The organism is Pseudoalteromonas sp. L1, from assembly GCF_021728095.1.
In the GTDB taxonomy this organism is placed as follows: Bacteria; Pseudomonadota; Gammaproteobacteria; order Enterobacterales; family Alteromonadaceae; genus Pseudoalteromonas.
On record NZ_JAKKCT010000006.1, the window covers coordinates 57,672 to 115,342 of the forward strand.

Annotated in this window: 50 protein-coding genes and 1 tRNA gene (2 of these 51 cut by a window edge); 19 read left to right on the forward strand and 32 right to left on the reverse strand. The window is 41.6% G+C overall.

Annotation, left to right across the window (positions count from 1 at the left end; all coding sequences use genetic code 11):
* Positions 1-1,193, reverse strand: the beginning of a protein-coding gene (locus L3V38_RS17040) for a glycoside hydrolase family 3 N-terminal domain-containing protein (protein WP_237120112.1). 1,324 nt of this gene lie to the left of the window's left edge; 1,193 of the gene's 2,517 nt are visible here — the first part of the coding sequence; it begins with the start codon at positions 1,191-1,193; the stop codon falls past the left edge of the window.
* Positions 1,194-1,201: 8 nt separating this feature from the next.
* Positions 1,202-2,413, reverse strand: coding sequence for a sugar MFS transporter (locus tag L3V38_RS17045; RefSeq protein ID WP_237120167.1), 1,212 nt, complete (start codon positions 2,411-2,413; stop codon positions 1,202-1,204).
* Positions 2,414-2,695: 282 nt separating this feature from the next.
* Between L3V38_RS17045 and L3V38_RS17050 the strand changes: the two genes are divergently transcribed.
* From L3V38_RS17050 to L3V38_RS17060, 3 genes are read left to right on the forward strand one after another with little or no spacing between them, the layout of a single operon-like run.
* The gene (locus L3V38_RS17050; protein ID WP_237120113.1) at positions 2,696-4,024 is read left to right on the forward strand and encodes a GH1 family beta-glucosidase; all 1,329 of its coding nucleotides are present in this window, start codon (positions 2,696-2,698) and stop codon (positions 4,022-4,024) included.
* A 24-nt stretch (positions 4,025-4,048) separates the two neighbouring features.
* Positions 4,049-5,380, forward strand: a complete 1,332-nt coding sequence (locus tag L3V38_RS17055; protein ID WP_237120114.1) for a glycoside-pentoside-hexuronide (GPH):cation symporter — start codon at positions 4,049-4,051, stop codon at positions 5,378-5,380.
* A gap of 22 nt (positions 5,381-5,402) precedes the next feature.
* Positions 5,403-6,407, forward strand: coding sequence for a LacI family DNA-binding transcriptional regulator (locus tag L3V38_RS17060; protein WP_237120115.1), 1,005 nt, complete (start codon positions 5,403-5,405; stop codon positions 6,405-6,407).
* Here the strand turns inward: L3V38_RS17060 and L3V38_RS17065 are convergent.
* Genes L3V38_RS17065 through L3V38_RS17085 form a run of 5 tightly spaced genes read right to left on the reverse strand, consistent with a single transcriptional unit; the run spans position 6,388 to position 11,903 of the window.
* The gene (locus tag L3V38_RS17065) at positions 6,388-8,361 is read right to left on the reverse strand and encodes a response regulator (protein WP_237120116.1); all 1,974 of its coding nucleotides are present in this window, start codon (positions 8,359-8,361) and stop codon (positions 6,388-6,390) included. The two genes, L3V38_RS17060 and L3V38_RS17065, sit on opposite strands and share 20 nt — an antisense overlap.
* 12 nt (positions 8,362-8,373) lie before the next feature.
* Positions 8,374-8,835 carry a response regulator gene (locus L3V38_RS17070; protein ID WP_130150803.1) on the reverse strand — a complete coding sequence of 154 codons (462 nt, stop codon included), beginning with the start codon at positions 8,833-8,835 and terminating at the stop codon, positions 8,374-8,376.
* Complete coding sequence (locus L3V38_RS17075) at positions 8,836-10,314, reverse strand: sensor histidine kinase (protein WP_237120117.1); 1,479 nt, start codon at positions 10,312-10,314, stop codon at positions 8,836-8,838.
* 23 nt (positions 10,315-10,337) lie between these two features.
* Positions 10,338-10,547, reverse strand: a complete 210-nt coding sequence (locus tag L3V38_RS17080; protein ID WP_130150801.1) for a histidine kinase — start codon at positions 10,545-10,547, stop codon at positions 10,338-10,340.
* Between the two features lie 12 nt (positions 10,548-10,559).
* Entirely contained in the window at positions 10,560-11,903 is a 1,344-nt protein-coding gene (locus tag L3V38_RS17085) for a sigma-54 dependent transcriptional regulator (protein WP_237120118.1), read from the reverse strand.
* Between the two features lie 184 nt (positions 11,904-12,087).
* Here L3V38_RS17085 and L3V38_RS17090 point away from each other — a divergent pair, with 184 nt between their 5' ends.
* Positions 12,088-12,600, forward strand: a complete 513-nt coding sequence (locus L3V38_RS17090; protein ID WP_237120119.1) for an NUDIX domain-containing protein — start codon at positions 12,088-12,090, stop codon at positions 12,598-12,600.
* 16 nt (positions 12,601-12,616) lie between these two features.
* On the opposite strand, the gene L3V38_RS17095 is transcribed toward L3V38_RS17090, so the two are convergent.
* From L3V38_RS17095 to L3V38_RS17105, 3 genes are read right to left on the reverse strand one after another with little or no spacing between them, the layout of a single operon-like run.
* Positions 12,617-13,117 (reverse strand): YgjV family protein, encoded by a 501-nt coding sequence (locus tag L3V38_RS17095; protein ID WP_237120120.1) that lies wholly within the window; start codon positions 13,115-13,117, stop codon positions 12,617-12,619.
* Between the two features lie 49 nt (positions 13,118-13,166).
* Entirely contained in the window at positions 13,167-13,742 is a 576-nt protein-coding gene (locus L3V38_RS17100) for a Crp/Fnr family transcriptional regulator (protein WP_228074404.1), read from the reverse strand.
* Positions 13,730-14,767: a nitronate monooxygenase gene (locus L3V38_RS17105; protein WP_237120121.1), complete on the reverse strand. Its 1,038-nt coding sequence runs from the start codon at positions 14,765-14,767 to the stop codon at positions 13,730-13,732. Before L3V38_RS17105 ends, L3V38_RS17100 begins: the two co-directional genes overlap by 13 nt.
* 165 nt (positions 14,768-14,932) lie before the next feature.
* Between L3V38_RS17105 and L3V38_RS17110 the strand changes: the two genes are divergently transcribed.
* Positions 14,933-16,309, forward strand: a complete 1,377-nt coding sequence (locus L3V38_RS17110) for an NAD-dependent succinate-semialdehyde dehydrogenase (RefSeq protein WP_237120122.1) — start codon at positions 14,933-14,935, stop codon at positions 16,307-16,309.
* A 50-nt stretch (positions 16,310-16,359) separates the two neighbouring features.
* Here L3V38_RS17110 and L3V38_RS17115 read toward each other — a convergent pair whose 3' ends face one another.
* From L3V38_RS17115 to L3V38_RS17125, 3 genes are all read right to left on the reverse strand, one after another.
* Entirely contained in the window at positions 16,360-17,433 is a 1,074-nt protein-coding gene (locus L3V38_RS17115; protein WP_237120123.1) for an endonuclease/exonuclease/phosphatase family protein, read from the reverse strand.
* Positions 17,434-17,450: 17 nt separating this feature from the next.
* Positions 17,451-17,771: a hypothetical protein gene (locus L3V38_RS17120; RefSeq protein ID WP_237120124.1), complete on the reverse strand. Its 321-nt coding sequence runs from the start codon at positions 17,769-17,771 to the stop codon at positions 17,451-17,453.
* A 100-nt stretch (positions 17,772-17,871) separates the two neighbouring features.
* Positions 17,872-18,309 (reverse strand): hypothetical protein, encoded by a 438-nt coding sequence (locus tag L3V38_RS17125; RefSeq protein ID WP_237120125.1) that lies wholly within the window; start codon positions 18,307-18,309, stop codon positions 17,872-17,874.
* 303 nt (positions 18,310-18,612) lie between these two features.
* Between L3V38_RS17125 and L3V38_RS17130 the strand changes: the two genes are divergently transcribed.
* On the forward strand, positions 18,613-20,673 hold the full coding sequence (locus tag L3V38_RS17130; RefSeq protein ID WP_237120126.1) for a TonB-dependent receptor: 2,061 nt from the start codon (positions 18,613-18,615) through the stop codon (positions 20,671-20,673).
* Between the two features lie 135 nt (positions 20,674-20,808).
* A complete protein-coding gene (locus L3V38_RS17135) occupies positions 20,809-21,954 on the forward strand; it encodes an MFS transporter (RefSeq protein ID WP_237120127.1) in 1,146 nt (381 codons plus the stop codon).
* A gap of 14 nt (positions 21,955-21,968) precedes the next feature.
* On the opposite strand, the gene L3V38_RS17140 is transcribed toward L3V38_RS17135, so the two are convergent.
* From L3V38_RS17140 to L3V38_RS17160, 5 genes are all read right to left on the reverse strand, one after another.
* The gene (locus L3V38_RS17140; protein ID WP_237114845.1) at positions 21,969-22,379 is read right to left on the reverse strand and encodes a GFA family protein; all 411 of its coding nucleotides are present in this window, start codon (positions 22,377-22,379) and stop codon (positions 21,969-21,971) included.
* Between the two features lies 1 nt (position 22,380).
* Positions 22,381-23,382 carry a fatty acid desaturase gene (locus tag L3V38_RS17145; protein ID WP_237120128.1) on the reverse strand — a complete coding sequence of 334 codons (1,002 nt, stop codon included), beginning with the start codon at positions 23,380-23,382 and terminating at the stop codon, positions 22,381-22,383.
* 46 nt (positions 23,383-23,428) lie between these two features.
* Complete coding sequence (locus tag L3V38_RS17150; RefSeq protein WP_237120129.1) at positions 23,429-25,600, reverse strand: GGDEF domain-containing phosphodiesterase; 2,172 nt, start codon at positions 25,598-25,600, stop codon at positions 23,429-23,431.
* 672 nt (positions 25,601-26,272) lie between these two features.
* Positions 26,273-26,357, reverse strand: a tRNA-Leu gene (locus L3V38_RS17155).
* Positions 26,358-26,526: 169 nt separating this feature from the next.
* Positions 26,527-28,185, reverse strand: coding sequence for an acyl-CoA dehydrogenase family protein (locus tag L3V38_RS17160; RefSeq protein WP_237120130.1), 1,659 nt, complete (start codon positions 28,183-28,185; stop codon positions 26,527-26,529).
* A 138-nt stretch (positions 28,186-28,323) separates the two neighbouring features.
* Between L3V38_RS17160 and L3V38_RS17165 the strand changes: the two genes are divergently transcribed.
* Positions 28,324-28,824, forward strand: a complete 501-nt coding sequence (locus tag L3V38_RS17165; RefSeq protein ID WP_237120131.1) for an RDD family protein — start codon at positions 28,324-28,326, stop codon at positions 28,822-28,824.
* 59 nt (positions 28,825-28,883) lie between these two features.
* Here L3V38_RS17165 and lptG read toward each other — a convergent pair whose 3' ends face one another.
* Together lptG and lptF are read right to left on the reverse strand one after the other, a co-directional pair.
* Positions 28,884-29,951, reverse strand: coding sequence for an LPS export ABC transporter permease LptG (gene lptG, locus L3V38_RS17170; RefSeq protein WP_062570145.1), 1,068 nt, complete (start codon positions 29,949-29,951; stop codon positions 28,884-28,886).
* On the reverse strand, positions 29,948-31,060 hold the full coding sequence (gene lptF / locus L3V38_RS17175) for an LPS export ABC transporter permease LptF (RefSeq protein ID WP_237120132.1): 1,113 nt from the start codon (positions 31,058-31,060) through the stop codon (positions 29,948-29,950). Before lptF ends, lptG begins: the two co-directional genes overlap by 4 nt.
* Before the next feature lie 322 nt (positions 31,061-31,382).
* On the opposite strand from lptF, the gene pepA reads away from it, so the two are divergent.
* From pepA to L3V38_RS17190, 3 genes are all read left to right on the forward strand, one after another.
* On the forward strand, positions 31,383-32,897 hold the full coding sequence (gene pepA / locus L3V38_RS17180; protein WP_130150779.1) for a leucyl aminopeptidase: 1,515 nt from the start codon (positions 31,383-31,385) through the stop codon (positions 32,895-32,897).
* A 126-nt stretch (positions 32,898-33,023) separates the two neighbouring features.
* Complete coding sequence (locus L3V38_RS17185) at positions 33,024-33,470, forward strand: DNA polymerase III subunit chi (protein WP_062570142.1); 447 nt, start codon at positions 33,024-33,026, stop codon at positions 33,468-33,470.
* 23 nt (positions 33,471-33,493) lie between these two features.
* Positions 33,494-36,349 (forward strand): valine--tRNA ligase, encoded by a 2,856-nt coding sequence (locus tag L3V38_RS17190; protein ID WP_237120133.1) that lies wholly within the window; start codon positions 33,494-33,496, stop codon positions 36,347-36,349.
* 110 nt (positions 36,350-36,459) lie between these two features.
* On the opposite strand, the gene L3V38_RS17195 is transcribed toward L3V38_RS17190, so the two are convergent.
* Complete coding sequence (locus L3V38_RS17195; RefSeq protein WP_130150777.1) at positions 36,460-37,737, reverse strand: outer membrane protein transport protein; 1,278 nt, start codon at positions 37,735-37,737, stop codon at positions 36,460-36,462.
* Positions 37,738-38,074: 337 nt separating this feature from the next.
* Between L3V38_RS17195 and L3V38_RS17200 the strand changes: the two genes are divergently transcribed.
* On the forward strand, positions 38,075-38,398 hold the full coding sequence (locus tag L3V38_RS17200) for a hypothetical protein (protein WP_130150847.1): 324 nt from the start codon (positions 38,075-38,077) through the stop codon (positions 38,396-38,398).
* On the opposite strand, the gene L3V38_RS17205 is transcribed toward L3V38_RS17200, so the two are convergent.
* The 10 genes from L3V38_RS17205 to L3V38_RS17250 form a co-directional block, all read right to left on the reverse strand.
* Positions 38,358-39,566 (reverse strand): HD-GYP domain-containing protein, encoded by a 1,209-nt coding sequence (locus L3V38_RS17205; protein ID WP_130150776.1) that lies wholly within the window; start codon positions 39,564-39,566, stop codon positions 38,358-38,360. The genes L3V38_RS17200 and L3V38_RS17205 overlap by 41 nt on opposite strands.
* A 163-nt stretch (positions 39,567-39,729) precedes the next feature.
* Entirely contained in the window at positions 39,730-40,065 is a 336-nt protein-coding gene (rraB, locus tag L3V38_RS17210) for a ribonuclease E inhibitor RraB (RefSeq protein WP_062570138.1), read from the reverse strand.
* Positions 40,065-40,778 (reverse strand): 1-acylglycerol-3-phosphate O-acyltransferase, encoded by a 714-nt coding sequence (locus L3V38_RS17215; RefSeq protein WP_205989539.1) that lies wholly within the window; start codon positions 40,776-40,778, stop codon positions 40,065-40,067. The genes rraB and L3V38_RS17215 overlap by 1 nt, the downstream gene beginning before the upstream one ends.
* 152 nt (positions 40,779-40,930) lie before the next feature.
* Positions 40,931-43,231, reverse strand: a complete 2,301-nt coding sequence (gene parC, locus L3V38_RS17220; protein WP_237120134.1) for a DNA topoisomerase IV subunit A — start codon at positions 43,229-43,231, stop codon at positions 40,931-40,933.
* A 10-nt stretch (positions 43,232-43,241) separates the two neighbouring features.
* Positions 43,242-44,342 carry a PQQ-dependent sugar dehydrogenase gene (locus tag L3V38_RS17225; RefSeq protein WP_237120135.1) on the reverse strand — a complete coding sequence of 367 codons (1,101 nt, stop codon included), beginning with the start codon at positions 44,340-44,342 and terminating at the stop codon, positions 43,242-43,244.
* A gap of 53 nt (positions 44,343-44,395) precedes the next feature.
* Positions 44,396-46,285 (reverse strand): DNA topoisomerase IV subunit B, encoded by a 1,890-nt coding sequence (gene parE, locus L3V38_RS17230; RefSeq protein WP_062570134.1) that lies wholly within the window; start codon positions 46,283-46,285, stop codon positions 44,396-44,398.
* 33 nt (positions 46,286-46,318) lie between these two features.
* Positions 46,319-46,879 (reverse strand): YqiA/YcfP family alpha/beta fold hydrolase, encoded by a 561-nt coding sequence (locus tag L3V38_RS17235; protein ID WP_130150773.1) that lies wholly within the window; start codon positions 46,877-46,879, stop codon positions 46,319-46,321.
* Entirely contained in the window at positions 46,864-47,646 is a 783-nt protein-coding gene (locus L3V38_RS17240; RefSeq protein ID WP_237120136.1) for a metallophosphoesterase, read from the reverse strand. Before L3V38_RS17240 ends, L3V38_RS17235 begins: the two co-directional genes overlap by 16 nt.
* A complete protein-coding gene (locus L3V38_RS17245) occupies positions 47,633-48,091 on the reverse strand; it encodes a DUF1249 domain-containing protein (protein WP_130150771.1) in 459 nt (152 codons plus the stop codon). Before L3V38_RS17245 ends, L3V38_RS17240 begins: the two co-directional genes overlap by 14 nt.
* Before the next feature lie 27 nt (positions 48,092-48,118).
* Positions 48,119-48,751, reverse strand: a complete 633-nt coding sequence (locus tag L3V38_RS17250; protein WP_130150770.1) for an NUDIX domain-containing protein — start codon at positions 48,749-48,751, stop codon at positions 48,119-48,121.
* Positions 48,752-48,903: 152 nt separating this feature from the next.
* Between L3V38_RS17250 and tolC the strand changes: the two genes are divergently transcribed.
* From tolC to L3V38_RS17265, 3 genes are all read left to right on the forward strand, one after another.
* Entirely contained in the window at positions 48,904-50,244 is a 1,341-nt protein-coding gene (tolC, locus tag L3V38_RS17255) for an outer membrane channel protein TolC (protein WP_130150769.1), read from the forward strand.
* Positions 50,245-50,350: 106 nt separating this feature from the next.
* Positions 50,351-51,277 (forward strand): LpxL/LpxP family Kdo(2)-lipid IV(A) lauroyl/palmitoleoyl acyltransferase, encoded by a 927-nt coding sequence (gene lpxL, locus L3V38_RS17260; RefSeq protein ID WP_237120137.1) that lies wholly within the window; start codon positions 50,351-50,353, stop codon positions 51,275-51,277.
* A gap of 58 nt (positions 51,278-51,335) precedes the next feature.
* Positions 51,336-51,911 (forward strand): TcpQ domain-containing protein, encoded by a 576-nt coding sequence (locus L3V38_RS17265; protein WP_130150767.1) that lies wholly within the window; start codon positions 51,336-51,338, stop codon positions 51,909-51,911.
* On the opposite strand, the gene glnE is transcribed toward L3V38_RS17265, so the two are convergent.
* Positions 51,900-54,692, reverse strand: coding sequence for a bifunctional [glutamate--ammonia ligase]-adenylyl-L-tyrosine phosphorylase/[glutamate--ammonia-ligase] adenylyltransferase (gene glnE, locus L3V38_RS17270; protein ID WP_237120138.1), 2,793 nt, complete (start codon positions 54,690-54,692; stop codon positions 51,900-51,902). The genes L3V38_RS17265 and glnE overlap by 12 nt on opposite strands.
* Before the next feature lie 72 nt (positions 54,693-54,764).
* On the opposite strand from glnE, the gene L3V38_RS17275 reads away from it, so the two are divergent.
* The 4 genes from L3V38_RS17275 to gshB all read left to right on the forward strand — a co-directional run.
* Positions 54,765-55,658 carry a hypothetical protein gene (locus L3V38_RS17275; RefSeq protein WP_130150765.1) on the forward strand — a complete coding sequence of 298 codons (894 nt, stop codon included), beginning with the start codon at positions 54,765-54,767 and terminating at the stop codon, positions 55,656-55,658.
* A 28-nt stretch (positions 55,659-55,686) separates the two neighbouring features.
* The gene (locus L3V38_RS17280) at positions 55,687-56,151 is read left to right on the forward strand and encodes a hypothetical protein (protein ID WP_130150764.1); all 465 of its coding nucleotides are present in this window, start codon (positions 55,687-55,689) and stop codon (positions 56,149-56,151) included.
* 59 nt (positions 56,152-56,210) lie between these two features.
* Entirely contained in the window at positions 56,211-56,945 is a 735-nt protein-coding gene (rsmE, locus tag L3V38_RS17285) for a 16S rRNA (uracil(1498)-N(3))-methyltransferase (protein WP_062570123.1), read from the forward strand.
* Positions 56,946-57,013: 68 nt separating this feature from the next.
* Positions 57,014-57,671 carry the 5' portion of a glutathione synthase gene (gene gshB, locus L3V38_RS17290; RefSeq protein WP_130150763.1) on the forward strand. 296 nt of this gene lie beyond the right edge of the window, so only the first 658 of its 954 coding nucleotides appear in the window; its start codon is at positions 57,014-57,016; its stop codon lies off the right edge, out of view.

Sequence of the window (57,671 nt, forward strand, 5' to 3'; positions counted from 1 at the left end):
CTTGGCTTATCAAACAAACCTGCGCGCATTTTTACACGTAAGATACGTGTTACTGCATCATCGATGCGGCTTTGAGCAATTTCGCCACTTTTAACTTGCTTAATAAGGTTTTCGTAAAGAGGTTTCCATGCATCTGTTGGCACCATGTACACATCAAGACCAGCATTTGCTGCTTGCGCACAGTTGCCATTAGTACACCCTGGAATTTGACCGTGGCCGTTCCAGTCACCAACAACAAAACCATCAAAGCCCATTTTGCCTTTAAGTACGTCGGTAAGTAGGTATTTGCTGCCGTGAATTTTTTCACCGTTCCAGCTGTTGAATGACGCCATTACGGTCTGAGCACCCGCACCTAACCCACCAACATAACCTTGCGCATGAATATCAAATAATTCTTGCTCAGATGCCGTGTTATTACCTTGGTCATCACCGCCTTCAGTACCGCCATCACCTAAAAAGTGTTTCACAGTACTGATCACGCGCTTATCAGATAAAAAGTCTTCATCAACCGCACCTTGCAACCCTTTAACAATGGCTGCCGAGTATGCTTTCACAATTTCAGGGTCTTCAGAATAGCCTTCATAAGTACGACCCCAACGGTCATCACGAACAACTGCGACTGTTGGTGCGAACACCCAGTCGATGCCGGTTACCATCACTTCTTGCGCGGTAGCAGCTGCAATTTTTTCTATTAACTCTGGGTTGTTTGTTGCACCTAAACCAATGTTATGTGGAAATAATGTCGCACCAATAACATTATTGTGACCATGCACGGCATCAGTACCCCACATTGTCGGAATTGAGCTGCCATCAAGCGAGTCATCAATTGAGGCTTGATACATTTTTTCAGCAAGATCAATCCAGTCTGCGGCACTGGCATGTTTATCATTATTTGGGAATGCACCACCGCCATTGAGGTAAGAGCCAAAGCCGTATTTACGCATATCTTCAACGGTAATATCGCGAATTTCTGGCTGAATCATTTGCGCAATTTTTTGCTCAAGAGTCATATTTGCCAGCATGTTTGCAATTTTTGCTTCCATTTCTGGGTTTGCAGCAATACCTGTTTCGATGTTTGGCCAAATTTCTTGCTCAGCGTTCACGTTGGTCACCTTATCTTGCCCAGTACAACCTAGCATGCTGACGCTTGCCATCATTAACGAACAAAGAATGACTGTTTTTTCCAATTTCATTTTTCCACCTATGAAGTCTGAGTCGATACTTTTGAGCCAACCAGCGCAAAGTAAGTAATATATAAGTAACAGGCGATAGGTAAGAACAACGCCATTTGCACACCAACAGAATCGGCTAATACACCTTGCAGTAGTGGAATAATTGCGCCTCCTACAATTGCTAAGCATAAAATGCCTGAGCCTTTTGAGGTGTATTTACCAAGGCCATGTAATGCAAGGCTGAAAATCGTTGGGAACATAATCGAGTTACATAAGCCAACCAGTAAAATAGCCCACATAGCAAGACTCCCTTCACCTGTCATAGCAATTGCAACAAGTACTACTGCAAGCAAGCCATGACATGCCAACACCTTACCTGCATTAAACTTCTGCATCACAGCAGCACCAATAAAGCGACCCACCATGGCACCTGCGAAATAATAACTAATGTAATGAGCGGCTTCTTTTTCTGCGAGGCCAGCAATATTATCTAACGTCAAAAAGCCCACCAAAAAGCTACCAATCGCCACTTCTGCGCCCACATAAACAAAGATACCGATGGCACCTAAAATGAGGTGGCGATAACGCCAAACACTACCTAAATCAACAAAGTCTTCTAAATCTTGATGTGCCGCTTCACTGTCACTTTCTTTACCTAGTTTTGGCAGTTTTAAAAACGCAAAGATAACCGCAAGCACGAGTAAACTTAACGACAACATTAAATAAGGGAGTTTCACTTCTTCAGCCGTGGCTTGGCTTACTTCAGATAAAATCAACCACCCACCAAAAATCGGTGCGACGGTCGTACCTAGTGAGTTGAATGCTTGTGTCATAGTCAAACGCGAAGACGCTGTTTTTTGCGGGCCAAGTACACTTACATAAGGATTTGCAGATACTTGTAAAATAGTAATGCCCGAAGCAAGTACAAACAAAGCCAGTAAAAATAATTCGTATACATGGGCAACCGCAGCAGGGTAAAACAGCGCACAGCCGATAGCTGCAACCACTAAGCCGACCACAATACCAAATTGATAGCCAATGCGACTGACCAACTTGCCAGCAGGGATCGACATCACAAAGTACGCACCAAAAAAGCAAAACTGTATAAGCATGGCTTGCGTATAATTCAGCGAAAACATCCCTTTTAAGTAAGGGATCAAAATATCATTTAAACAAGTAATGAACCCCCACATAAAAAATAATGTGGTCAAGGATGCCAATGCAAAATGTTGCTTTGGCATTGCCGCTTGACTCGCGTTACCCGAAACAGGCGTTGAAACTTGGGCCATAATTTTATTCTCTAGTTATTTATATTTTTCAGTTTGTTACATCAGCTCTAGTGCTAAATCATGATGAATAAAAAAGCAAAAAACTATTGCAACATAAAATGTAAGCGCTTACATTTATAACATATAAATCATATATAGCAATTTATTTGCAATAAAATTGTAAGCGCTTACACCATTTACAGCTCTGTACTTTGGTTTGTCTTACAAACACTATGCGAAGGACGACTAATAACTGTGTATAAATCAATTTCTCTTTTGCCAGACTCATTTTTACTCAAACCTGAATTTACTTTTGGTGTTGCAACTGCGTCGTTTCAAATTGAAGGCGCACGCAGCCAGCGTCTAGATTGTATCTGGGATACGTTTTGTGAAAAGCCGGATGCAATTGCCGATCAAAGTCATGGCGATGTAGCATGTGACCATGTTGCACGTTGGCAGCAAGATGTCGATATGATTGCTGACTTAGCCGTAGATGCTTACCGTTTATCAATTTCTTGGCCACGGGTCATGAATCAAGATGGCACGATAAACAAACAAGGTATGGCATTTTATGTTCAGTTATTAACGGCGTTAAAAGCACGTAATATTAAAACTTACGTCACTCTATACCACTGGGATTTACCTCAATACCTAGAAGATAATGGTGGCTGGTTAAATCGTGATACAGCCTATAAATTTCAAGAATATGCCGAACTTGTTACTCAACACCTTGGCCACTTAGTCGATTCCTTTGCGACCTTGAATGAGCCCTTCTGTAGTGCCTACTTAGGTTATGAAGTGGGTGTACATGCACCAGGTATAAAATCACAACAAGCAGGCCGACAAGCAGCGCATCACTTACTGCTCGCCCATGGCCTTGCCATGCAAGTGTTACGCAAACACTGCCCAGACACAGAAGCGGGTATCGTATTAAACTTCAGCCCAACTTACCCTTTGACTGCGGATGATAAAAAAGCCGCAAAACTTGCCGATCAATACCATAACCAGTGGTATATCAAAGCGGTTTTAGAAGGCACATACCCTTCTTTATTTGATGAGTTGGCTGATGAGGTTAAACCGACTATTCTTGCTGGCGATATGGCGATTATTAGTCAAGCCGTCGACTTTATTGGCGTTAACTATTATACCCGCATACACTACAAAAATACTGCTGATGGCTGGTTTGAAGAAGCAAGCCTTGCGAATGTTCGTGTTACCGATATGGGCTGGGAAGTTTACCCACAAGGTTTAACTGAGCTTTTGGTATCACTGCATCAGCAATATGATTTACCAAAAATGTATATTACCGAAAATGGCGCAGCCATGGCCGACACCTTAGAAAACGGTGAAGTGAACGACATTGAACGCGTTGATTATTATCACACTCACTTAAATGCAGTCTGTGATGCAATTCGTCAAGGTGTTGATATTCAAGGCTACTTTGCGTGGAGTTTAATGGATAACTTTGAATGGGCGTATGGCTACGAAAAGCGCTTTGGATTAGTTTATATTGATTACCAAAGCCAACAACGCATTTTAAAAGAAAGCGCAAAACAATACCGTGCGCTGCTCAAACAGCGATAAAAATAACAACAATCGAGAACACACATGCTGACAACAAAAGAGAAAATAGCCTACGGATTAGGTGATACAGCAAGTAACATTATCTTTCAAACAGTAATGTTATTTTTAACTTTTTTCTACACGGATATCTTTGGTATTTCACCTGCTATTGTTGGCACCTTGTTTTTGGTGGTGAGAATTGTTGATGCGATTACCGACCCACTAATGGGCGCATTAACCGATGCCACGCGAACTAAATGGGGAAGTTATCGCCCTTATTTACTTTGGCTCGCTTTACCGTTTGGGGTGATCAGTATGATCACCTTCACTACGCCAGACTTACCAGAGTCAGGCAAAGTCATTTACGCCTTTGTCACTTATACTTTGCTAATGCTGGTTTACACAGCCATTAATATTCCTTATTCAGCGTTAGGCGGAGTATTAAGTGGCGACCCTAAAGAGCGTGTGTCGATTCAATCTTACCGATTTGTGTTTGGCATGCTGGGCGGCCTAATAGTTAGCGCCTGTACCCTGCCGTTGGTAAATTGGCTAGGAAAAGGTGATAACGCTACAGGCTACCAACTAACCATGGCCTTAATGAGCGGCTTAGGTGTCATCTTATTCTTGATTTGTTTTCGCTTTACCAAAGAGCGTGTTGTAGCTCATAACAGCTCATCGTTGAGTTGGAAGAACCGCATGAGTACACTTTGGCAAAACGGTCCATTTAAAGTGTTGTGCTTTGCTGCACTTATGCTGTTAACCAGTATGGTATTACGTACAACTCTGGCAATCTATTACGTAAAATATGTGCTTGGTGAAGCCGAACTGGTCACTTATTTTGTCACTATCGGTATGATAGGTAATATCCTAGGTTGTGCGTGTGCAAACCCGCTAAGTAAACGTGTTGATAAGAAAACAGCCTATATTCGTTTGCAATATATCTCTGCAGCAATCAGCTGTGTGGCGTTTTGGTTACCAAGCGAACAACTGATACTTGCTTTTGCAGTATACTTTTTATGGTGTTTTTTCACGCAAATGGCAACACCACTACTGTGGGCAAAAATGGCCGACACCATTGATTACGGCCAGTGGAAAACCGGCGAGAGACTAACAGGGCTTGTCTACGCAAGCGTGGTCTTTTTTATTAAACTCGGCCTTGCCCTCGGCGGTGCCATTGCAGGTTGGTTACTAGCGTTTTATGGCTATGAGGCCAATACAGAGCTTAGTGAACATACGCTGTCAGGCATTTTAGTTTCATTTACGCTTTATCCAGCAATTGGCAGCGTGCTTGTCGCTTTAATTATGAAAAGGTATATTCTTGATAATCAAACCGTTGAGCAAATCAGTGCCGACTTATCATTAAAACGTCATCCATAATTGGGTTTTAAAAAGGAATAATATGGCCACCATTTACGAGGTGTCGAAACTAGCTGGAGTGTCTTTGGCAACTGTTTCGCGAGTAATGAATAACAATGCGAATGTCAGTGATGCTACCCGTAAAAAAGTCACTGCGGCAATGAGTGAGCTTGGCTATAGACCAAACTCTATTGCGCAATCGTTAGCGTCGAATTGTTCAAACAGTGTTGGTCTACTTGTTTCTGAATTACAAGGTCCCTTTTACGGTCCTATGATGAGTGGTATTGAAAATATTTTTAGAAACCAAGGTAAACATGTAATCATTGCTGCTGGTCACAGTGATGAAGAGCGAGAAAAGCAAGGCATTGAGTTCCTAATAAGCCGTAACTGTGATGGCCTTATTTTGCATGTTGAAGCTGTCAGCGACGATTACTTAATCAAGCTGAGTAAGGGCCGTGTACCATTTGTGCTCATTAACCGTTTTATTCCAGAATTAAGCGACCGTTGTATTATTTTAAATAACATCAAAGGTGGCTACCTTGCAGCCAAACATGTTTTAGAACAGGGTCACAAAAATATAGCCTATATCAGTGGCCCACTTTGGAAAAAAGATGCTCAAGATCGTCTAGCTGGTCACAAACAAGCGCTTGCTGAATTTAATTTATCATTTAATGAACAACTGCTTTATCAAGGTGACTTTATGGAAACCAGTGGCTTTGATGGATTAAAAACAATCTATCAACAGGGGTTGTCATTTAGTGCCGTTATTTGTGCCAATGATGAAATGGCGACGGGTGCCATCACCAGCGCCAGAGAACTTGGCTTAGCGCTTCCAGAGCAGCTATCAGTGATGGGTTATGATAATGTATTTTTCACGCGCCACATTTATCCGCCTCTAAGTACAATTAACTATCCAATCAATGAAATGGGGAAAATGGCTGCAAACTGGGTTCTAAACCACGTATATCAAAAGCAAACTGAGCCTCTGCAAACTATGTTTGAGCCAAGCCTTGTTGCTCGACAATCAATTAAGCACTGCCCTCAATAAGCTCTGTCAGTAAACCTAGGTTAATTGGCTTTAACAGAACTTGTTCAATGTCCAACTTCTCTATTTTTTCTGGCTCAGGCTCTGCCCCACTGACAATAACTAAGGTTAAGTTGGGGTAGCGTTGCTTAAGCTGTTTTGCTAAATCTAAACCTCCACCATCAGGCAAGTGCATATCAAGCAGTACTTTATTAAACTCAGCGTCTTCATTTAGGGTATTTAAACACGCTTCACAGCTGGCAGCGATTACCGTTTCCACCCCAAGGCTTTCTAATAAAAGCTGGGTGATTTGCGCTGCATCTGTGTCATCTTCAACTAATAAATAACGGGTACTTTTTTGAGTCATCGCCGGACTGTCATCATGCTCAATGACAGGCTCTGTTTTACCTTGGCAAATATAATGATTCAACACCTGATAAAGCAGCCCCGAATCAACGGGCTTGGCGATCATGTCATTAAAACCAAGTGCCGATAGCTCACTTTTAACCCCTTTCATGGTCGCAGCTGTCAGTGCGATAATCGGCTCTTTATAACCCATTTTACGAAGCTCAATTGTCGCCTCTTTACCGCCCATAACAGGCATGTGTAGGTCGATAAATACAATATCGAAAGCTTTGCCTGCTTGTTCTGCTGCAGCAACCTTTTCAATCGCATGTTTGCCATTTTCAGCGTATTCAACATCAGCCCCTGTACTTGCGATCATGTGCCCTACCAAAATACGCAAATCTTTAAGGTCATCTACGACAAGTACACGCCCACTCGTTGACAGTGTTGTTAACTTTTGATGGCAGTCGGGGTTAGAGTCAAACGTCAGCAATTGACGCTCAACATCACGAATGTTGCCAGGATAAATAGATAAAGTAAATTCAGAGCCGACCCCTTGAGTGGACTCAAGCTCTATTGAACCTTGCATACGTGTAAGTAATTCAGAGCAAATAGCAAGACCTAGTCCTGCACCACCAACATCACGCGATTCAACATCGGCAATTTGTTCGAATGGCTTAAAAATCAATGCCTGCTTTTCGGGTGCAATGCCAAGCCCTGTATCTTTAATACTGAAGAACAGCATTTCGCGCTCATTAACCCATGCAGTCCATGCACGCACAACGATCTCACCTTGGTTAGTGAATTTAATCGCATTATTAATGATATTGATGAGGATTTGACGAAGACGAGTGGCATCAGTATTAATAATTAAAGGCAGTGCCTGTTGTGACTCAAACCTAAGTGATAAGCCCTTATCTACAGCTGATACTCGCATTAAAGTGTATACGTCAGCCATTAAGCTATCGAGATTAACATCACAGCAGTTAAGCTCTAACTTATCTGCTGCAATTTTCGATAAATCGAGTACATCATTAAGTAAGCTCAATAGATGCTTACCATTTCGGTAAATGACCCCAAGTTCATTATGCGCATGTTGGTTTTTTTCGCTTTGCATCAACAGTTCGGTATAACCTAATATTGAAGATAAAGGCGTGCGTAACTCATGACTTAAATGCGCTAAGAAGCGATCTTTCGAGCGATTTTCAGCTTCAGCTTTCAAACGTTCAACACGCTCATCTTCTACATCCCGTCTGGCTAGTGCATAACGAATTGCACGGGCAAAGCGGCTTGAACTCATTTCGTTCTTAACTAAGTAGTCAACAGCGCCTGCATCAAGTGCAGCAGAGTCTAAGGTGTCATCCGATTGGCCTGTAAGCATAATGATAGGGCCACGAAACCCATTAGCAACCGCACTTTTTAGTACTTCAAGTCCATCAGAAGCACCGAGTCTATAATCCAATAAACAAATATCGTGTTTATTTTCACTCAACACATTAACAGCTTCTTCAGGGCAGCTAAGCCATTCAACATCAAATGTATGGGAACCCAATTGCTCTAAGTAATCACAAGTAAGAATATAATCATCTTCATCATCTTCAACTAAGAGTAGTCGGGTTACCTTATCTAACATTTGTTGTCCTTTTTAGTCGTTTTGAGGGGTTGGTAATTCAACAAATTCAACCCAGTACTTACCGAGTGTTTTCATCAAATCAACCAAACCATCGAAGGTCACAGGCTTTGTGATGTAAGAAGCAGCGCCTAAGTCGTAGCCTTTAACCATATCTTCTTCTTGCTTTGATGTAGTTAAAATAACAACCGGAATACCTTTTAAATTTGGGTTTGATTTAATCGCTTCTAATGCCTCTCGACCATCCATACGCGGCATATTTAAATCAAGCAGAATAAGCCCTGGTCGAGGAGAATTCTGCTTATCGCTAAACTTCCCTTTACGCTCTAAATATTCAAGTAACTCAACGCCATCTTCGACAAAAAATAACTCATTAAGAACGCGGCTTTCTGCAAGCGCATCTTGAGTTAATAAACGATCGTCCTCATCGTCATCAGCCATTAAAATGGTAATAGGTTTAACTTTGTTAAGTGGCATCTAAGCCTCTCCTTGTAATGTGAAAAGCGATGTTTCCACGGGTAGTTTAAGAATGAAGGTTGCCCCTTCACCAACGCGACTGCTCGCCGTAATTTCTCCACCATGACGCTCAACTATGCGGCGACACACAGACAAGCCGATACCTGTACCTTTGTATTGCGAACGACCATGTAATCGCTGAAATGGTACAAATATTTTTTCAAGATATTCTTCCGAAAAGCCAATGCCGTTATCTGATATGGTGATAACTTCCCATTCAACATTACTATTATGGTTCGGACTAAATTCTTCAATACGCTCATAATCAATGCTAATAAGCGGTGCGACATCTTCACGTCTAAATTTCACTGCATTGGACAAGATATTTAAGAAAAGCTGTAGCATTTGGCTTGGGTCAGCCTGAATATGCGGCAACGTCATAACACTGACCTCTGCACCAGCTTCTTTAATCGCGATTTCTAAATCATCCAGCACTTCATCGACGATGCTATTTAAATCTGTGTCTATAAAGTCTTTACCCCGGGTAGTTACACGTGAGAACTCAAGTAAGTCATTTATAAGGTTAGACATGCGCTGAGCTGCATTTTTCATCCTATTGATGTAATCAATGCCTTTCTCACCTAAGTCATTCTTAAACATACTCTCAAGGCGATCACTAAATGCTTGAATTTTTCGAAGCGGCTCTTGCAAATCATGGCTAGCTACAAAGGCAAATTCTTCAAGCTCTCTATTAGAGCGGCTAAGCTCATCAGCATAAATCGTCAGTTCTTGAGTACGTTCATCAACTTTGGCGGCTAAGCTTTCATTTTGTCTTTCTAATTCTAAGCGATATTTAGCGGCATTTTGCAGGTTAGTTCGCGCTAAAATAAACATACCGATTAACAGTAAAGAACTGGTCACAGCCGTGATAGCAAAGGTGATTTTAGCTTCATTTTTAATTTCAGAAAGGGCGGCAAACGTTTCAATTTTAAAGTTAAGCTCACGCATTTGAATTTCATTAACCGCAGCACGAATATCTTTATACAATTCGCGCCCTTTGTCTGTTAGCAATAATCGACGCGCTCTCACGTCTTTATTCTCTAAGGCAAGATCGGTTGTTTTAGCCATAACAGCCACTTTGTCGTTTACTAAGTGGATAAAACGCGCAATACGATCGGCTTGTCCAGGTATTTCTGAGTGCAAACTTTTCACAAGCATAATTTGTGCTTGCATCGTAGCCATTGCATCCGTGTATGGTATTAAATAATCCTCACGATCTGTCAGCAAATAACCTCGCTGCCCAGACTCAGCCTGTACAACAGACAGGTGTAACTGCTCAATAGCTGTGTTTAATGAATTTGTGTTATCAAGACTGCTTTGTGTGTCGCTCAAAGAGCGTATGCTATTAATTGCTAAGAATGCATTCGCCACAACGATACACAAAACGACACTAATAAACCCTGCCCAGCTAACTGTTATTTTACCCTTTTGCTTATGCATTTTTTTCCCAGTTTCTATGCTGCTTACTCATCGGAGTGAGTGTCACTTATTTTTTGTAATTGCTCGCTACATTGCTGGCAATTAATAATTATTTTATCAAGGGCTGCAAGTGCTTTATCTTTCGGCATATCATTTTCTAATACGAGCTTAACTAACTCTGCATTCATCGAAATACGGTTTAAGGGTGCACGTGCATCGTGCACCAACTGACGTAAAGACTCGTTATTATTCATAGTATTCCTTTGTTATTTATATTCGCTGATGCCTCCATAAGCATTCAAACGGTTATACAATGTTTTTGTGCTGATCCCCAACATCTGGGCGGCAATTGTCTTGTTACCTTGTACTTTATCTAAAGTTGCATGGATCAACTCTTTTTCAACTTCTTCAATCGTTTGCCCTGCCAGCACTTGATTATTCGATTGAGTCTCTTTGTTTACCCGCGAAAATGGTGACTCTAGCGAATCAGGCAAGGTAATAGTGCTTCCTTTTGGATCACTCATAATAAATGCACGGTGGATAGCATGGCGCAATTCTCGTACATTACCAGGCCAGTCATGCCCTTCAAGTACCTTTATCTGACTTGCTTGCCATTTAAAGCTGGTTCCATTTTCGTCATTTAGTTGATCTAAAAATGCCTCTGCGAGCAATGGAATATCTTCTTTTCGCTCGCGCAATGGGGGAATATCAATTGGAAAAACCGCCAAACGAAAATAAATATCTTCGCGGATCACGTTATTTTGTGCAAGGTCAGTTAACGTTCTATTGGTTGCTGAAATAACACGGCAGTTTACCGCTTGCTCTTTCGTGCCACCAACACGCGTAACCCTTTTACTTTCAAGTACACGTAATAAGTTTGGCTGCATATCAATAGGCATTTCTGTTACTTCATCTAAAAATAACGTGCCCCCTGCAGCTTGCTCAAACACCCCTTCTTTACGAGCGACAGCTCCCGTAAACGCACCTTTTTCGTGACCGAATAATTCACTACCAATCAGTTCTTTCGAGAATGCACCACAGTTAGTCGCAACCAAAGGACCATCGCACTGCGTGGCGTTGTGAATTGCTTGTGCAACCACTTCCTTACCAGCGCCACTTTCACCCATTAGCATAACGTTAGCCGATGTTGCCGCAACCCGCTCAATCATAGTGTAAAGCTTTTGCATAACCTCTGACTCGCCAATTAGAGTACCAAAATGACGTTTAATACTCGGTGTTGCTTTTTTCTTAGTGTTGGCTTTTTTAGGATTTAAAACCCGTTCAATATCTTCGCGTTGGAGTGGTTTTACAAGGTGTCCCACATTAGGTTCACACATTTCTGCGAGCTTACCTTTCACTGACGGATGACCCGAAATTAAAGTAACGCGAGGAGATTGACCAATTAGTTTAAGATGCTCAAGTAAATGTAAGCCGCTGCCATCTGGTAGCATAAAGTCTAAAAAGACATGATCAAATGTATTGTTCTTAAACCACTGTTCTGCTTCTGCAAGATTTGCAGCTGTGTTTATATTATGACCTAGGAACTCGACTATATGACATACAACTTCACTAAACTCACTATCATCATCAACTAAAAGTACGTTTAACATATTAATTCCCTGAGCTTTTTCAACCATTCTACGCATTTATTTGGAAATGAAAACTACCTGCGCCGAACTACAAACCAATACTTTTAAACTATATTACCCTACAAGTACCACTTTAGGGTAAGTTTAATTAAACTTTCATAACCCTGTATGATGCAGATCTATAGATTAAGCCAAGCTGTATACTATGAAACTATTAAGAAAAGTTACCCACCCTAGCATAAATGACGAAAACAAAAGTCAGTTCACCCGTGAAACCGCCCGTGCGGTCATTTTAAAAGGTGAAAAAATCCTCCTGCTTTACACAGCTCGCTATGATGGCTATAGCTTGCCTGGCGGCGGAATTGACACTGGTGAAAGTGTTGAAGAAGGATTAATACGCGAGCTGCAAGAAGAAACGGGGGCACAAAATATTAAAATTAAAAAACCACTTGGTCTCTATGAAGAATTAAGGCCTTGGTATAAAGATGACTTTGAGTGTATACACATTAAATCCTACTGCTACTATTGCGACATCGATGAGCAGTTGGCTTTGCCAAAAATGGAGCACTACGAAATACAAAATGGCATGCAACCCAAATGGGTAAATATCCATAGTGCAATTGCTCACAACGAAACCACAATGGCAATGAGCGAGAAGCAAGGTTTGTCGATTCAGCGAGAAACTTTTCTACTCAAACTCATCGCTAAAACTATATAAAAATGAATACATTATATTATGGCGTTACTGTTCTTGGATTAACATAAAAACGCCATAAGCCCAGAAGATTACTCAATAGGAAAACGGTTTCCATGACCACCGCAACAGGCGAAAAAATAAGTAAGTTGTGCGTTATCCAACAAACAGTACCCACAACCATCAAGCAACGAAGTAATAGATCTTTGCTCTGAAATGAGGCATATGTTTGAACCAAGGTCGCAGTCAGTGCAATAAAACTGAACCAACTTTGCCATGTAATAAGCACTGCAAAAACACTTAAACCCATAAAGCCATACATTACCCACTGCTTTCGAGCAAAAATGCAGTAGCCGTAGCGTAGAGCAGCTATCAGCATCAGTGCTGCTGCGCTTAAATTATCAAGCAACAAAAAATGTATCGACGTTAGCAAAACCGAGCTAAACAAACACATTAAAATAATCTGACGAGATTTAAACTGGAACGAGGCTAAATCGAGTAAAGTAGCAACAGCAACCAAACATTGCGACAAAATAAACATGACAACTCCTGAAAAAACAGCAGTGTAATGCGCCGCACTCTATCGCGCCTTAACTTAAGTTAAGACGCTTACGAATTCGTGATAATGAAATAGCGGAAATACCAATATACATTGCAACTTCTGTTAAGCTCAACTGAGCCAACCAATGGGGCTTTTTAGCAAGTAAATATTCATAACGTTGCTGTGGGGAGTTAAGTAATAAAAAGGCTTCCTTTGCTTCTTTGAATAACAACTGCTGGGTGACAAGTTGCTGCTTCATCATTTGATTCAAAGGCTGCTCAAGTAATGCAAGCGGTACTTTTATTACTTTAGCGTCACGAATGACTTTAAGCTGATAAAGAGCTGGCGTGTGTGTTAACCAATTTCCATAGAGCAAGGCAAATTCATCTTGAAAGTAAAACTCTTTGCACTTTTGCCCACCATTTTCACTCGCATGGAGTGCACCGAGTACACCCGATAAAATAAGATAACCATGAGTTTGCAGCGCTCCTTGCCTTAAAAGCACGTCATCACGCGCATAACGTTTTGTTGGATAACTCCCCGCTAATTGATGCTTTAATTGCTCTGCAAGTTGCTGGTAGCTATCTCCCAGTTCAAGTAACTGCGTATCCGTCAATCTTGCCATCCTTGCATTAGCAACTGAGTGATCTTTGCTGCGCTCACCCCATCACGGTTAATAAATTTTTCTCCGCACCAAAGGGGCGAAAAACCACTATCATTGTTTGCTTCTGCATGAGCTCGTAATGCCGTAATTGCGATCGATGCATAAGGAAAAGGAGGCACATGTTGAGGGATTGCGCCTAACTCTTTCATCACTCTATTCGTTATCCCACGTGCTGCACGGCCTGAAAATAAGGTCGTAAGTTCAGTGCTACCTGCTTGCTGAGACATTAATGCTTGGCGGTGTAACGAGCTTGTTGTTGCCTCTTCTGTTAGTAAATAAGCACTCCCCACTTGAACTGCAATCACGCCTAACTTTTGATACAAACTCACATCCTCTGGCGTTGCAATGCCCCCCGCTGCAATTGTTGGGATATCAAGTTCGACACAAGCACGAACCAACTCTTTGGTGGTCAGTTGCAATGATAAATCCATCGATAAAAAATGACCTCGATGACCACCAGCCTCAAGCCCTTGTGCTATTACAGCATCTGCCCCACTCTCAACTAACCATTTAGCTTCTGATAGCGTAGTTGCAGATGAAATCACCTTGCCACCCCACTTTTTAATTTGCGAAATAATAGCCACTTCAGGTAAGCCAAAATGAAAGCTGATCACTGGCGGCTTAAAAGGTGCTATCACATCAATAATGTCTTGATTAATTGGCTGGCGTGAGGCAACGGTTGAAAGTGCCGATGTATCAACATCAAACTCCTCTAGGTAAGGAGAAAGTAAGGTATGCCAAGCAGCTTGCTGCTGTTTTGTATAAGTTGGAGTATGGTGGCAAAAGAAGTTTAAATTGTAAGGCTTGTCAGTGGCATTACTTAAATACTCAAGCTCACTTACCAATTGCTCTTTAGATAGCATTGCACAAGGTAAAGACCCCAGCCCACCCGCTTGGCAAACAGCCTCTGCTAACCTTGCATTTTGTACTCCAGCCATGGGGGCTTGAATAATCGCCAATTCTGTATCGAAGTATGATTTTTTCATTGCCTATCCTTGTAAGTTTTGCATCTGTTTGCAGTTTTTACATAACCTGCTTATGAGCACTTGAGTAAATATAAAAATAAACCATAAAAAACAAACAGATAAATAAATATAAAAGTGGTGTTCGCCTTGCAGGTTACCCTTTACATTTTTTGTAAGGAGATAATGATGACTGACACTGTAACCACAATCAATCCGACTACAGAGCAACCTCTCGAAACATATACTCTCTTGTCTTTAGAAAAGGCGCAAGCAGAAGTAGATAAATGCCATGAAGCCTTTGAAGCATGGCGTGAAACATCATTAACTAAACGCGCAGAGCATCTCAATAAACTCGCCAGTATTATTGAGTCGAATAAGCAAGATATTGCACAGCTTATGACAGATGAAATGGGCAAGCTTTATCAGCAAGGTTTACAAGAAGTTGAGCTATGCGCTGCTATCTGTCGCTATACCGCTGAACAGGGCCCAAAAGTACTAGCGGATGAAAAGCGTGACATGCAAGGCGGCCATGCAATCGTTACCTATCAGCCAATAGGCGTTATTTTGGGTATTCAACCTTGGAACTTCCCGCTTTATCAAGTTATTCGTTATGCCTGTGCAAATATTATGGCGGGTAATACGACGGTATTAAAGCATGCAGGTAATGTATTTGGCATGGCTGAAAAAATTGAACAGCTATTTGCACAAGCAGGCTTCCCTGACTATTGCTTTAAAAATCTTTTAATCGATGGCAAAACGGCCAGTGAATTAATAGAACACAAAGCGATTCGTGGCGTTACGTTCACAGGCAGTGATGGCACTGGTAAAAAGGTTGCTGAACGCGCAGGAAAATATGTGAAGAAAACCGTCCTCGAACTTGGCAGTAACGATGCGTACGTAGTACTGGATGATGCTGATCTTGAAACCGCTATCAGCGCATGTACACAAGGTCGTCTAATTAATAACGGGCAAACCTGTGTGTCTGCAAAACGCTTTGTAGTTGTCGATGCGCTTTATAGTGATTTCAAAGCAATGATCAAAAAGCAATTTGAAAATACAAAAATGGGCGATCCTAATGAAAAAGATAGCGATTTAGGTCCGATGGCTCGTGAAGACTTGCGCGACAAGCTACATCAGCAAGTCAAAGAGTCTATTGAAGCGGGTGCTGAGGCGGTGGTGGGAGGTGAAATCCCCGAACGTGAAGGTTTTTATTATCCTGCAACTTTACTTGAAAATATCAAGCCTGGCATGCCAGCGTATGATGACGAACTGTTTGGCCCTGTTGCATCTCTTATCAAAGCCAAAGATAACGACGATGCTATGCGCATTGCAAACGACTCCCGCTATGGTCTAGGCGGTGGTATTTTCTCGAAAAATGAAAAGCAGGCTATTGAACTTGCCAAACACCACTTTGATACAGGCATGGTCAATATCAATGGCTATGGCTTGGCGCAACCAAATCTGCCTTTCGGTGGCGTAAAAGATAGCGGTTATGGCCGTGAGCATGGCGGTTTTGGATTACGCGAATTTGTGAATATAAAAACCGTTATGGTCAATGAATAACAACAAGGGCTCAATTGAGCCCTTTTCTTTTACTTACTATTAGTAGTGCTTTAATCATCGAACATGGGAACTTGGTGCTTCGATGCACTGGGCATTTTTAATTCCTCAACTGCCACATCTTCATCTATTCGCTCGGTTTGTTTTTGATTACACGCATTGGGTTTATAAACCAGCTCAGTAAGTAAAGCAAAGTGATCTGAACCATACTTAGCCAATCGCTCAATGCGTTTTACCGTAAAGTCATTACTGTGAAATAAATGGTCGAGCGGCCAGCGCATAAAGAAATATTCAGCATGAAAAGTATTAAAGAAACCGCGCCCTTTACGTGGATCTAAAAAGCCAGAAATCTTCATAAATAATCGCGTTGTACGAGACCATGCCACATCATTTAAATCACCGGCGACAATGCAAGGACGGCGTAGCTTTTTGAGTGCTTTGGCAAGAATAATAAGTTCAGTATCGCGAGTACGAGAGCTGTCTTCTTCGGTTGGACTAGGTGGTGCGGGGTGAATAAAGTGCCCTTGCATTTCAACGCCATCAGCGTCTTCAAATAAAATATGAATTGAGGGAATATCATCTTCAATCAACTCACAAATTTGATAGCATTTTATTTTATATTTACTGTATAAATGCATTCCGTAGCGATTATCTTTAGGGCAATATATTCGGTGCGGGTAATCGCTCTCAAGTCCTTTTAATTGCTGCTGCCAAATGATGTCTGATTCGAGCGTAATAAGTAGGTCGGGTTGGTGCTTATTAACTAATGAAATGAGCGCTTCATAGCGCTCATTAGACATCAGTACATTAGCCGACATAATACGAATGCTGTGTTCAGCATCCTTGGAACTGGCTAATACCTCCTGCTTAGCAAATGGTGTATAAGGGTAAATCCACTTCCCTTGTAGTAGCAAAATAATAATGCTTAAGAATACACAGCTAAGTGATAAAAACGACGATTGAGATATAACTAAGTAGCTTGAAGCTGCGCAGCAAAATGCCGCCAAATAAAACACTTGTAACCTAACAAAGTCACAGCTTCGCACCAAATAATGCTGGCAATATGACATAGGTAATAAGGTGATGATAAGTAATAGCGTCAACACACCGGTTAAAACATAAATCATACTGCTCCCACGTTTAGTTATCTGCTCAAAATAGAAATGATTTCTCGCGTATCTTCAACTAAGCGTACCACTGTCCCATCCACTTGGATAGAAATAAGACCATCTCTGTCGCGAGACTTAATAACCTTCCCATGGCGATAAATATCACGATCTAGGATATCTCCTTTACGGTATTTTTTCTGCCAACCTGGTGGGAGTTCTCCACCGCTAGCAACTTTCTTTTCCAAGCCAGGTGGTAAGCTCTTTCCCTTATTTTTCTCTTTATCTTTGTCTTTAGCCTGCACACCAGTGGTGATAACAGCTAAACCCACAGCAAAAACCATTAATAGCGTTCTCATATGAATGCTCCTTTTAGTTAACCTTCTTAAGCCTAGCAATGAATGCTGAACACGCAGTGAAATTTCATAAAAAAAGCCGCATAAGCGGCTTTAAACATAATTAGCGGTGGCGCGAAACAATGGATAGAATTTCACGCGTATCGTGAACAAGATGAATAAGGCGATCGTCAATTTCTATCGCAATAATGCCATTTCTATCACGGCGCTTGATTACTCGGCCATGACGATAAATATCACGGTCTAAAATATCACCATGATGGTAGCGTTTATACCAACCCGGCGGTAAACGACCACCATGCCCTACTTTCTTATAAAGACCAGGCGGTAAGTCACGATAACTATAGCGATCATATCTATCGTAATGTTCATGATGCTTATGATGTTTTTTATACTTATAGTACTTTTTGTGTTTATGATGCTTTTTACGTTCGTGTTTGTGCTCATATCTATCATGATCACGATCATGCCTAGCACTTGCTTCTGCAGGTATTAAACTCAAACCTAACACAGCCAAAGAGATAGTAATTATTTTGTTCATAATAGAGACCCTCTACGTTTGCTCTTGTTACAAAAGCCTAACGTTTGCGACTGAATCATAGATGAAGGATTACAATTAAAAAACCTTACTACTTACATATCAACAAGTTAAAAAACCAACATTTACACTTCTTTAAACTTAAACTGCGCTCTGATACTTATTGTTGCTCTTTTTGAATCAAATATCCCTTTCATAGCAATCGCAGGAACATTACTTAAGTAAGGCCATTAACCTCGAATACTTTTACCTACTTCAAAAAGCAGTTACCCTCTATTTTTTGTTGTAATTAACCTAAGGGCGTTCATGAAATTATTATTCCTCCCAGCACTCACTGGCTTACAACTTTTAAGTTTACAGTCATATGCAGCGACAACTGAACTTGAGCATATTACGACAACTGCCTCTCGCACAGAGGTGCTTGCCGATCCTCTGCCCGTTGTTGTGAGTAATATTTCAAAACAGCAATTAGCACTCATTGCACCAACCCATATTGAACAAGCCCTTAAGCAAGTTGCTGGTGCAAATCTTCAACACGGCAATGGCCAAGAGTATTTACCCGCTCTACGTTCGCCTGTTTTTTCTGGTGCCGGTGCATGCGGTGGCTTACTTACGGCTGAAGATGGCATACCGCTGCGTGCTGCAGGTTTTTGTAACATTAACGAGTTATTCGAAGCACACACAGAAATGGCCGAGCGTATTGAGATATTAAAAGGCCCAGGTTCTGCACTTTATGGCTCAAATGCAGTGCATGGGGTGATCAACGTGATCACCCCTGATTCGACCTACGATCATAACCGATTTGGTTTTGATTACGGCTCGTTTGGCTACACTCGTTACAAACTAGGTTCTGGCCATGATTTTGGTCAACAAGGTTTTGGCATCAATGCCAGTATTACGCGCGATACTGGCTATCGAGATGACGAAGGGGTTGACCAAGAAAAAGTATCATTACGCCACCGTTTCGATGGTGCAAACTTAACAGTTAATAGTGGCTTGACGTACACCCACTTAGATCAACAAACAGCAGGTTATATTGAGGGCTTTGAAAGCTATAAGGATGAGGATATTGCGCAATCAAACCCAAACCCTGACGCCTTTCGTAAAGCACGTTCTTTACGTATATGGTCAAAAATAAATTGGTCTAGGGATGAGAATAATACCTTTACGTTTACACCTTATATTCGCGACCAAAGCATGACCTTTTTTAAACACTTTTTACCAGGTACACCGCTTGAAGAAAATGCCCAGCAAGGTGTTGGTTTGCAATCAAGTTGGCAACATAAGTTAAGTGATTCAAGTCATTTAACTATGGGTTTTGATGGTGAGCTTACTGATGCTGATTTTTTACAATATCAAGATAGCCCAACTGAAGGCTCAGCATTCTTAGTTGCTACAGTCCCTCAAGGAAAACATTACGATTATCAAGTAACAAGTACCTTATTGGCGCCCTTCATTAACCTTGACTGGCAATTGAATGACTTACTCATTAGCCTTGGCGGTAGATACGAACGTATGCGCTATGATCATCAAAATCAAATGCTCGCTGGACGCACTAAAGAAGACGGAACACAGTGCACAATGGGCGGGTGTCGCTACTCTCGCCCTGCAAGTGGTGTTAATCGCTTTACTAACTTTTCACCGAAGCTTGGCTTAAGCTATCAATATGCTGATAACCAGTTTTTCTACGCCAATGCTTCTGAAGGTTACCGAGCACCGCAAGCGGCTGAGCTTTATCAGTTGCAACGCGAACAAAATGTGGCAGATCTTAAGTCTGAAATAGCTAAAAACTTAGAGCTTGGTTTAAAAGGCCAACAAGCAAAGCTGCATTATGTATTGAGCATTTACGCCATGAACAAAAAGAACACAATTTTCCGCGACAGTGATTTTTATTATGTCAATGATGGTCAAACTCAACATCGTGGAATTGAGCTTGAACTTGCCTATGCCATCACATCAAGCCTATCGATGCAGTTTGCCGCGAGCCATGCCAAGCACACTTACAGTTACAATCAAATGCTCGGTGGGGTTAATATCAATGGCAATCTTATTGATACCGCACCACGTAACATCGCAAACTTGCAGCTACTTTGGCAAGCAAACGACATGACACGTATTGGGCTTGAGCTGCATACCACTAGCAGCTACTTTACAGACCCCGAAAATCAGCACAGCTATGAAGGCCACTCTCTTGTTAATTTAAGAGCCGCATGGCAGCTCACTCCTAAGCTTACAGTGACTGCGCGAATTAATAACCTTACTGATGAACATTATGCAGAGCGCGCTGACTACACAACCTTTAGCGGTGACCGTTACTTTCCAGGTCGGCCACGCAATGCAATGTTATCAGCAAGTTACCAGTTTTAAGTAACCGCATTATTTTGTTAGCTGTCTCATAGTTGACACACGCTGTTTAGTAATTAGGTATGATAGTAATAACTTTTACCTAATCGGCTAAACAGCGTGTCATCCTCTCAAAACCTAATTAACAAAGCGCTATTGGTGCTAGGCATTTTTCTGATTGCGGCTTGCCTACGCGCGCCGATTACTGGCATTGCTCCCGTACTCGAACAAATAATTGAGCAGTTTCACTTAACTGCTTCTCAAGCGGGTATGCTGACTACATTACCACTCATCGCCTTTGCGGTTGCTTCTCCGATGGCTGCTGGGCTTGCAAAAAAATGTGGCCTTGAGCTGTCGCTGTTTATTGCCCTGCTCTTGATAGGCGCAGGCGTGATGTCACGCATCATAAATTCTGCCAATATTTTGTTTATAGGCACCGCAGTGATTGGGGTCGGTATTGCAATTGGTAATGTTTTGTTGCCAAGCCTGATTAAACGTGACTTTCCGCATAAAGTTGCAGTGATGACATCAAGCTACGTGTTGGCAATGGGTATATTTGGTGGCAGCTACTCAACACTTATCATTCCACTTGCAGAGTATAAAGAACTAGGCTGGCAGATAGCACTGGCAAGTTACGCGCTGTTAGTTTTACTTGCTGTGCTAGTTTGGTTACCACAACTTAGACAGCACACCATGCCCAAAGAAACATCAATATCGAATGCGACACAAAATAGAGTCTGGCATTCGTCATTGGCATGGCAAATAACACTTTTACTCGGCTTTAACTCGTTTTTCACTTATATCATGCTTGGCTGGTTACCGAGCATTCTGGTTGAAGGTGGCCATAGTGCGCAACATGCTGGCGCACTACAAGGCGCTTTCCAAGCTGCTTCTGCGCTGCCAGGTATTGTACTTATTCCATTACTTGCAAAGTTAAAAGATCAACGCATTCTTACGCTAAGCCTTGCCCTATTAGGCGCACTTTGCTCATTCGGGTTGCTCACTACGCCTAGCTTTGCCTTACTTTGGTCTATTACTTTAGGCTTTTGTTCAGGTGCCTGTTTTATTTTGGGTTTATCGTTTGTCAGCCTACGCACGCACAATGCACTACAAGCGGCGGCACTCTCTGGGATGGCACAATGTATCGGTTATTTATTAGCCGCAACAGGGCCTATTGTTGCAGGCGCGCTACATAGCTACTTTAATAGTTGGGCCGGAGCACTTTGGCTATGTATTGCATCAAGTCTGTTGTGTGCTTTGTTTGGTTACTTAAGTGGCCGAAATATCACTATCGGCCAACAGTAAAAATAAAATCGCAGCTATTTAGGTGTGGTTTCAAAGGCGCTCATATTACTTAGGTTATCTAGCCAAGGCTTGTGTGAGCGATACCAAATATGGGCTTTTGGAATAAGCTCATCGGCTTGCTCTACTGCACCGAGCCGTAAGCCATAAACACGTTCGCCTTCGCCCACTGAAGTAGCGTACAAGGCCGTACCACAGTTAGCACAAAACCCTTGTGCTCGCTGATTGCCACTTTCGGCAATTTTTATATATTCTTTTGGTGCAGCTGCTGTGAAAGTCACCGCATCAGGTTTAGATACAACCACAGTACGAAAAGGCGCACCCGAGATAATTTGACAGTCAGTGCAGTGGCAATTAATCACTTTATTTTCATCAACTTCAGCGCGGTATGTTACTTCACCGCAATGACAACGACCGGTTATGTGCATATTAAACTCCCTCTTTATTTACTGGGTATCGATTAGCCAGCTTGATGCTATTTAAATCATTAAAGCGTACTCCGTACTGTTTCATAACAGGACGTATTTTTTTACTAATTAACTGGCGAATATAAAAGGGTTGATTGGGCACAAAATGATGAATAGTGTGAGTGCGCCCAAAGTCAAAGCAAAACAATTGAAATGGTAAAAACCAACGGCTACTTATAACATGTGTTTGCTCAAGTACATTGTTAACTCCACCATAGTAATGCATAGAAGAGGTAACAAGGTTAAGTGATATCGAGCGAATGATATTTGGCAAGATAAGAACAACCATGAGAAATTCAGCACCAGCAAGCAAGTGAACGCCCCATATTGGTAAGGCGAAAGGGCTAAAAAACTGCACACCATAATAACCAATCAGGCCATATAAAATAGCAAAGTATGCTGTCGCGATTGGAAAACCAGCATTAAATACTCGCAAAAACTTAAAACCTCTAATTTCTTTACTAAAGCGTTGACTATTAATAAGCAAACCAAGTAGCCCGTCACTGATCACAACCGCTCTTAGAAATGGGTTTTTGATACCATTGCCAACAAGACGCTCTTCTAAATCTTGCTCGGTTCCTGAAACTTTGTGATGGTGTAAGTGAATTTTACGCCGATACCAAGGGTTTACCGTATTTGGGCGCATTAACCACACTGTTAACATCATAAAATTATGTATAAGCGGCTGTTTGCTAAAGTATTGCTTATGAATGAGATCGTGCTCAAGTTCATGGGATATTGAGGTTATAAAAGCAGCTAAAATAATGCACAACCAAGCGGGAATGAATGCGTAATAATAAAGTAGCGCAACACCAACTAGAGCAAATAATGATAAAAATAAAATACCTAGCGCAATGCCATTTTGCTTTTGCAACACTGGATACCGTGCTCTAAGTTGCTGCTCTTCAACTTTTATAGCCGCGACAATCGCTTGAATGTTTTGCTTTGCGGTTAATTTTGACATACATCAATGTGCTCTTTTCGTAATGGCAAAATCATACCGCGAATAGTCAATGCTCTCTAGTTAATTGTGTTAAAAATGCTTGTATTTCATCGCCTGGAAGAGGCTTTGAAAAATAATAACCTTGAATAAAGTCACACCCTGCCTCTTTCAAAACTGCCAACTGTTGTTGCAATTCAACACCTTCAGCAACCACTTTAATACCAAGCACTTGGCTCATTTGTATTATCGACTTAACCAATGCTTCATCACCTGAGTTAGTATGTATTTCGTCAATGAATGATTTATCAAGCTTTAAAACATCAACAGGAAAACGACGTAAATAACTCAACGACGAGTAACCAGTCCCAAAGTCATCCAAAGAGATTAAACAGCCAGCAGATTTAAGCTGAGTTAATACTTCAAGGTGATTAGTATTTTCTGGAGCAAGCACGCTTTCAGTTAATTCAAAAGAAATTTGTGACGGATTGACGTTCTGTTCAGTAATGATCTCAAGCCATGCGTTGCGGTGCGGATTAAACTCAGTAAACTCAAACAACGAGCGATTTACATTGAATACAAATTGATTATAGCCTTGTGCTTCTAGATATTTTATTTGTTGGCACGTTTTTCGAAGAACAAGCTCACCCAATTCAATGATCACACGAGACTCTTCAGCTAATGGGATAAACACGGCGGGTGATACCCACTGCCCTTGATTGCACCAGCGAACTAGACTTTCAAACTTTGCAACCGTGTTACTTTGAACATCGATAATAGGTTGAAAGTGGACTTCTAACTCATCATTCTTAACAGCTTGAGTTAATTGCTCAACCAGTAAGTTGTGCTTTTTTACTTTATCATCCATTTCCTTGCAAAAGTGCAAGAACGGCGCACCAACTTGCTTGGCGTTTAACGTGGCCAACTCTGCCTGCCTCACTAACCGGCGAGCGATTTTTTCAACTTTGTCTTGTGATGATATTGATTTTGCTTGCTGATACGTACTCGCTCCCAACGTCACCGACACTTGTTGGCTAATCCCACCGATTAAAAAAGGCTCCACTAACAAGGCTGAAACCTGCTTGCATACAAGCTCTAACTCACTTACTTGCTGATAAGTTTGTAGTACGGCAAAACTATCACCATCAATACGTGAAAAAGCACATTCTTTAAAGCTGCTTTCCAATCGCTCGGCTAGCTGGCACAACACCTTATCACCAAAGCTCAAGCCATAAACCGTATTAATATCTTGAAACTTATCTACATCAAAATAAATAACCGCTAAATTAGTACTCTCTTCATCTTGATAGGACAACGAAGAAACTAACTCGGATATGCGCTCTTTGAAATAGAAGCGATTTGTTAGGCCGGTTAATTGATCATGGTTAGCATGAAAATAGATTTTTTGTTCTGCTTCCTTCTTCTCGGTAATATCGAGAATAAACGCGACATAACAGATTTCACCATTCGTTTGCATTTGAGTGATTGATAAAAACTGAGTGTAAAGAGTACCCTGTTTCGTTTTGTTTGTTATCTCCCCTGACCATTTACCTTTTTTATCTATTTGATGCCACATAGCGCGATAAAAATGTTGATCATGTTGGTTGGAGCTTAATATTTTCGGGTTTTGCCCTAGCACTTCATCAAGGGTATACCCCGTCATTTTTGTAAAGGCAGTATTTACGTAAGTGATTTCGACATTTTTATTACAAATAAAAATTGCTTCATGGCTTTGTTCTATAAGTTGATTTGCAAAATCTAGCTTAGCAATAAAGCGATCTTTATCTATTTCACGTTGAATTAAGCCTGTGAATAAAGAAAAAAAGGATTCAACCTGAAGCGCATCACCTATCTCATGCTGAAAAAGAGCCACTAAAATCGTGTCGGTTTTACCTGATAAACTTTGTAATGGCACACCGACGTAAGCTTCAATTCCCATATCTACGAGTAGGCGATCATCTGGAAACAATGCTTGCACACCCGAGCTGTAGCTTGAAATGCCGCCACACCTAACATCATTACATGGAGTACAGCGAATATCATAGCTAATGTTATCCACTATTTCGTCATACGCAGCCAGTGCAATTGTTGATGCATGCATTGTCGATTCATCAACTTGGGCTAAAAAAACATGAGATGCACCAAGTACTTCCGACAGTGAAAGGCATATTGCATTATAAAAGTTTTCACTTTTAAGATTAGATATACTTTCAACGATACGCTTTAAGTCGTATGTCCCCACGCTTTGCCACCCTACCGATTTTGTGCACTAAGTGATTGACTTCACTTAAACTTCAGGCTGCAAATTGTAATATAAGATGAGTATAAACACCATGCTACCCTAGTCTAAAACGATTACTTTGCATACAAATAAGCACACTTATTTTAAGGTTATTAAAATACTAAGCACCGTTTACATTTATTCGTTTATAAATAGAACAAAACGAGCGTGAGAAAAAATTAGCTGGTAAGCTCTGAAGCTATCTGAAAGTCACAAATAGGCTTGCACTGTATTTTCTTACTAGCATAAAAAAACCTAACCAATTGGCTAGGGTTCAAAAGTGGTACCAGTAGACGGACTTTTACTTGCTTTAGTGCCACACCCGCGTGGCGCTTAAGACCGCACACCACTTTTTCAGGCATAAAAAAACCCCAGCAAAACTGCTGAGGTCATAAAAGTGGTATCAGTAGACGGACTTTTACTTGCTTTAGTGCCCCGCCTCGCGTGGCACTCAAGTCCGCAAACTACTTTTTCAGGCATAAAAAAACCCTAACCAATTGGCTAGGGTTCAAAAGTGGTACCAGTAGGCGGACTTTTACTTGCTTTAGTGCCTCGCCCCGCGTGGCGCTTAAGTCCGCACACTACTTTTTCAGGCATAAAAAAACCCCAGCAAAACTGCTGAGGTCATAAAAGTGGTACCAGTAGGCGGACTTGAACCGCCACGCCCGAAGGCAACGGATTTTGAATCCGTCATGTCTACCAATTCCATCATACTGGCTTCATTTTTCTTTCACCTTCTAAACACGAGAAGATAAAGAAAAACCACTTTAGAGCAAAAGCTTATTTACTGCCTTTGTCTCTATGCCAAGCATTATACAAAGAATGGGTATGGCAGCAAGCGTTTTATTCGTCTTGCCCTTTCAACCGAACAATTAATATACAAATTATTAACTTTGATGTTTTGGCATCATTCGCAGGACGATAGCCTCACAATCAATCTCGTGGCTCAAGCAACCATACTGCGAAAACCCTGTTCCTTTTAAGCGGCTTTTAACAAACGCATCAGCGATAATTGGCTCGCCAAATTGTAGCAAGGTTGCGGCTTGCCAAAGCTGTGCTAGGTGCTCCATTATACGCCGAGCATGCATTTCCATGTGTTTAGCTTCATTGAGCATAAGCTTTAATTCATCAAGTTTAATCGCAAACTCTTCGTTAAGTGTTCGCGCTTTCTCAAGTTCATTTATAAGTGCTTTTAACGACTCAGGCTCACGCTTAAAAACGCGTAATAAGTCTAAGCACTGTACATTACCTGAACCTTCCCAAATAGAGTTAACCGGTGCTTCTTTATAAAGACGACTAGTGACATTGTCCTGCACATAACCCACGCCTCCAATACACTCCATCGCCTCATAGGTATGTTGAATAGCACGCTTACAAATCCAGTATTTGCCAATCGCGGTGGCACTTCGAACCAATAACACTTCACTGTTATCATTTTGATTATCAAGGGCATGAGCTATACGCATAGAGATTGCCAAAGCAGCTTCAGCCTCGATTGCTAAATCAGCCAGTACATTTAACATGAGAGGTTGTTGGTGTAAATTTTTACCAAATACACTTCGCCCAGCGGTATGCCATATCGCTTCTTTTACAGCTTGAAGCATTAACGAGCTCGAGCCTAACATACAATCGTAACGAGTGAGTGCCACCATTTGAATAATAGTAGCAATACCTCGTCCTGGTTCACCTAAAAGCCAACCATGCGCACCCCTGAATTCTATTTCTGAACTGGCGTTCGATTGATTACCTAACTTATTTTTTAAGCGCTGAATATACATGGCATTTTTTTCGCCATTTTCGAGCCACCTAGGCACTAAAAAGCATGAGAGTTGTTTTTCATCCGTATTTGCAAGCACTAAGAATGCGTCACTCATAGGCGCTGAGCAAAACCACTTATGCCCCTCTAAGCTATAAAGCTCACCTGCTCCAGCAGTCGTTAATGGCGCAGCTTTTGTAGTATTTGCACGCACATCAGAACCACCTTGTTTTTCGGTCATTGCCATACCAATAGTAACACCTTGTTTTTCAAACCAAGGTTTATTGCCGCCATCGTAGTGCTTTGAAAGTATTTTTGGCAGCCACTTTTGTGCCACATTGGCTTGGCTGGCAATCGCTGGCACACTGGCAAAGGTCATGGTTAGGGGGCAACCTGAGCCTGGATCTGCATGATTGTGCAGCACCGCCATTACAGCTCTTACTACATGACTGCCAGGCTTTTTTTGCTGCCAAGGTAAAGCGCAATGCCCTTGCTCAATAGCATGCTGCATTAATTGGTGGTAACTCGGGTGATAGTCAACTTGATCTATGCGTTCGCCAAACCGACTGTGAGTCGTTAGTTCAGGTAAGTGCTTGTTTGCTAAGAATCCAGCTTTTAATAGTGTACCACCCACTTGCTCCCCAAATGCCGTTAGATGCGCAGTGCCCCACTGACCTGAAAATTGCTTTTGCCAATATTTCAAAACATCATCGGCTTGATAAACATTATAGTTTTCTAATGGTTGAGGCTGATTAAAAACATGATGAGTTTCACTTTTTGAAATAGACATTGTGTGTGCTCTTTTTATTATTTTCTCAACTATAGCAGGTCAGACCTGTTTGTCGAATTACTAAACAATCGCTAAGTATTTCTTGTTTTGTGAGTACTTTGCTAAACTACGGCGCAATTTAATTGGATGAGATTGTCTATGTCAGCTGAGTTTCCACGTGCCGGTTTTTGGCGCCGTTTTGCTTCTTTAATCTACGATACATTAGTTGTCATTGCTTTTGCGATGCTGACAACTGTGCTTTATCTACTTGCTATTCAAGCTTTAATTTCGCTAGACATATTAGCTATTGGAGATGCAGAAGATGTCTCAGCTTATATTCAAAACTCGCCACTTCTTTATGGGATTCGCAGCGCTTTATTGGTATTAGTGAGTGTCGCTTTCTTTAGCTATTTTTGGGCTAAAAGTGGCCAAACGATTGGTATGCGCGCATGGCGTTTAAAAGTACAAACACTCGATGGTAATCTAATAAGCTGGCCTCAGGGCGCTCTTAGAGCAATTAGCGCACTACTGGGGTTGGGTAATTTAGTGGTATTAATTGATTTTAAAAATAAGCGGGCACTGCAAGATTATGTAGCTAAAACAGAAGTGATCACGCTTACAAAAGAAGAAAACAAGCGCATTTATCGCTCATTAGATTAAGCTACATACAAGCACAAAAAAAGCGTGGCTTCAAAACCACGCTTTTTTTGTGCTGAGTGTTACACTCGTTTGTTCAATAAATAGGTTGCAAAACCAATAAACAAGATACTTGGCAACACGGCTCCTATTACGGCAGGTATTTGATAAACCATGACAACAGGGCCAAAAATTTCGTTTGTTAGGTGAAAAGTGATCCCCGTTATAACACCCATGATGATGCGTGCGCCCATAGTTACTGTGCGTAGCGGGCCAAAAATAAACGATAAAGCCACTAATAACATTACTGCGATAGATATCGGCTGCATAAATTTACGCCACAACGCAAGCTCATATGTACTTGTGTCTTGCTCATTTTGTTGTAAATAACTTAAATAAGACCAAAGCCCTGTAAATGAAAGTGACTCTGGTTTTACAGATACTACCCCCAACTTTTCGGCCGTCAGCTGTGAGTCGTAAAACTCTTCATCTTGCTGTTCTGTGGTGATTTTTTCTGGCGTGATCTTCACTTTATTTACATCGCGAAGTAGCCAACCATCTTGACGGTTAACTGCTTCTTCAGCTTTAGTGATTTGCGTTAATTGCAAAGATTTATCGAAGTGATACATATGAACACCACGTAAAATACCTTGCTGATCAACGTCTTCTATATTAATAAAATTGCTACCATCTTTTGCCCATACACCTTGCTGAGCACTAAATACATCACCACCGTAAATAGCATGGTTACGTATCTCTTTGGCTTTTAACTGCGCTTCTGGCGCACCCCACTCACCTAAGGCCATCATACAAATAGCCATGAACATAGCGGTTTTCATTACAGAGGCAATAATTTGCAAGCGCGACATTCCCGCAGCTTGCATAACAACTAACTCACTATTTGATGCCAGTGCCCCCAGTCCTGTTAAACCACCAATGAGCGCAGCCATTGGAAAAAATATAACTAAATCACCCGGCATGCTATACAAGGTGTAGATAAGTGCAGTCGCAATATCGTAACTACCACGACCAACCGATTTAAGCTGCTCAATAAACTTTATTAACGTACTGATACCAACCAGCACCATTAATGCAAAACCTGTTGTTTGAATAATGCTGCGGCCCAAGTACCAATCGAGTGTTTTCATCATGCGCTTAACTCCCGCTTAGTCACAACAGCCTTTAACCAAGCGCCAAGTGGGCGACCCTTAATAATCAATAATCCACCTATGAATAATGCTGATAAATGAATCCACCAAAGACCTATTGAAGGAGGGATTTTGCCATCTTCAACTGCAAACTTAGCCGCATTTAATAAAATAAAGTAACCCAAATATAAGCTGATCGCAGGCACTAGTTTAGCAAATTTACCTTGGCGTGGATTAACAACACTTAAAGGCACTGCTAGCAAAGTAAGTAAAGGTATTGAAAGCGGTATAGCAATACGCCATTGCCATTGCGCGATTGCCTCAGAAGTTTTCATTTTAAATAAATCAAAAGTAGGAACCGCTTCTAGCTTACGGCGTTGGTGCTCAATTTCTTGATCTTGAATTTGTACACTGTAACCATCAAACTCTGTTAGATTTAAAGCAGCTGACTCGCCATCTGTTTCGTAGCGCTTACCATCGTTAAGAACAAGTTGTTGCTCGCCATTTTCTTGTTCAATAACAACACCACGCTCTGCATAAACTAAACGTGCTAAATCACCTTTTTCACGATCAGGTAACTGCGCAACAAATACTTTATGTAGCTCTTTACCGCCATTTTCGATGTTGTGAATAAACACGACTGCTTTTTCGTTACCGGTTTGTTGAAAACGTCCCGCCCTTAGTGCTGATAAACCGGCATCCGCTTTTGCCTGCTCTTTTAACTGGTATTCTTGTTCGCTTGCCCACGGAGCAACATATAAGGTTAATACACCCGCTAGTATGGCAAGAACCACGCTTGAAATAAGTGTTACACGTACCACATACCACTCACTCACTCCACATGCCTTAAGCACGGTCATTTCACTGTCAGCATAAATGCGGCTATAGGCTAATATAATCCCCAAGAAAATACTTAGAGGTAGAATAAGCGAGGCAAGCTGAGGGAGCTTTAGCGCGATCATGGATAGTACAAGTTTTGCAGGAAGTCCCCCTTCGGAGGCATCCCCTAAAATAACAACAAACTTTTGTGACACAAAAATGGTCATCAAAGTTAGAAATACGGCGACCTGCGACTTTAAGACTTCAGTGGTCAAATAACGAAAAATTAGCAATGCTCGCCCCTGTTAAACATCGTGTTTCACTGGAATAGTAAGAAATTTTGAGTAAACTAGTTATTTTACTCACTTTATTATATGCCATCATAGTGAAATATCATACCTAGCAAGAACATATAATCTTGCATAAATGGTACAGATGGCCTCAATTATGTGATATTGATATTCACAATAAGATAAAGTTCAAAAACACGTAAATAGAGTCATAGTTTATGAGCTAATATTAGTATTAATAAACTAAAAAATGTAAGAAAGGACTAAAAAATGAATTTCTTGCCCTTATTTTTAAAGGTTAAATGACTCAACACTAGGAGTGACAATGGAATTTAGCGTAAAAAGTGGTAGTCCAGAAAAGCAACGTAGCGCATGTATTGTAGTTGGCGTTTATGAGCCACGTCGTTTATCCCCCATTGGTGAGCAGCTAGATAAAATTAGCGATGGTTATATCTCTAACTTACTTCGCCGCGGTGATCTTGAAGGAAAGCCAGGGCAAGTATTATTACTACATCATGTACCTAATGTACTGAGCGAACGTGTATTGCTGGTTGGCTGTGGTAAAGAACGTGAGTTAGATGACAAGCAATATAAACAGATCATCTCTAAAACAATTAATACACTAAACGAAACCGGTTCGATGGAAGCGGTATGCTTTTTAACAGAGCAACATGTTAAAAGTCGTGACACCTATTGGAAAGTGCGTCAAGCAGTTGAAACAACACAAGATTGCCTATACACCTTCAATCAACTGAAAAGTAAAAAAAGCGACCCTCGCCGTCCACTACGTAAAATCGTTTTTAACGTACCAACACGTCGCGAGTTAACGATTGGCGAAAGTGCAATTGAGCATGGCCTAGCCATCGCAGCGGGTAGCAAATTATGTAAAGACGTTGCCAATATGCCACCAAATATCTGTAATCCAGCGTATTTAGGTGAACAAGCACAAGAAATTGCTGATAACTTCGATAATGTAACGGTTGATATTATCGGCGAAGAAAAAATGGCAGAGCTGGGCATGAATTCATACCTAGCAGTGGGCCGTGGCAGCGCAAATGAATCGGTTATGTCGGTAATTAACTATCAAGGTGGCGACAAAGATCAAGCGCCAATCGTGTTAGTGGGTAAAGGCTTAACCTTTGACTCAGGTGGTATTTCAATCAAGCCAGGCGAAGCCATGGATGAAATGAAATACGACATGGGTGGTGCAGCGGGTGTTATTGGTACGATGCGCGCATTAGTGCAAATGCAGTTACCTATTAACGTTGTCGGTGTTTTAGCGGGCTGTGAAAACATGCCTGGCTCAAATGCTTATCGCCCTGGTGACATTTTAACAACTATGTCGGGTCAAACAGTTGAAGTGTTAAACACCGATGCCGAAGGCCGTTTAGTACTGTGTGATGCACTCACTTATGTTGAGCGTTTTGACCCTGATACCGTAGTTGACGTAGCAACGCTAACCGGCGCGTGTATTATTGCGCTGGGTTCACATGCCACAGGTTTACTATCAAACCACAACCCTCTTGCCCATGACCTACTTAAAGCGTCTGAGCAAAGTGGCGATCGTGCATGGCAGCTACCGCTTTGGGATGACTATCAAGAGCAACTTGAAAGCCCATTCGCTGATTTCACCAACTTAGGTGGTCGTGCTGCAGGTACGATTACAGCTGCATGCTTCTTATCTAAATTCACCAAAAAATATAACTGGGCGCATTTAGATATCGCAGGTACAGCATGGCGCAGCGGCGGTAAAAACAAAGGTGCAACCGGTCGTCCGGTACCTATGCTGACTCAGTATTTACTGAACCGCGCAGGCGTGAGTGAAGCAAGTCACGACTAAGCCTTATCGCAAGCTTACAACTAACCCTAAATAAGGCGCCAAATGGCGCCTTATTAATTGAAGCAACACGCGTTCTATGTCAAAATCTCTGCTTTGATCTGTGTATCTGTGGGGACGAAAGTCACAATGAGCATGAACGCACAATTTTACGTTCTAAAACAAGATGGTAACAGCCAGCAAGCTGATAAAGCATGTTTTGATCTTGCCGCAAAAATAGCAGCAGATCAGTATCGTCTTGGTCATCGCGTATTTATTTACGCCGATAACACTGACACGGCCCACACAATCGACGACATCATCTGGTCATTTGAGCCAGATAGCTTTATACCACACAACCTACAAGGTGAAGGCCCCAAAGGTGGCGCTCCGGTTGAAATTGGTATGACTCCACCTGTCGGCAACAGAAAAATATTAATCAACTTAGCTGAACACCTACCGGATTTTATTCGTCGTTTTCAGCAGGTTTTTGATTTTGTCCCCGTTGAGCCTAACGCTAAACAAGCCGCCCGTGAGCGGTTTAAAAAGCTTCGCCAACTGGGCGCCCATATTGCAACGCAAGAAATTGACATTTAAGCATTTATTTAAGGTTCTGTGTAATGGATAAAACCTACAATCCGCAAGATATTGAACAGTCTTTATATCAAGACTGGGAAGAAAAAGGCTACTTTAAACCGTCTGGCCAAGGTGACGCTTACTCAATCATGATTCCGCCACCAAACGTCACGGGTAGCTTACACATGGGCCACGCGTTCCAAGATACCATCATGGATACGCTAACGCGTTTAAAGCGTATGCAAGGCAACAACACATTATGGCAAGTAGGTACTGACCACGCGGGTATCGCAACACAAATGCTTGTTGAGCGTAAGCTTGCTGCTGAAGAAGGTAAAACACGTCACGACCTTGGCCGTGAAGCATTTATCGAAAAAATCTGGGAATGGAAAAACCACTCTGGCGGCACAATCACTAAACAACTACGTCGTTTAGGTGCTTCTGTAGATTGGGACCGTGAGCGTTTCACAATGGACGAAGGCCTTTCTGAAGCGGTTAAAGAAGTATTCGTACGTCTTCACAAAGAAGATTTAATTTACCGTGGTAAGCGTCTAGTTAACTGGGACCCTAAACTTCACACGGCTATTTCTGATCTTGAAGTTGAAAACAAAGACAAACAAGGTCACATGTGGAACCTACGTTACCCACTTGCTGATGGCGTAAAAACACATGACGGTAAAGACTATATCGTTGTTGCCACAACACGTCCTGAAACAATGCTAGGTGATACAGGTGTTGCGGTTAACCCTGATGATGAGCGTTACCAAGACCTGATCGGTAAAGACATTTTACTGCCTATCGTAAACCGTCGTATTCCAATTGTTGCCGATGAGCATGCAGACATGGAAAAAGGCACAGGTTGTGTGAAAATCACGCCTGCCCACGACTTTAACGATAACGAAGTAGGTAAACGTCACCAGCTTCCTATGATCAACATCTTCAACAAAGATGCTGCGGTATTAAGCGAAGGCGAAAGCTACACATTCGACGGTAAAGAGCTTGAATTAGATGCGCCAATCCCTGAGCGCCTACACGGCCTTGACCGCTTTGATGCACGTAAAGCGATTGTGAGCGAATTTGAAGAACTTGGCCTATTAGAAAAAATTGAAGATCACAGCTTAACAGTACCTTACGGTGACCGTTCTGGCGTAGTGATTGAGCCTCTTCTTACTGATCAGTGGTACGTTCGCGTAGCACCGCTAGCTGAGCCTGCAAAAGAAGCAGTTAAAAATGGCGACATTAAATTTGTTCCTCAACAATACGAGAACATGTACTTCTCGTGGATGAACGACGTACAAGACTGGTGTATTTCACGTCAGCTTTGGTGGGGTCACCGCATCCCTGCTTGGTACGACAACGAAGGTAACGTGTACGTTGGTCGTGACGAAGCTGAAGTACGCCGCGATAACAACCTTGCTGATGATGTTGCACTTAAGCAAGATGAAGACGTTTTAGATACGTGGTTCTCGTCTGCGCTTTGGACTTTCTCAACGCAAGGTTGGCCTGCAAACACCGACGATTTAAGAACTTTCCACCCGTCTGACGTATTGGTAACAGGTTTCGACATCATCTTCTTCTGGGTTGCTCGTATGATCATGATGACCATGCACTTCATCAAAGATGAAGACGGCAAGCCACAAGTACCATTTAAAACCGTTTACGTCACTGGCCTTATCCGCGATGAAAACGGCGATAAGATGTCTAAATCGAAAGGTAACGTACTTGATCCTATCGACATGATTGACGGTATCGATCTTGAAAGCCTAGTTGAAAAGCGCACTGGTAATATGATGCAGCCACAACTAGCGAAGAAGATTGAAAAGAACACTCGTAAAACATTCGAAAACGGCATCGAAGCACACGGTACAGACGCGCTACGCTTCACCCTTGCAGCAATGGCATCAACGGGTCGTGACATCAACTGGGATATGAACCGCCTTGAAGGTTACCGTAACTTCTGTAACAAACTATGGAACGCGAGCCGTTATGTATTAATGAATACAGAAGAGCAAGACTGTGGTTTCGCTACAGATGCTGAAAAACAGTACTCACTCGCTGATCGTTGGATTTTAGGCCAATTTGAAGCAACTGTTAAAACCTACACAGAGCACTTAGAAAACTACCGCTTTGACCTAGCAGCAAACACGATTTATGAGTTCACTTGGAACCAATTCTGTGACTGGTACCTAGAACTTACTAAACCAGTATTGTTTAAAGGTAACGAAGCACAGCAACGTGGTACACGTCATACCCTAATCACAGTACTAGAAAGCTTACTGCGCTTAATGCACCCAATGATGCCTTATATCACAGAAACGATTTGGCAACGTGTTGCACCGCTTGCGGGCATCGAAACAGCCAACACCAGCATCATGGTACAAGGCTTCCCTGTGTACAATGAAGCAAATGTTGATAGTCAAGCGATGGACGACCTTGAATGGGTTAAACAATTCATTCTTGCGATCCGTAACATCCGTGGTGAAATGGATATCAGCCCAAGTAAGCCACTATCTGTGTTACTTGCAAATGCGTCTGATGAAGACAAGCGACGTTTAACTGAAAACGAAGCATTCTTAGCTTCGCTTGCTAAGCTTGAAGAGTTCACGCTTCTTGATAACAAAGAAGATGCACCTGCGTGCGCAACATCGTATGTTGGTAACCTTGAGATCATGATCCCAATGGCTGGCCTAATCGATGTTGAAGCTGAATTAGCTCGTATCGCGAAGCAGCTTGAAAAAGCAGAAAAAGGCTTAGCACAGGTTCAAAACAAGTTGGCTAACGAAAAGTTCGTAAATAACGCCCCAGAAGCCGTGCTTGCTAAAGAGCATGCTAAACTGGCTGAGTTTACCGATGCGAAAGACAAACTATTAGCGCAAAAAGCGAAAATCGAAAGTCTATAACAGCATATATAAAGCGCGATTTATTCGCGCTTACAAAAAAGCCGCGCTATAACAATGTTATAGCGCGGCTTTTTAATGCTCTATAGCAGCGACTTTACGTCGCGTCACTATTAAAACGTGTAGTTGTACTGAGCACCAATTAGCACTGCGTGACCTTTCGATTCAAAGTCCCATGATGCTTCTTGGCCTAATGCTTTTGCAAAGCTATCTTCTTCTGTAAAGTTCTGTGTTTTACCGCGAAGAATACTCACACCTAAGTCAACATTTGAGTTTTCACTAAATGCGTAGTTACCACCAAATGAGAACCAGAAACGATCTGTATCAGGAATAGAGATTGATAAGTGAGATTGATCAACTGGTGACTCATCGTAAGCAATACCGGCACGAAGAAGTAATGCATCGCTGTACTGATAGTCTGTACCGATAGAGTAACGCATTGCATCAGAGAAGTTTTCTTCTTTTCTAAATACTGGTGCTTCGTTACCTGGTACATAAGCTTCTAATTTTTGGAAGCTATCCCAACCAGTCCATTGAATGCTGTAGTGTACGCCTAGTTTTTTATCTAACTGGTGTGAACCAGAAAACTCAGCAATAGCTGGAAGCGTTAACTCAAGTGCACCTGGTACTTTAACGCCCGCAGTGCCACCAAATGCAGCAGGTAAGCCATTTGCGTACTCACCATCAAAGTCGATGTCTGTTTCGCTACGGTAGTTAAAACCAAAACGGTTGTTTTCGTCTAATTGATACATAGCACCAATATTCCAACCAAAGCCGTAATCATCACCTTCAAGGTGAACAATTTCAGTCTCTGCTGGTACACCAAGTGGATTAACACCCGCATTACGAACTACTTTCGCATCGGCATATACATAGTTTAAGCCAAGGCCTAAGCTGAACTGTTCGTTGAACTTATATGATGCACTTGCATTCATGTTAACTGTAACGATTTCAGTTTCACCAGCAATTGAGCCTGCCGCGTAATTATTATTAAACTCTGTTGAAAGACCGAAGTTAGAAAATGCACCAAAACCTAACGATACTTTGTCGTTTAATGGCATTGTGAAATAACCCGCAGGGATAAATGCTGAAGGAGCAATGCTACTATCATCAAGCACATTCTCATCTAAACCGTATGCAGCTGATTCACCTTCTAAGCTTACATCTGGAATAACAGCAATACCCGCAACTGAGATTTGCTTAGTTTTAAATAAAGACATAAGTGCAGGGTTACGCGCTACTACTGACGCATCATCAGCAACCGCTGCTTCACCAGCATAGGCACGGCCTAAGCCTGATACGTTTTGCTCTGCTAATTGGAAGGCTGCAGCAAAGCTGTCAGCAGAAACAACAGCAAGTGATGCTGCAATCAATGTTCTAGTGAATTTCATAATCTGTGTCCTCTTGCAAACTTGTATGTTAGCTAAACCAACAAACACAGAGGCAACCTATTATTTAAGCATAAAGGTCAATGCTGTGCGTTGGTATTAGATGTATTATTCTAATAATTACAAACTTTCGAACATTACCTTAATTAAGATCAAAAAACTGTAACTTTTCGTTAGAAAGAGGTAAAAAAACCACATTTTAACAACAAGATAACAACTTTTTAAAACTCGTCCGATGTCTAGTTACAAAAACACCAAACGATAGTAATTATCATTTAGATTGACATGTTATTTTATGCCCCTTAAACTAAACGCAATTGAAATTATTTGGGCAAAAGTTATGGTTATTGCATTGATAATCGCAGCATTAATTCTATGTGGTTTAAGCGTGCACTATTTCTGTAAGGCAAATTATTGCGCATGCACTAAGGCTGGTGACTGTGATAACCCTGTTAACCACTACTGGTTAGGTGCCATGCTCAGCTCTGTATTATCGCTGGTGTTATGCTGTGTGGCACTGCACGTAGAGAAAGGCACATTGCTGTGGCTAGTATTAATGACGAGTTGTTTTAGTGGTGCATTTATTTCTGCAAAACGAAACGCTAAAAAGCGCTGTGTAAAGTCTAAACAAGAAGATGCTCTTTTAACAAACGAGCCAAATTAAGTTGATAATCAAGGGGCTTAATACTCGATATTATTTTTAGATCATGTTCTTCACTTAAGTGAACATCTTTCGCTGTAATGTGATGTTTGTGCTTCGCATTATAAAAGATTTTCACTTTAGGCTTTATCGGGTTGTCCTGATTGCCTTCCATAACTAGCGCTAAACGTTCATTGTTTAACTTCACAATCGAGCCGACAGGATGCACACCCAAACACTTTATAAATCGCTGTACGAGTTCTGAGTCAAATAACTGTTTATTTGCTAATAAATAACGCAGTGCCGAAATAGGCTCCTCTCCCATTTGGTGAGGTCTATCAGCAGTAATTGCATCATAAACATCGACAATTGCCATTATTCTGGCAGGACGACTTAACTTTTCGGCTGTAATGCCTCTTGGGTAACCACTTCCGTCTAATCGTTCATGATGATTAACAATCATATCAAGCATTAACGGCGTAATGCCCTTTTCACCTTTGACTAAGCCTAGGCTCTGCGCAACGTGTTTTTTCACAACCTGCATTTCATTGTCATTAAGCTGACTTGGCTTAGACAGCACGCCCTGTGGCATTTTAGCTTGCCCAATATCGTGCAGTAGTGCTCCCATTGCCAATTCTTTAACAGTTTGCTCTTTATATCCAAGATATTTAGCGAATACACTCACCAGAATGGCCGTATTGATCATATGTCGCCAGTTGTAAATATGCTTATCTCTCAGACGAGTAAGAATCGTCATGGCGTTGTGATTACGAAATACAGAACTAACGATATCAACCACGACTTCATCAAGCAGTGTCATATTCATTTTCAAACCTGATGTGATATCTGAATATAAAACTTGCAACTTACGACTATGCTGTTCGTAGTTAACACTCGCTTTCACGAACTCTTGTTCGACCGATATGCCTTTTTCAGCAACTTTTTTTTCTTTTTTTGGCTTGGGTTTTTCTACAGGTTTGGGCTGGTATTTAGCCGGAAGCGCAACATCACTTTGAGTGAAGTCAATGAGGAGTTCTTCAACACCTTCAGACACCAGACGTTGAATAATACTTTTATCTCTAACTAACCCACGGGTTTTAATTTTAACGCTATTAATGTGCTCGTGCTGCTTACTGACACTGTCAACAAACATCCCTGGTACTAGTTCGGCAATGGGTAAGGTTACAAGCATATGTGAGCTTAGTTTATAAAAACATCGAGTTTTTTATTATCGCCAATTGGTTAAAAATGTCTATAGCAAGGAAGGTAAATACGAAATTAGTACGAGGCAAAAAGACTTCAGATCATAGGCGCGACTTTAAGTCGCGCACAAAATAAATTTCACGCCTACAAAATTACTCTTGGAAGTAAGTTCCCCAACCATCGTATTCAACGTTTGATTGTTGAGCGAGCGCTTCAAGCTTATCGACATCTTCCATAATGGCTTCTACATCAAGCTCACACTCAACAACCACATCAAAGCTCCATACTTTTTCGCCATCTTCTAGCTCAAGTTCAGCAGGCTCTTCAACATCGTAACCGAGTTTAAAAGCAGCTAAAGCGGCTTGCTCTAACTGTTCAAAATTTTCGCTAACAAAGTGGTGTTCTACTTCGTACAGTACTTCAGGATCTGAGCCATCTTCAAGTAATGAAGTAACGATGTCTTCAGTAATCTCGCGCCAATTTTCCATTATTTATTTCTCACTTGAGCATCTAATTCAGTTATTTTAGCAGCCATAATCTGATGAACATGCGATGCATGATCACGAGCAGATACGTCTTTATCAAGATAAATTGGCGCTAACATTTCGAGGTAAATTGTACCATTATCCCAGCGATTTAGCTTAATAGTTTTATGCGTTGTACTCATGCAAACTGGCACAACAGGTACATCAGCACTCATTGCAGTGTGAAAAGCCCCTGTTTTAAAAGGTAACAAGCCTCGGCCATAGCTTCGCGTGCCCTCAGGGAACATCCAAACCGACAAACCTTTTTGCTTAATTTTTTCGGCTGATTTTGAAATCGTACCTGCGGCTTTTGAACGATTAGCGCGATCAATTAAAATATTACCTGATAACCAATATAGCTGCCCAAAGAATGGGATCCATTTCAGGCTTTTCTTTCCAAGACTCACACAGTTTTCAGGCACCATCGCAGGTAAGGTAAATAGATCGTAGTTATTCTGATGATTAGCCACATACACTGCAGGGCCAACTGTTTTTGCATCCGCATGGTAACGTAATTCAAGTTTTACTCCCAGCAACTTAGCCATTTTGCTAAACCAGCCAGAAATAATATGTACGTTATTGGTATGAAATGGCTTAATGATGCATAAGACTAAGCCAAAAAGGCAGCTAAACACGATAAATAACGCCATGATAATAATACGAAAAACAGCTAACAAACGGATTCTCCTCGGGTAAATCAGCGCGCATTATAACGTGAAAAGTGCCTCTGCAATAGCTTTTAGCTTACATGTGTGCGCTAAAAATATATCTTTTTATATTAGAACAATAATCTACCCCAATAAAAAAGGCCTGCTAAGCAGGCCTTGTATTATTCTGTTATATCATCAACCGATGGCTCCGTTATGTCATCGGTCTGCGTTGCTTCTATTACAGCTTCATCTACTCGCTGTAAGCCACGTGGTAACTTATTCCCTCTTCGCCCACGCTCGCCATGATAATGCTCAAGGTCACTTGGCTTTAAGGTCAATTTACGCTTACCAGCATGAAGCGTTACACTGCTCCCCTCAGGCACTACAGCCAGCACTTTTACAAACTCTTCCCTCGCCTGTACTTTCGCACCTGGAATAGAAATAATTTTATTGCCTTTACCTTTACCTAGTTTAGGCAAATCACGTAGTGGGAATAACAACATACGGCCTTCGTTTGAAATAGCCATACAATAGTCAGTGGCAATATCGGTAATGCGAATTGGCGCAAGTAGTTCACCCCCTTTCGGAACACTGACCAATGCTTTACCATTTTTATTTTTACTCACGAGATCTTTAAAGTCACTGATGAAACCATAACCCGCGTCTGATGCCATCAAGAGTTCTTGATTATCTTCGGCCATCACAACATGCTCAAAGTTAGCACCCGCACTTAAATTAAAGCGACCCGTCATAGGCTCACCTTGGCTACGTGCAGAAGGTAAACTATGCGCATCAGTCGCAAAAGCACGCCCATTTGAATCAAGGAATACCGCAGGCTGATTACTCTTACCACGCGCAGAGGCTTTGTAACTGTCACCTGACTTATAACTTAAACCTTCTACATCTAAGTCATGCCCTTTACCAACACGCGCCCAGCCTTTTTCTGACAATACAACCGTCACCGATTCAGAAGGGATTAAATCTTTTTCGCTCAGCGCTTTTGCTTCCAAACGTTCAACAACGGGGGAACGTCTATCATCACCATACATGTCAGCGGCTTCTTGGATTTCTTTTTTCATCAACGTCGACATGCGACGTTCAGAGCCCAGAATTTGCTCTAATTTGTCACGCTCAAGGGCAAGTTCATCTTGCTCGCCTTTGATCTTGAATTCTTCAAGTTTAGCTAAGTGACGTAGTTTTAACTCTAAAATCGCTTCGGCTTGAATATCCGTAATACCAAAGCGTTCCATTAATACAGGTTTTGGCTTATCTTCCGTACGAATAATTTCTATGACTTCGTCGATATTTAAAAAGGCCGTTAATAAACCTTCTAAAATATGCAAACGTGCAAGCACTTTATCTAAGCGATACTGTAAGCGGCGTCTGACTGTTTCACGACGAAACGTCAGCCACTCAGTTAAAATACTACGTAAGTCTTTAACTTGCGGACGACCATCGAGGCCAAGCATGTTTAAGTTTACGCGGTAGTTCTTTTCTAAATCTGTGGTTGCAAATAAGTGCGCCATTAACGGCTCAGCTTTAATACGGTTCGAGCGTGGCACTATCACAATACGGGTTGGGTTTTCGTGATCAGATTCATCACGTAAATCAGCCACCATCGGCAGCTTTTTAGCATTCATTTGTGCTGCAATTTGCTCTAAAACCTTTGCCCCTGAACACTGGTGCGGTAATGCTGTGATAACAATATCGCCCTGCTCTTCAGTGTAAATTGCACGCATTTTAATAGATCCACGTCCCGTTTGATAAATCTTACGGATATCGTCTTTGGGCGTGATTATCTCAGCTTCTGTAGGGTAGTCAGGCGCATGCACTAACTCAAGCAGCTCTTCGATTTCAGTTTTGGGCTTATCAAGTAATAAGCAACAAGCACTGGCCACCTCACGCACATTATGTGGTGGAATATCGGTTGCCATACCCACCGCAATACCGGTCACACCATTGAGTAAAATGTGCGGTAAACGCGCAGGCAGTACCATTGGCTCATCAAGTGTACCATCGAAGTTGGCGGTCCAATCAACAGTGCCTTGACCAAGCTCTTTTAGTAGAACTTCCGAGAACTTTGATAAACGAGCTTCAGTGTAACGCATCGCTGCAAATGACTTAGGATCATCCGCAGCACCCCAGTTACCTTGACCGTCCACCAGCGGGTAGCGATAAGAAAATGGTTGCGCCATCAACACCATGGCTTCATAACAAGCGCTATCACCATGTGGGTGGTATTTACCCAGTACATCACCTACGGTACGCGCTGATTTTTTATATTTTGCCTGCGCCGATAATCCCAGTTCGCTCATTGCATAAATGATACGACGCTGTACAGGTTTAAGACCGTCACCTACATGCGGTAAAGCGCGATCCATGATGACGTACATTGAGTAGTTTAAGTAGGCGTCTTCGGTAAAACGCCCCATCGTTTGTTGTTCTATGCCTTGCATCAGCAAGGTATCTGTATCACTCATTAACGCTTACCTATTTTTTCTTAGCACTAACACGATAGATCACGTTAGCAAAGTCGTCTGAGATCAATAAGCTGCCATCTGCAAGCTCTGCAAATGCAACTGGGCGACCAAATGTTTCTTCGTTTTGCATAAAGCCTGTGATGAATGGGGTGTATTTAGTAATACGACCTTGTTCAACATTAGCTAGCATAACTCTGTAACCCGATTTTTTACTGCGATTCCAAGAACCATGTTCAGCAACAAATAACTGTTCTTTGTATTTAGCTGGGAACTGCTTGCCGTTGTAAAAATGAATGCCTAATGGTGCAACATGCGCACCCAGTGCAAGCGCAGGCGATTTATAATCAGCGATATTTTTACCTTTACCAAACTCAGGATCTAAAATCGCCCCTGCGTGAACATAAGGGAAACCATAATGCGCCCCCTCTTCACCTTCACCAACTCGGTTGATTTCGCAAGGCGGGATATCATCACCCATCATGTCACGGCCATTATCACTGAACCAAAACGCATTTGTTGTTGGGTGATAGTCAAAACCCACTGAGTTACGAACGCCCTGAGCAATGGTTTTGATTTCTTTGGTATCAACATTAAGTGAAAAAATGCGACCGTACTTGTCATCTTCAGCACAAATATTACATGGCACGCCAACAGGCACAATTAACTCACCTGTTGGGGCAAAGCTAATAAATTTCCAACCATGATGGCGGTCAGTTGGGAATTTATCATACACCACCTCAAACTTAGGGGCTTTGAGGTGTTTATCAATGTCTTTAAAGCGAATAATACGCGACACTTCAGCAACATATAAATCATCCCCTTTTATTGCCAAGCCCGATGGCATTTCTAATCCTTTAGCAATAACAATTTTCTTATCGGCTACACCATCGCTGTTATGATCAATCAGTGCATATACATTACCTGCTTTACGCGAACCTGCGTACACTATGCCTTTTTTTGATACGGCAATTTGTCGTGCATTTTCAACATCATCGGCGAATAAACTTACTTTGAAGCCTTCAGCAACCGTTAGTTTATCAAGAATATCTTCTGCCATTGCTGGCGCTGATAGTAAGCTCAGCGATAAAAATGAGGTCAGTAGTTTTTTCATTTTTCTTGCCCTTTAATTCGTTTAGCAACCGTTAGGCTGCAAATGTACCTGTATTAAACTTGCGCGCGGTTACCGTGATCTTCTAACCACTGACGGCGATCTGATGAACGTTTCTTCGCAAGTAACATATCCATCATTTCCATGGTTTGCTCTTCTTCATCGAGTGTTAATTGCACCAAACGACGGGTATTTGGATCCATCGTTGTTTCTCTTAACTGCAACGGGTTCATTTCACCTAAGCCTTTGAAGCGTTGAACATTCACTTTACCACGCTTTTTCTCAGCTTCGATGCGAGCCAAAATACCATTCTTCTCATCTTCATCGAGGGCGTAATACACCTCTTTACCGATATCAATACGAAACAGCGGTGGCATGGCTACAAACACATGACCTTCTTTAATGAGCGCAGGGAAATGACGAACAAACAGTGCGCATAATAATGTGGCAATGTGTAATCCATCCGAGTCAGCATCAGCCAAAATACAAATCTTGTTATAACGCAGACCCGATAAATCACTTGAATCAGGGTCGATACCTAGAGCCACTGAAATATCATGCACCTCTTGCGATGCTAAAATCTGTCCGGATTCGACTTCCCATGTATTAAGAATTTTACCGCGCAGTGGCATTATTGCTTGAAATTCACGGTCGCGAGCTTGTTTAGCCGAGCCGCCCGCAGAGTCACCCTCTACTAAGAATAATTCAGTACGGTCATTATCTTGGGCACTACAATCGGTTAATTTACCCGGTAACGCAGGGCCTGAGGTAATGCGCTTACGCACAACTTTTTTAGCAGCACGTAATCGGCGCTGTGCATTTGAGATACATAGCTCAGCTAATAATTCAGCGGTCTCGGTGTGTTCGTTTAACCATAAGCTAAATGAGTCTTTCACCACACCAGATACAAACGCCGCGCAAGAACGAGATGATAATTTCTCTTTTGTTTGGCCTGCAAACTGCGGATCTTGCATTTTTACCGACAACACATAGCTACAGCGCTCCCAAATATCATCTGGCGTTAACTTTACGCCACGGGGCAATAAGTTTCTGAATTCACAGAATTCACGCATTGCTTCAAGTAAACCTTGGCGTAAACCATTAACATGCGTACCACCTTGCGCAGTCGGAATTAAGTTTACATAACTTTCAGCAATGGATTCACCGCCCTCAGGTAACCATACAACAGCCCAGTCAGCGCCTTCTGTTGAACTTGAAAAATCACCAATAAACGGCTCTTTTGGCAATACTTCAAAACCTTTCACCGCTTCAACTAAGTAATCTTTTAAGCCCGTTTCGTAGTACCACTCTTGGCTTTCTTTGGTTTGTTTGTTGGTAAACTTAATGCGCAGGCCTGGGCAGAGTACGGCTTTGGCTTTTAATAAATGATTAAGCTTAGTAATCGAGAAATTAGCAGAATCAAAATAACTGGCATCTGGCCAAAAACGCACGGTAGTCCCTGTGTTACGCTTACCCACAGTGCCAATTACGTTTAAGTCTTCGACTTTATCGCCATTCTCAAAGGCCATACGAAACTGCTGTGCATCACGGCGTACGGTCACTTCAACACGCGTTGACAGGGCATTTACAACTGAAATACCAACACCGTGTAAACCACCTGAAAATTGATAGTTTTTATTTGAGAACTTACCACCGGCATGCAGCTTGGTAAAAATAAGCTCCACCCCAGGAATACCTTCTTCAGGGTGAATATCAATCGGCATACCACGGCCATCATCAATAACTTCAAGCGAGTTATCTTCATGAAGAATGACATCTATTTTTGTTGCATGACCTGCCATTGCTTCATCGACACTATTATCGATAACCTCTTGGCCTAAGTGGTTAGGACGAACCGTGTCGGTGTACATACCTGGGCGGCGTTTTACGGGTTCTAACCCGTTTAAGACTTCAATTGCTTCGGCGTTATAATTTTGCTGACTCATAGTTTTTATATCTTTTATGCGCTTAGCTATGTTTTACGTGATTTTAAGAAAATCTACAATACTTGCAAAGGTTTGTTCGAAGCCGATAAAACTATGATCGCCTCCAAATTCAACGTGTTGCTTACACTGAGAATAATAGTTAACCGCCTGCTGAAAAGGCAGTACTTCATCGCCTGTTTGCTGTAGCAAATAAATCAATGAAGGGGTGTCTAATTGCGACAAATATAAACTGCGCAATGCATCCATGTGACGAGTATCAAGTTCGTAATGGGTGTCTTGATACGGGTTATAGTTTGGCCCTAAATAGTTATCAAGTAACTCAAATGGGCGCACCGCGGGGTTAATGACCACCGCTGGTATCGAATAACGTTGCGACAAATAGGTCGCATAAAAACCGCCTAATGAACTACCGAGTAATACAGTATCATCATTTAACAGTTGTTCTAATTGTAAAATTGCATGTAACGGCTCATGGGTTAATCGCGGCACTTTATAATCAACATCAAACTGAGCCATATGCTCGCCAAAACGAACGGCTTTGTACGATTGCTCAGAGCTATTGAAACCATGAATATAAATTACCCGTTTAGCCATATTACATCCGTTGTTAACTGCACGCTTTGTTGCTTATCAACATTTAAGTTAATCACACGAAACGCAGGCCCTAAATCTTCTTGCTGCCACGCCATAGTATGCTTAGTAAATTGTATTGAGCTGGCAGGTGTCGCAAACACGCTAAGGTCGCGGTAATTGTGCGTATACTCATGATGTACGTGACCATGAAACACGCCAATGCATTGCTCACTATTGACGCAAGCGTTTAAAAACTGCGGGCCATTTTCTAGCATATGCTTATCTAAGTAGGCTTGAATAGGTAGCGGGTTATGATGACAAAACACTACACTCGGTATTTGCCCTATTGCTTCGCTTAACTCGCTTAAGTGGGTTTGTGTTATCCAACCTGCTGGGGTCGCGCCTTTTGAGTTTGTTAAAAGCAATTGTCCAGCTAAAAAGGTAATACGTTTACTGTTTAAAATTTGCGAGTTTGAAAGCGCTTCATATTCAGCAATCTCATCATGATTCCCTGGTAGCCAAAACACAGGACAAGACAGTGCCGAATCATCAATAAGTTCAGCAAATAGTTGATACGATTCACTGCTGTGATCTTGTGTTAAATCACCCCCAAAGATCACGCAATCAAGTTGTAAGTTTGCCATGGCAGCTAAGCAACGCGAAAAATACTCAGCTGTATTTACATTAAAATACTCACCTTGCCTGTCTTTTGATAAATGACAATCTGTAATATGTGCAATTTTTAATGTTGTTTTGTCAAAATGATAAGCATTACTAAACCAAGCCATTGTTTACATCCCAGTGTAGCGCTGCACGGCCATTTTCTACACACGCAACAAGCCAGTCATACAAAAAAGCATTTAGTTGATACTTTTCATCTTTTTGATGCATATTCGGATTCGGGTATGCGTAAGATGGCTTTATCCGTTGATGAAAATCGTGATGAACTATTTCAGCCACTTTTGCATCATGATACATACGCACAGTTAGATAAAGCGGGGTAACAACATGCAGGTTTCCTGTCTCTTGCGAGATAGAAATATCCATGGTGTACTTTGCTGTATCATCTATTTTAACCACAAATGTGCTATTACCGAGTTGCACTTTACGTACATGACCTATTTGACGTTCTTTGGGGAGTAATTTGAGCGCACGCACATAATTATGCTCACACAAAGTTAAATACTTAGGTAAGCTTTGAATGTAACGTTGTTCAGCTGTTACGTACGTCAAAATAATTCCCCATTATTAAAATGTAAGTTAAGCAGTTTGCCAATCAGACAGTATACGTTGCTTATTCAGTGCTAACCACTGTAACGAGATAACTGTCGCTGCATTGTCGATTTCTCCTTGCTCTAAGCGGAGCATGGCTTCTGTGTATGACATTACATGTGTTTTAATATCTTCATCTTCATTATCAAGGCCAAAAATCCCCTCTTGATAGTGAGATAAGTCTGTGCGCGCTAAATACAAGTATAAACGTTCTGTTGTGCCACCCGGACTTGACAGGTAAGACATCATAAATTCAAGCTCATCAAGCTCGATGCCCGCTTCTTCCAATGCTTCACGCTTAGCAACTTGCTCATAGTCCGTACTTCCATCGGCCATGCCGGCGATACACTCAAGTAACCAAGGTGACTGCTTAGATGCAAGTGCACCAATACGCACTTGTTCAACAAGCAAAACCTGATCGGTTACAGGATCATATGGAAGCACAGCAACAGCATGACCACGCTCTAAGATTTCACGTTTGATCTCTACTGACTCACCACCTGAAAATAATGCGTGGCGAAAGCGGTATAAATTAACTTTAAAAAAGCCATCATATGCACGTTCAACAGGTTTAAGCTCAATATCATCATGGCTAAACTGTGAGATTGCTGTTACTTTCATTACACTAATTCCTTTAGGTTTTGTGCTAAAAATTCACTCAATTATATTCTGTTACACTTGGACATGTAGATTTACGCATTTTTTTTTTGGTTATTCACTAAAAAAGAGTACCATGGTGACAGTACGAAAATTGTCTAAGGACTGAACGAATAATGAAAAAAACACTACTCGCTGCGCTGATCGGTTTTTCGAGCGCTTTGACTGCTACTGCCACTTACGCTGAAGATTTACTCCAAGTATACGAGATTGCTACAGCAAATGATCCTACCGTACTTAAAGCAAAAGCCCAAGCAGATGCGCAAGCTTATGAGAGCGATCGCGCGTTAAGTGCGCTATTGCCACAATTAGGTTTAAGTTTAGGGTACGAAAAAACCGACGCAACACTATACGAAGGCAACGATACAACCGGTTACATTGAATTTGACCGTGATACAGATGTATTTAGCCGCGGTATTAGTCTGAGCCAAACATTGTTTGACTTGGGTGCGTGGAATTCATTAGGCATTGCTGATAAACAAGCTTTGCAAGCAAACGCACAGTACGACTTTGCTAGACAAGACCTCATTGTTCGTGTTGCTGATGGTTATTTCAATGTACTTAGCGCAATTGACAACTTAGAGTTTGTGCAGGCAGAAAAACGTGCCATTGAACGTCAATTACAACAAACAAAAGAACGTTACGCAGTTGGTTTGACAGCAATTACCGACGTACATGAAGCACAAGCACAGTACGACAACTCTGTAGCAAAAGAAATTGTTGCGAAAAACAGCGTTGAAACGGCCCGCGAACAACTTCGTGAAATCACAGGTAAATACCATGCAAAGTTAGACATGTTAAATACTGACACGTTTTCAACTGTTGCGCCTAACAAACAGTCAACCGACTACATAAAAATCGCAGAAGAGAACAACTTAAACTTGCAAGTATCAAAAGTAACCGTTGATATTGCAAAAGATCAAATCGACTTAGCAAAAGCTGGCCACTATCCTAAGCTGACTTTAAATGCCTCGTACGGCGACAGCCTAACTGACTTAAACAGAAATTCACACGAGCCTCGTGCGGACAGTGCCTCAGTGGGCGTTAACTTTAGCCTACCTATTTATTCAGGTGGCGCCACTGTCGCAGCAACTGAACAAGCTCGTGCATTTTATGTAGCAGCCAGTGAAGATTTAGAAGCAAGCCTGCGTGCAGTTACACGCTCTGTGATTACTTCTTACAACCAAGTTGTATCGGATATCGCAACTTACAAAGCGTTGCAACAAGCGGTTGTTTCAGCAGAAAGTGCGCTTAAAGCAACAGAGGCTGGCTTTGAGGTAGGTACACGTACAATCGTTGACGTACTTATCAGCACACAAAACCTTTACAACGCCAAAAGCAACCTTGCCAACGTGCGTTACCGCTATGTTGTTTCAACACTGCGTTTAAAGCAAGCCGCTGGTACATTAACAGCTGAGGATCTTGCTGCAATTAACCAAGGTTTAAAGGAAATCTAAGTATTTCTTTTATAGGGTCCTTACTTTAAAGCCAGCCTCTCGCTGGCTTTTGTATTTTTAAAGACTTGCGGTTAAACTTACTTTTTATTTTTTTAGAGACTTTTCAGTGGTTAGTTCATCTCCTTTCAAAGTATCCTTTTTGGGTCCTCGTTATTGGCTCACATGGGTTGGCGTTTTCTTCTTATTTTTGATCTCTTGGTTACCACATAAGTTTCAATTATTCCTTGGAAAATGTTTAGGTAGATTAGTTCATCGCTTTATGAAACGTCGTCGTCACATAGCCGAGGTCAATATCCGCCTATGTTTCCCAGATATGCCAGAGCAAGAACAAAAAGAGCTAGTGCTTAAGAATATGGAAAACACCGGTATCGCTATGATGGAAACAGGCATGGCATGGTGGTGGCCCGAGTGGCGTGTAAGAAAGTGCTATGGGTCAATCAAGGGCCTTGAATACTTTGAACAAATTCAACAGTCAGGCAAAGGCGTTTTAATGCTCGTGCCACACATTCTTCATTTAGAAATGGCGAGCCGAGTGATGGGGTTGAAGTATCAAGGTATTGGTTTTTATCGCCCACACAATAATCCATTGATGGAATATTTTACAACCAATGGCCGTTTACGTTCTAATGAGTTCTTAGTAGGAAAGCGTGATGTTAAAGGATTGCTAAAAGCACTAAAAAATAAAAAGATTTGCTATTACTTACCCGATCAAGATTACGGGCGTAACCGCTGTGAATTCGCGCCATTTTATGCAGTAAAAGATGCTGCAACAACAACTGGCACACTACTTTTTGCGAACAGTAAACACTGTGAAACAGTGAGTCTTGCTAGCCGCCGTGATGAGCAAGGTCGCTACCACTTAGAAGTACTCCCGATTATGGAAAACTTTCCCAGTGGTGATAACCTTAATGACGTAACACGTGTCAATCAACGCATGGAGCAAGCGGTTAATAGAGCACCTGAACAATATATGTGGTTACATCGACGTTTTAAAACGCGCCCTGATAAGAATGCCCCTTCTTATTATAAGTGAGTGACATTTGTTAAATTGTGTGGTTTTATAAATCTAATCAACAACAAGAGTATTAGAAATGTGGTTTTGGGTTAAGCATTTATCATTAGCTATTATTTTGATTGCAGCAGCTCTTTATTTTTTATTCGGTAAAGGGCCTGTTATCGATATTAAAAATACTCAAAATGCCGCCGCACAAGGGCTTTCTCGTTTTTATTCGTCACTAAGAAATCAAGTTAACAGTAAAAATAACGAGCGTGATAAATACGTACTTAAATTAAAAGAGCCTGAAACAAGCCTAGACATGGCTCTGTTTGAGCGTGGCAAGATAGTTCAGCCCTCATCTCCAAACTGGACTGGTGATGTATTACCACGTCGCTTTGAAAGCGGAACAACATTAAAAGACGTGTTATCAGACTACGCTCGAAATGAAGAAATTGAGCTTTACTGGTACCTCAGTAAAGATTATGTCGTTAAAGATCACTTTCGTGTTGATAGCAACTTTGTGTCCGCTTTATATCAAGTGGGACGTGCTATCAACGACGACTTTGAAAATGAGGTTTATACCTTCTTTTGTTTCAAGCAAAGAGCGGCTGTTATTACAGAGCTGCCCTCTCCTTACATACGCGAAAACTGCCGCCGCTTAAGAAGCTAACACTTGCTGCCACGCACTTTGTACCAAACTTATATGCTCTTTGAGCTCAGTGCGCGGCGCACATCGACCTTGCTGGTTTAAGCTCATGACATGATAACGAGAACGGTATTCAATGTAAGCAGCCACTAGCTGATGTTGCATTTCAGAATCAATACAGCCAAGCTTAGCTGCATCCTCTAAAATACGAACATTATCAGGCCATGTCGTTAACTCTTGATACTGCGGGGCATATTTTAAGACTAAATATTGTGTAATAAACTCAATATCAGTCATTCCACCATGGTCTTGTTTTAAGTCAAATAATTCACTATTACCTTTCGCTAAATGATTGCGCATTTTTTCACGCATTTCTATGACATCTTTTTTCAATTTTTCATCATCACGTGCTTGGCACAAAATAATTGCTCTGATCTCATCAAATCGAGAATGAAGCGACGCCTGCCCATAAATCATTCTCGAGCGAACTAAGGCTTGATGCTCCCAAGTCCATGCTTGGGTTTGTTGATAGTGATAAAAGCTTTCTAGGTTTATTGCCAACAGCCCTGACGCTCCTTCAGGCCTCAAGCGTGTATCAAGCTCGTACAAAATGCCAGATGCAGTGCGTGTGTTAAATAGATGCATTAGACGCTGTGCTAATTTTAAATAGAACTGTCTTGAATCAATCGCCTTATCACCATCGGTATAACTACTACCATCGTGATTATGCACAAACACTAAGTCTAAATCAGAGTCATAACCTACTTCAAAGCCACCTGTTTTACCGTAAGCAATAACCGCGAAGCCTTTTTCTTGTTCTGTGGTATTGGCTGGTTGGCCAAAACGTGCAACACATGCATGCCACGCGATGTTCACAGCCTGCTCTACAATCGCTTCTGCCAACGCCGTTAAGTGATCACTCACTTTCATTACATCAAGAACACCTGTCGCATCCGCTGCAGCAATTCGCAGTTGGTGTGTTTGTTTAAATTGGCGTAAGGCTTCCATTTGCAGCTCTAAATCATCGTATTCTATACGAAGGAAGTACTGTCTTATTTCGTCTTTATAAGCCGATAACGGAGTAGGCTTATAAAGTACTTGGGGATCAATCAACTCATCAAGCAAAATTGGGTAACGAGAGATATGTTCACCTATCCATTTGCTGTGACAGCACAAAGCAACCAGTTGATTTAACGCGCCAGGGTTTTCATATAAGAGCTCTAAATAAGCTGTACGAGAAATGATTTTATTCAGCACTTGGCAAATCATAGTGAAAGCATCACTACTGGCTTTACTCACTGTCAATTGCTTAAGCAGTAAAGGCATCAACTTGTCGAGAATATCTCGCCCACGGCTACCAACTTTTGCTTTTGTTAAACGTGTTTTAAAATCATCAAGTGCCTGTTGCCACGCTAAATTAGCATCATCCATCAAGGACACATCGGTCATTTCCCATGCACTAATAAATGCACTTTCACATGGATCAACGTTGTCACTTTCAAAACCAATTACCTGCTCAAACTCACTGTGTATTGAGGCCATTGTTTCATTAATCGCTTTTAGGCACTCATCAAAGTTGGCTTTGTTAAGCAACACACATAAACGTTGCTGGTCTTGCTCATCATCGGGCAATGTTTGAGTTTGCTTATCATCAAATATTTGTAAGTATTGCTCAATACGACGCAATGTGAGGTAATTATGCCTAAGCAGCGACGCTTCTTTAGCGTCAATAACCTGATTGTTAGTAAGCTCTTGTAAGGCTGATAAAAGTGATTGTGTTTGTAAGTTTGCCTCACGGCCACCACGCACCATTTGCAATGCTTGCACCACAAATTCAACTTCGCGAATACCACCAGCGCCCAATTTTATATTGTTAGTTAAACGCTTTCTGCGCACTTCTTGAGCAATCATCTGTTTCATTTTTCGTAAAGATTCGATCACCGAAAAGTCAATATATCGACGATAAACAAATGGCCTTAATAACTCATAGAACTCAGCCCAATAGCTATTTTCAGCGCCTATCAAACGCCCTTTTAGCATGGCATAACGTTCCCACTCTCGGCCTTGCTCTTGGTAATAATCTTCCATTGCATTAAAGCTCATTACCAAAGGGCCACTTTCACCAAAAGGTCTCAAGCGCATATCAACACGGAAAACTTGGCCGTTAACAGTGGTTTGGTTGAGCGCCATAATTAATTTTTGCGCAACCTTAGTGTAAAAAACTTGCGCTTCAATAGAACGGCGTCCACCTTGAGTTGGCACATCTGTTGGGTAAGAAAAAATGAGATCGATATCTGAGGAGTAATTTAACTCCCCTCCCCCAAGTTTTCCCATGCCTAGTACAAGCATTGGAATAGCATTTCCAAACGCATCTGTTGGCATGCCACTGACTTTTGCAACTTGTGCGAATGCCCATTGATTCGCACAATCAATTAACTGCTCAGCAAGTGCAGAAATATAAGCGATACTGTCTTCAATTGGGTTATGGCAACAGACATCTAAGAACGCAACCTTAAGCCAATATTTCTCTCGGTATAATCGCAACTTGGCCATTGCTGCGGCATCATCTAACTCAGTAAAGTCATCATCAGTAAGTGGCGGCTGCGGGTTACGGCAAGCCAATGTGCTTTCATCTAGCAACCAATCTTTCAAGTCGGGTTGAGATTGTAAGCAACTCCAAGCGAAGTCACTCAAAGACAGTAATTTAGCAATCAACGGGTCTACAGGCTGCTCAGGGTACAAACCGTTAAAACGAGTTTGTCCTAATTGATAAAGCGCGTCAGGAAGCGGTTGTGAATTACTCATTAAATACTCTCTTTTAACTTATCAATAACCGTACTAGAATGATTATCAAAGAATTATTTAGCAGGGATCTGCATGCATTATTTATCATTATCTAACACTAGTTTAGTCGCGATTGCTATTAGTTTTGCTGTAATTTGCATAACCATAGTACTTCTTCGTATCTTAACGCAAATTAAAGCAAAACAAGCGCTTAAAGAAGAGCTCGCACAACATGATAATTTTGCAATGGGGATTAGCTTTGCCAGTGAAATTCTCGTCGTGATTGCGACCATTGCTTATATTTTTGATGAAATCAGTTTAAGTGCGGCTCAATCAAATCCACTGAAGGTGGTCATTTTAATCGCTTTGTTATTTACCTTCATTAAAGTGGGCCATCTCATTCATCGCAAGTGGATTTTATATCGCTTTAACGAAGAAGCCGCTATTTTAAAACAAAATGTCTGTGCTGCTTTGGTTGACTCAGGCATGTTAATCGCAAACTGTATTATTAGTTTAGGCCTTTATAATTGGTGCCATACTCAAGGTTACAGCAGCTTACTAATAGCCACTGTTAGCTTTTTTGTATTACAAGGCATGTTTGCCCTAGATAGTAAAATTCGCGAGTACCGCTTTGCTAAGGCTAACCAAGGAGCTTCTTTACAGAGCAATTTTAACCTTGAAAATACCTCTATTGGTATTCGTTATGCGGGCAAATCCATCGGCCTTGCCTTAGCGGGGTATGCTGGTCTTGCCAGTGCATCATTTATTAGTGGTAAGATGGTAGAAAACCTATTTACGCTAGTCTCTCATTGCGGTGCTATGTGGGTACTGTTATATGTTTTGAGTTATATCATTAAATATATTTCATTACCGAATATTAATACATCGTTAGAGGTGGATCATCAAGATAACATAGGTATTGCCTGTATCGAGTTTGCCGTTTACGGCGCGATAGGCTATCTACTAATTAGTATGTTTTCGATTTAATATGGAAATACATAATAAGTGAGGCAGTATGCCCTTTAAAGTTAATAATTATTTGTTAGTTGATGTCGACAATGAGTTTAGTCATGCTTTTACGCATCATTATTTTGCAGGTAAAGGCGGCTCTACGTTAGTCGTTGCAGGAGCGAATAGCCGGCACATGGTTAAACTGATGTTTGACGAGCTAATAAAAGATTATTGTTACTGCGACTTTAGTAATGAAATAAGTGTTTCCGAATTGGCAAGTTACCTGCATGAGCACCATGATATAAAAGGCGTTTTAATTAACCATACTGACTACCAACTTGCCGATGACGCTCAAAAATTTATTTACAACTCGCTGCATAAAGTACGCTTTTTAATACACCAAAATGAGCAAGGATTTAATTTTATACCTTGCCCAGACGCCGCTCATATAAACCACTTATCTTGCCAAACAGACATCGCTCAAACGACAGCAGATATTCTTACATTAAGTGAAGATTTAAATAATTAATTGCACCCATCGCGCTGTATACTTACCATATTGCTAAATTATTTGATAAGCGACATCCAATGCGAATTCCTCATATTTACCAACCATCAGCAATTTCTTTAAACACCCAAGTAGCACTTGATGATGATGCTGCCGGTCATATCGGTCGAGTACTTCGCATGAAAGCTGGTGAAAAAGTCTCTATCTTCAATGGCGAAGGCGGAGAGTACTTAAGTGAAATTATTGAAGTAAGTAAAAAGAGCGTGATTGTAGAGCCGCAAGAGTTTATCAATCATGATGTAGAGTCACCGCTTAAAATTCACTTAGGCCAAGGAATTTCACGTGGCGATAAAATGGACTTTACTATTCAGAAATCTGTAGAGCTGGGAATTACTGAGATCACACCTATTTTTAGCCAACGCTGTGGTGTCAAACTAAGCGGTGATCGTCTTGCTAAAAAACATCAACAATGGCAAAAAATAGCGATTGCTGCCGCAGAGCAATCTGGTCGCAACTTTGTGCCTGTAGTACACCCGCCTATCGATATAAAAGAGTGGTTAGAGCAAACAAGCGATGCTCTGAAACTTACTCTACACCCACGCGCTGAACACAGTATAAAAACCATTCAAGTCCCAAGCGAGGGAGTGCGCTTTTTAGTTGGCCCAGAGGGCGGGTTTACGGATGAGGAAATTAATATTGCTAAGCAACAAGCTTTTGTCGATATCCGCTTAGGCCCGCGTGTACTACGTACTGAAACCGCTGCGCTAACAGTACTCAGCGCACTGCAACTGCAGTTTGGTGATTTAGCGAATTGAAAACCATAAAAACACCCATATATAAAAGTAACCGACACTGTGTAGTCATTCTATTCTAAGGCAAAAACATGGCAATTAAGTTAGGCATAATCTCTGATCCAATTAGTGGCTTTAATATTAAAAAAGACACAGGCTTCGCAATGATGATGGAAGCGCAAAAACGTGGTTACGAACTTTACTACATGGAAATGGACGACCTATCGCTACGTCAAGGCCAAGGTTATGCAACTGCATCAAAAGCACGTGTTTTCGATGATGTTAATCATTGGTATGAGCTTGAAGAAAAATCAACAATTGCCCTTGCCGATTTAGACGTTATTTTAATGCGTAAAGATCCGCCTTTTGATACTGAATATATTTACGCGACCTATATTTTAGAGCGCGCAGAGCAAGCTGGAACGCTCATTGTTAATAAGCCGCAAAGCCTTCGCGATGCAAACGAAAAGCTATTTACAGCATGGTTTAGCGAACACACGCCAGATACATTGGTAACCCGCAGCCAAGCAGACATTCGTGCATTTTTAGCTGAACATAAAGATATCATTTTAAAACCGCTAGATGGCATGGGTGGTGCGTCAATCTTTCGTGTCAAAGAAGACGATGCCAATATCGGTGTAATTTGCGAAACATTAACCGAGCATGGTAACCGTTTTGCCATGGCACAAAATTATATCCCAGAGATTAAACAAGGCGATAAACGCGTCTTGGTTGTCGATGGTGAAGTCA

What these genes read in the sequence shown, in the direction of transcription:
- L3V38_RS17045 (WP_237120167.1), bottom strand. Translation starts at nt 2,413, where the DNA reads ATGCCAAAGCAACATTTTGCATTGGCATCCTTGACCACATTATTTTTT.
- L3V38_RS17055 (WP_237120114.1), top strand. Translation starts at nt 4,049, where the DNA reads ATGCTGACAACAAAAGAGAAAATAGCCTACGGATTAGGTGATACAGCA.
- L3V38_RS17060 (WP_237120115.1), top strand. Translation starts at nt 5,403, where the DNA reads ATGGCCACCATTTACGAGGTGTCGAAACTAGCTGGAGTGTCTTTGGCA.
- L3V38_RS17065 (WP_237120116.1), bottom strand. Translation starts at nt 8,361, where the DNA reads ATGTTAGATAAGGTAACCCGACTACTCTTAGTTGAAGATGATGAAGAT.
- L3V38_RS17070 (WP_130150803.1), bottom strand. Translation starts at nt 8,835, where the DNA reads ATGCCACTTAACAAAGTTAAACCTATTACCATTTTAATGGCTGATGAC.
- L3V38_RS17075 (WP_237120117.1), bottom strand. Translation starts at nt 10,314, where the DNA reads ATGCATAAGCAAAAGGGTAAAATAACAGTTAGCTGGGCAGGGTTTATT.
- L3V38_RS17080 (WP_130150801.1), bottom strand. Translation starts at nt 10,547, where the DNA reads ATGAATAATAACGAGTCTTTACGTCAGTTGGTGCACGATGCACGTGCA.
- L3V38_RS17085 (WP_237120118.1), bottom strand. Translation starts at nt 11,903, where the DNA reads ATGTTAAACGTACTTTTAGTTGATGATGATAGTGAGTTTAGTGAAGTT.
- L3V38_RS17090 (WP_237120119.1), top strand. Translation starts at nt 12,088, where the DNA reads ATGAAACTATTAAGAAAAGTTACCCACCCTAGCATAAATGACGAAAAC.
- L3V38_RS17095 (WP_237120120.1), bottom strand. Translation starts at nt 13,117, where the DNA reads ATGTTTATTTTGTCGCAATGTTTGGTTGCTGTTGCTACTTTACTCGAT.
- L3V38_RS17100 (WP_228074404.1), bottom strand. Translation starts at nt 13,742, where the DNA reads ATGGCAAGATTGACGGATACGCAGTTACTTGAACTGGGAGATAGCTAC.
- L3V38_RS17105 (WP_237120121.1), bottom strand. Translation starts at nt 14,767, where the DNA reads ATGAAAAAATCATACTTCGATACAGAATTGGCGATTATTCAAGCCCCC.
- L3V38_RS17110 (WP_237120122.1), top strand. Translation starts at nt 14,933, where the DNA reads ATGACTGACACTGTAACCACAATCAATCCGACTACAGAGCAACCTCTC.
- L3V38_RS17115 (WP_237120123.1), bottom strand. Translation starts at nt 17,433, where the DNA reads ATGATTTATGTTTTAACCGGTGTGTTGACGCTATTACTTATCATCACC.
- L3V38_RS17120 (WP_237120124.1), bottom strand. Translation starts at nt 17,771, where the DNA reads ATGAGAACGCTATTAATGGTTTTTGCTGTGGGTTTAGCTGTTATCACC.
- L3V38_RS17125 (WP_237120125.1), bottom strand. Translation starts at nt 18,309, where the DNA reads ATGAACAAAATAATTACTATCTCTTTGGCTGTGTTAGGTTTGAGTTTA.
- L3V38_RS17130 (WP_237120126.1), top strand. Translation starts at nt 18,613, where the DNA reads ATGAAATTATTATTCCTCCCAGCACTCACTGGCTTACAACTTTTAAGT.
- L3V38_RS17140 (WP_237114845.1), bottom strand. Translation starts at nt 22,379, where the DNA reads ATGCACATAACCGGTCGTTGTCATTGCGGTGAAGTAACATACCGCGCT.
- L3V38_RS17145 (WP_237120128.1), bottom strand. Translation starts at nt 23,382, where the DNA reads ATGTCAAAATTAACCGCAAAGCAAAACATTCAAGCGATTGTCGCGGCT.
- L3V38_RS17160 (WP_237120130.1), bottom strand. Translation starts at nt 28,185, where the DNA reads ATGTCTATTTCAAAAAGTGAAACTCATCATGTTTTTAATCAGCCTCAA.
- L3V38_RS17165 (WP_237120131.1), top strand. Translation starts at nt 28,324, where the DNA reads ATGTCAGCTGAGTTTCCACGTGCCGGTTTTTGGCGCCGTTTTGCTTCT.
- lptG (WP_062570145.1), bottom strand. Translation starts at nt 29,951, where the DNA reads ATGATGAAAACACTCGATTGGTACTTGGGCCGCAGCATTATTCAAACA.
- pepA (WP_130150779.1), top strand. Translation starts at nt 31,383, where the DNA reads ATGGAATTTAGCGTAAAAAGTGGTAGTCCAGAAAAGCAACGTAGCGCA.
- L3V38_RS17185 (WP_062570142.1), top strand. Translation starts at nt 33,024, where the DNA reads ATGAGCATGAACGCACAATTTTACGTTCTAAAACAAGATGGTAACAGC.
- L3V38_RS17190 (WP_237120133.1), top strand. Translation starts at nt 33,494, where the DNA reads ATGGATAAAACCTACAATCCGCAAGATATTGAACAGTCTTTATATCAA.
- L3V38_RS17195 (WP_130150777.1), bottom strand. Translation starts at nt 37,737, where the DNA reads ATGAAATTCACTAGAACATTGATTGCAGCATCACTTGCTGTTGTTTCT.
- L3V38_RS17200 (WP_130150847.1), top strand. Translation starts at nt 38,075, where the DNA reads ATGGTTATTGCATTGATAATCGCAGCATTAATTCTATGTGGTTTAAGC.
- L3V38_RS17205 (WP_130150776.1), bottom strand. Translation starts at nt 39,566, where the DNA reads ATGCTTGTAACCTTACCCATTGCCGAACTAGTACCAGGGATGTTTGTT.
- rraB (WP_062570138.1), bottom strand. Translation starts at nt 40,065, where the DNA reads ATGGAAAATTGGCGCGAGATTACTGAAGACATCGTTACTTCATTACTT.
- parC (WP_237120134.1), bottom strand. Translation starts at nt 43,231, where the DNA reads ATGAGTGATACAGATACCTTGCTGATGCAAGGCATAGAACAACAAACG.
- L3V38_RS17225 (WP_237120135.1), bottom strand. Translation starts at nt 44,342, where the DNA reads ATGAAAAAACTACTGACCTCATTTTTATCGCTGAGCTTACTATCAGCG.
- parE (WP_062570134.1), bottom strand. Translation starts at nt 46,285, where the DNA reads ATGAGTCAGCAAAATTATAACGCCGAAGCAATTGAAGTCTTAAACGGG.
- L3V38_RS17235 (WP_130150773.1), bottom strand. Translation starts at nt 46,879, where the DNA reads ATGGCTAAACGGGTAATTTATATTCATGGTTTCAATAGCTCTGAGCAA.
- L3V38_RS17240 (WP_237120136.1), bottom strand. Translation starts at nt 47,646, where the DNA reads ATGGCTTGGTTTAGTAATGCTTATCATTTTGACAAAACAACATTAAAA.
- L3V38_RS17250 (WP_130150770.1), bottom strand. Translation starts at nt 48,751, where the DNA reads ATGAAAGTAACAGCAATCTCACAGTTTAGCCATGATGATATTGAGCTT.
- tolC (WP_130150769.1), top strand. Translation starts at nt 48,904, where the DNA reads ATGAAAAAAACACTACTCGCTGCGCTGATCGGTTTTTCGAGCGCTTTG.
- L3V38_RS17265 (WP_130150767.1), top strand. Translation starts at nt 51,336, where the DNA reads ATGTGGTTTTGGGTTAAGCATTTATCATTAGCTATTATTTTGATTGCA.
- glnE (WP_237120138.1), bottom strand. Translation starts at nt 54,692, where the DNA reads ATGAGTAATTCACAACCGCTTCCTGACGCGCTTTATCAATTAGGACAA.
- L3V38_RS17275 (WP_130150765.1), top strand. Translation starts at nt 54,765, where the DNA reads ATGCATTATTTATCATTATCTAACACTAGTTTAGTCGCGATTGCTATT.
- L3V38_RS17280 (WP_130150764.1), top strand. Translation starts at nt 55,687, where the DNA reads ATGCCCTTTAAAGTTAATAATTATTTGTTAGTTGATGTCGACAATGAG.
- rsmE (WP_062570123.1), top strand. Translation starts at nt 56,211, where the DNA reads ATGCGAATTCCTCATATTTACCAACCATCAGCAATTTCTTTAAACACC.